The sequence below is a fragment of the Streptomyces sp. PH9007 genome, assembly GCF_059813725.1.
Window position 1 is genome coordinate 227285 of record NZ_CM187440.1, and the last position, 57227, is coordinate 284511.

The 57227-nt window shown below is 72.8% G+C and carries 46 protein-coding genes and 2 pseudogenes (2 of these 48 running past the window's edge); 31 read left to right on the top strand and 17 right to left on the bottom strand.

The annotated features are described in order from the left end of the window. A protein-coding gene (locus ACTFAP_RS01005) for a CPBP family glutamic-type intramembrane protease (RefSeq protein WP_495683124.1) crosses the window boundary here: on the top strand, nucleotides 1–404 show its 3' portion. It extends 337 nt beyond the left edge of the window; 404 of the gene's 741 nt are visible here — the last part of the coding sequence; the start codon falls outside the window, past its left edge; its stop codon occupies nucleotides 402–404. Nucleotides 405–610: 206 nt separating this feature from the next. Beyond that, nucleotides 611–1444, top strand: coding sequence for a hypothetical protein (locus tag ACTFAP_RS01010; RefSeq protein WP_495683125.1), 834 nt, complete (start codon nucleotides 611–613; stop codon nucleotides 1442–1444). 290 nt (nucleotides 1445–1734) lie between these two features. Here the strand turns inward: ACTFAP_RS01010 and ACTFAP_RS01015 are convergent, their stop codons facing one another. Beyond that, nucleotides 1735–2061, bottom strand: a complete 327-nt coding sequence (locus ACTFAP_RS01015; protein WP_400011157.1) for an ArsR/SmtB family transcription factor — start codon at nucleotides 2059–2061, stop codon at nucleotides 1735–1737. 16 nt (nucleotides 2062–2077) lie between these two features. Between ACTFAP_RS01015 and ACTFAP_RS01020 the strand changes: the two genes are divergently transcribed. The 3 genes and pseudogenes from ACTFAP_RS01020 to lysX all read left to right on the top strand — a co-directional run bounded on the left by ACTFAP_RS01020 (nucleotide 2078) and on the right by lysX (nucleotide 6096). Next, nucleotides 2078–2551, top strand: a complete 474-nt coding sequence (locus tag ACTFAP_RS01020) for an SRPBCC domain-containing protein (RefSeq protein WP_495683126.1) — start codon at nucleotides 2078–2080, stop codon at nucleotides 2549–2551. A 91-nt stretch (nucleotides 2552–2642) separates the two neighbouring features. Then, nucleotides 2643–2872, top strand: a pseudogene (locus tag ACTFAP_RS01025) (DUF899 family protein). 95 nt (nucleotides 2873–2967) lie between these two features. Continuing rightward, complete coding sequence (gene lysX, locus ACTFAP_RS01030; protein ID WP_500467976.1) at nucleotides 2968–6096, top strand: bifunctional lysylphosphatidylglycerol synthetase/lysine--tRNA ligase LysX; 3129 nt, start codon at nucleotides 2968–2970, stop codon at nucleotides 6094–6096. Nucleotides 6097–6162: 66 nt separating this feature from the next. Here the strand turns inward: lysX and ACTFAP_RS01035 are convergent, their stop codons facing one another. Beyond that, the gene (locus ACTFAP_RS01035) at nucleotides 6163–6969 is read right to left on the bottom strand and encodes an AAA-associated domain-containing protein (protein ID WP_500467977.1); all 807 of its coding nucleotides are present in this window, start codon (nucleotides 6967–6969) and stop codon (nucleotides 6163–6165) included. A 356-nt stretch (nucleotides 6970–7325) separates the two neighbouring features. On the opposite strand from ACTFAP_RS01035, the gene ACTFAP_RS01040 reads away from it, so the two are divergent. The 3 genes and pseudogenes from ACTFAP_RS01040 to ACTFAP_RS01050 form a co-directional block, all read left to right on the top strand. Continuing rightward, complete coding sequence (locus tag ACTFAP_RS01040) at nucleotides 7326–8321, top strand: LacI family DNA-binding transcriptional regulator (protein ID WP_500469597.1); 996 nt, start codon at nucleotides 7326–7328, stop codon at nucleotides 8319–8321. A 103-nt stretch (nucleotides 8322–8424) separates the two neighbouring features. After that, entirely contained in the window at nucleotides 8425–9969 is a 1545-nt protein-coding gene (locus ACTFAP_RS01045) for an alpha-N-arabinofuranosidase (protein ID WP_500467978.1), read from the top strand. Nucleotides 9970–10117: 148 nt separating this feature from the next. Further along, nucleotides 10118–10237, top strand: a pseudogene (locus tag ACTFAP_RS01050) (SDR family oxidoreductase); the annotation flags it as partial. A 90-nt stretch (nucleotides 10238–10327) separates the two neighbouring features. On the opposite strand, the gene ACTFAP_RS01055 reads toward ACTFAP_RS01050, so the two are convergent. Next, nucleotides 10328–11560 carry a PP2C family protein-serine/threonine phosphatase gene (locus ACTFAP_RS01055; protein WP_500467979.1) on the bottom strand — a complete coding sequence of 411 codons (1233 nt, stop codon included), beginning with the start codon at nucleotides 11558–11560 and terminating at the stop codon, nucleotides 10328–10330. 310 nt (nucleotides 11561–11870) lie between these two features. Here ACTFAP_RS01055 and ACTFAP_RS01060 point away from each other — a divergent pair, with 310 nt between their 5' ends. Then, nucleotides 11871–13118 carry a GTP-binding protein gene (locus ACTFAP_RS01060; protein ID WP_495683131.1) on the top strand — a complete coding sequence of 416 codons (1248 nt, stop codon included), beginning with the start codon at nucleotides 11871–11873 and terminating at the stop codon, nucleotides 13116–13118. A 305-nt stretch (nucleotides 13119–13423) separates the two neighbouring features. Here ACTFAP_RS01060 and ACTFAP_RS01065 read toward each other — a convergent pair whose 3' ends face one another. From ACTFAP_RS01065 to ACTFAP_RS01075, 3 genes are all read right to left on the bottom strand, one after another. Continuing rightward, on the bottom strand, nucleotides 13424–14062 hold the full coding sequence (locus ACTFAP_RS01065; RefSeq protein ID WP_500467980.1) for a hypothetical protein: 639 nt from the start codon (nucleotides 14060–14062) through the stop codon (nucleotides 13424–13426). Continuing rightward, a complete protein-coding gene (locus tag ACTFAP_RS01070; protein WP_495683133.1) occupies nucleotides 13995–14264 on the bottom strand; it encodes a methyltransferase domain-containing protein in 270 nt (89 codons plus the stop codon). Before ACTFAP_RS01070 ends, ACTFAP_RS01065 begins: the two co-directional genes overlap by 68 nt. 193 nt (nucleotides 14265–14457) lie before the next feature. Further along, nucleotides 14458–14937, bottom strand: coding sequence for an HIT family protein (locus ACTFAP_RS01075; protein WP_500467981.1), 480 nt, complete (start codon nucleotides 14935–14937; stop codon nucleotides 14458–14460). Nucleotides 14938–15160: 223 nt separating this feature from the next. Between ACTFAP_RS01075 and ACTFAP_RS01080 the strand changes: the two genes are divergently transcribed. After that, complete coding sequence (locus tag ACTFAP_RS01080) at nucleotides 15161–15283, top strand: DUF3885 domain-containing protein (protein WP_495683135.1); 123 nt, start codon at nucleotides 15161–15163, stop codon at nucleotides 15281–15283. 191 nt (nucleotides 15284–15474) lie between these two features. On the opposite strand, the gene ACTFAP_RS01085 is transcribed toward ACTFAP_RS01080, so the two are convergent. The 4 genes from ACTFAP_RS01085 to ACTFAP_RS01100 form a co-directional block, all read right to left on the bottom strand. Continuing rightward, nucleotides 15475–16377, bottom strand: a complete 903-nt coding sequence (locus tag ACTFAP_RS01085) for a TIGR03619 family F420-dependent LLM class oxidoreductase (protein WP_500467982.1) — start codon at nucleotides 16375–16377, stop codon at nucleotides 15475–15477. Between the two features lie 150 nt (nucleotides 16378–16527). Then, complete coding sequence (locus tag ACTFAP_RS01090; protein ID WP_500467983.1) at nucleotides 16528–17898, bottom strand: eCIS core domain-containing protein; 1371 nt, start codon at nucleotides 17896–17898, stop codon at nucleotides 16528–16530. 459 nt (nucleotides 17899–18357) lie between these two features. Next, nucleotides 18358–20568 (bottom strand): zinc-dependent metalloprotease, encoded by a 2211-nt coding sequence (locus ACTFAP_RS01095; RefSeq protein WP_500467984.1) that lies wholly within the window; start codon nucleotides 20566–20568, stop codon nucleotides 18358–18360. Next, complete coding sequence (locus tag ACTFAP_RS01100) at nucleotides 20565–21344, bottom strand: GntR family transcriptional regulator (RefSeq protein ID WP_500467985.1); 780 nt, start codon at nucleotides 21342–21344, stop codon at nucleotides 20565–20567. Before ACTFAP_RS01100 ends, ACTFAP_RS01095 begins: the two co-directional genes overlap by 4 nt. 541 nt (nucleotides 21345–21885) lie before the next feature. Here ACTFAP_RS01100 and ACTFAP_RS01105 point away from each other — a divergent pair. From ACTFAP_RS01105 to ACTFAP_RS01135, 7 genes are all read left to right on the top strand, one after another. Continuing rightward, entirely contained in the window at nucleotides 21886–22962 is a 1077-nt protein-coding gene (locus ACTFAP_RS01105) for an extracellular solute-binding protein (RefSeq protein WP_495683139.1), read from the top strand. Then, nucleotides 22955–24127 (top strand): ABC transporter ATP-binding protein, encoded by a 1173-nt coding sequence (locus ACTFAP_RS01110; protein ID WP_500467986.1) that lies wholly within the window; start codon nucleotides 22955–22957, stop codon nucleotides 24125–24127. Before ACTFAP_RS01105 ends, ACTFAP_RS01110 begins: the two co-directional genes overlap by 8 nt. Continuing rightward, a complete protein-coding gene (locus ACTFAP_RS01115) occupies nucleotides 24124–25068 on the top strand; it encodes an ABC transporter permease subunit (RefSeq protein ID WP_495683141.1) in 945 nt (314 codons plus the stop codon). The genes ACTFAP_RS01110 and ACTFAP_RS01115 overlap by 4 nt, the downstream gene beginning before the upstream one ends. Then, complete coding sequence (locus ACTFAP_RS01120) at nucleotides 25065–25862, top strand: ABC transporter permease subunit (protein ID WP_495683142.1); 798 nt, start codon at nucleotides 25065–25067, stop codon at nucleotides 25860–25862. Before ACTFAP_RS01115 ends, ACTFAP_RS01120 begins: the two co-directional genes overlap by 4 nt. A 26-nt stretch (nucleotides 25863–25888) precedes the next feature. Next, on the top strand, nucleotides 25889–26932 hold the full coding sequence (locus tag ACTFAP_RS01125; RefSeq protein ID WP_495683143.1) for a membrane dipeptidase: 1044 nt from the start codon (nucleotides 25889–25891) through the stop codon (nucleotides 26930–26932). A gap of 14 nt (nucleotides 26933–26946) precedes the next feature. Continuing rightward, nucleotides 26947–28800 carry an FAD/NAD(P)-binding protein gene (locus tag ACTFAP_RS01130; RefSeq protein ID WP_500467987.1) on the top strand — a complete coding sequence of 618 codons (1854 nt, stop codon included), beginning with the start codon at nucleotides 26947–26949 and terminating at the stop codon, nucleotides 28798–28800. 238 nt (nucleotides 28801–29038) lie between these two features. Beyond that, nucleotides 29039–30037 (top strand): aldo/keto reductase, encoded by a 999-nt coding sequence (locus ACTFAP_RS01135; RefSeq protein ID WP_500467988.1) that lies wholly within the window; start codon nucleotides 29039–29041, stop codon nucleotides 30035–30037. A 96-nt stretch (nucleotides 30038–30133) separates the two neighbouring features. On the opposite strand, the gene ACTFAP_RS01140 is transcribed toward ACTFAP_RS01135, so the two are convergent. Beyond that, nucleotides 30134–31399, bottom strand: coding sequence for an MFS transporter (locus ACTFAP_RS01140; RefSeq protein ID WP_500467989.1), 1266 nt, complete (start codon nucleotides 31397–31399; stop codon nucleotides 30134–30136). A gap of 99 nt (nucleotides 31400–31498) precedes the next feature. Between ACTFAP_RS01140 and ACTFAP_RS01145 the strand changes: the two genes are divergently transcribed. The 11 genes from ACTFAP_RS01145 (at nucleotide 31499) to ACTFAP_RS01195 (ending at nucleotide 46046) form a co-directional block, all read left to right on the top strand. Further along, nucleotides 31499–32422, top strand: coding sequence for a LysR family transcriptional regulator (locus tag ACTFAP_RS01145; RefSeq protein ID WP_451749284.1), 924 nt, complete (start codon nucleotides 31499–31501; stop codon nucleotides 32420–32422). Nucleotides 32423–32846: 424 nt separating this feature from the next. Then, complete coding sequence (gene asnB / locus ACTFAP_RS01150; RefSeq protein WP_500467990.1) at nucleotides 32847–34718, top strand: asparagine synthase (glutamine-hydrolyzing); 1872 nt, start codon at nucleotides 32847–32849, stop codon at nucleotides 34716–34718. Between the two features lie 227 nt (nucleotides 34719–34945). Next, nucleotides 34946–35935: an ABC transporter permease subunit gene (locus ACTFAP_RS01155; RefSeq protein WP_495683148.1), complete on the top strand. Its 990-nt coding sequence runs from the start codon at nucleotides 34946–34948 to the stop codon at nucleotides 35933–35935. Beyond that, on the top strand, nucleotides 35932–36768 hold the full coding sequence (locus ACTFAP_RS01160; protein ID WP_500467991.1) for an ABC transporter permease: 837 nt from the start codon (nucleotides 35932–35934) through the stop codon (nucleotides 36766–36768). The genes ACTFAP_RS01155 and ACTFAP_RS01160 overlap by 4 nt, the downstream gene beginning before the upstream one ends. Further along, nucleotides 36765–38441, top strand: a complete 1677-nt coding sequence (locus ACTFAP_RS01165) for an ABC transporter ATP-binding protein (RefSeq protein ID WP_500467992.1) — start codon at nucleotides 36765–36767, stop codon at nucleotides 38439–38441. The genes ACTFAP_RS01160 and ACTFAP_RS01165 overlap by 4 nt, the downstream gene beginning before the upstream one ends. Further along, a complete protein-coding gene (locus ACTFAP_RS01170; RefSeq protein WP_500467993.1) occupies nucleotides 38438–40042 on the top strand; it encodes an ABC transporter substrate-binding protein in 1605 nt (534 codons plus the stop codon). Before ACTFAP_RS01165 ends, ACTFAP_RS01170 begins: the two co-directional genes overlap by 4 nt. A 109-nt stretch (nucleotides 40043–40151) precedes the next feature. Beyond that, nucleotides 40152–41459, top strand: a complete 1308-nt coding sequence (locus ACTFAP_RS01175; protein WP_495683152.1) for an LLM class flavin-dependent oxidoreductase — start codon at nucleotides 40152–40154, stop codon at nucleotides 41457–41459. A gap of 78 nt (nucleotides 41460–41537) precedes the next feature. After that, complete coding sequence (locus ACTFAP_RS01180) at nucleotides 41538–42245, top strand: hypothetical protein (RefSeq protein WP_495683153.1); 708 nt, start codon at nucleotides 41538–41540, stop codon at nucleotides 42243–42245. Then, the gene (locus ACTFAP_RS01185; RefSeq protein ID WP_495683154.1) at nucleotides 42242–43432 is read left to right on the top strand and encodes a 3-deoxy-7-phosphoheptulonate synthase; all 1191 of its coding nucleotides are present in this window, start codon (nucleotides 42242–42244) and stop codon (nucleotides 43430–43432) included. Before ACTFAP_RS01180 ends, ACTFAP_RS01185 begins: the two co-directional genes overlap by 4 nt. 62 nt (nucleotides 43433–43494) lie before the next feature. Further along, entirely contained in the window at nucleotides 43495–44583 is a 1089-nt protein-coding gene (locus ACTFAP_RS01190) for an AMP-binding protein (RefSeq protein WP_500467994.1), read from the top strand. After that, a complete protein-coding gene (locus ACTFAP_RS01195; RefSeq protein WP_500467995.1) occupies nucleotides 44583–46046 on the top strand; it encodes an aldehyde dehydrogenase family protein in 1464 nt (487 codons plus the stop codon). The genes ACTFAP_RS01190 and ACTFAP_RS01195 overlap by 1 nt, the downstream gene beginning before the upstream one ends. Nucleotides 46047–46089: 43 nt before the next feature. On the opposite strand, the gene ACTFAP_RS01200 is transcribed toward ACTFAP_RS01195, so the two are convergent. Together ACTFAP_RS01200 and ACTFAP_RS01205 are read right to left on the bottom strand one after the other, a co-directional pair. Further along, nucleotides 46090–46278, bottom strand: a complete 189-nt coding sequence (locus ACTFAP_RS01200) for a hypothetical protein (protein ID WP_495683157.1) — start codon at nucleotides 46276–46278, stop codon at nucleotides 46090–46092. Between the two features lie 238 nt (nucleotides 46279–46516). After that, nucleotides 46517–47539: a substrate-binding domain-containing protein gene (locus ACTFAP_RS01205; RefSeq protein WP_495683158.1), complete on the bottom strand. Its 1023-nt coding sequence runs from the start codon at nucleotides 47537–47539 to the stop codon at nucleotides 46517–46519. A gap of 289 nt (nucleotides 47540–47828) precedes the next feature. Between ACTFAP_RS01205 and ACTFAP_RS01210 the strand changes: the two genes are divergently transcribed. Beyond that, nucleotides 47829–49292, top strand: coding sequence for a Gfo/Idh/MocA family oxidoreductase (locus ACTFAP_RS01210; RefSeq protein ID WP_495683159.1), 1464 nt, complete (start codon nucleotides 47829–47831; stop codon nucleotides 49290–49292). A 32-nt stretch (nucleotides 49293–49324) separates the two neighbouring features. Here ACTFAP_RS01210 and ACTFAP_RS01215 read toward each other — a convergent pair whose 3' ends face one another. The 4 genes from ACTFAP_RS01215 to ccrA all read right to left on the bottom strand — a co-directional run bounded on the left by ACTFAP_RS01215 (nucleotide 49325) and on the right by ccrA (nucleotide 54825). After that, nucleotides 49325–51448: an MMPL family transporter gene (locus ACTFAP_RS01215; RefSeq protein ID WP_500467996.1), complete on the bottom strand. Its 2124-nt coding sequence runs from the start codon at nucleotides 51446–51448 to the stop codon at nucleotides 49325–49327. 187 nt (nucleotides 51449–51635) lie between these two features. Beyond that, nucleotides 51636–52508 carry a 3-hydroxybutyryl-CoA dehydrogenase gene (locus ACTFAP_RS01220; RefSeq protein WP_500467997.1) on the bottom strand — a complete coding sequence of 291 codons (873 nt, stop codon included), beginning with the start codon at nucleotides 52506–52508 and terminating at the stop codon, nucleotides 51636–51638. Continuing rightward, a complete protein-coding gene (locus tag ACTFAP_RS01225) occupies nucleotides 52505–53497 on the bottom strand; it encodes a beta-ketoacyl-ACP synthase 3 (protein ID WP_495683162.1) in 993 nt (330 codons plus the stop codon). Before ACTFAP_RS01225 ends, ACTFAP_RS01220 begins: the two co-directional genes overlap by 4 nt. Continuing rightward, on the bottom strand, nucleotides 53494–54825 hold the full coding sequence (gene ccrA / locus ACTFAP_RS01230; RefSeq protein WP_495683163.1) for a crotonyl-CoA carboxylase/reductase: 1332 nt from the start codon (nucleotides 54823–54825) through the stop codon (nucleotides 53494–53496). The genes ACTFAP_RS01225 and ccrA overlap by 4 nt, the downstream gene beginning before the upstream one ends. A 360-nt stretch (nucleotides 54826–55185) precedes the next feature. Between ccrA and ACTFAP_RS01235 the strand changes: the two genes are divergently transcribed. Both ACTFAP_RS01235 and ACTFAP_RS01240 read left to right on the top strand, forming a co-directional pair. Then, complete coding sequence (locus ACTFAP_RS01235) at nucleotides 55186–56031, top strand: SDR family NAD(P)-dependent oxidoreductase (RefSeq protein WP_390115305.1); 846 nt, start codon at nucleotides 55186–55188, stop codon at nucleotides 56029–56031. Between the two features lie 634 nt (nucleotides 56032–56665). Next, on the top strand, nucleotides 56666–57227 hold the 5' portion of the coding sequence (locus ACTFAP_RS01240) for a helix-turn-helix transcriptional regulator (RefSeq protein WP_451749253.1). Its footprint extends 2264 nt past the window's final position; only the first 562 of its 2826 coding nucleotides appear in the window; it begins with the start codon at nucleotides 56666–56668; the stop codon falls past the right edge of the window.

A 57227-nucleotide genomic window follows, 5' to 3' on the forward strand; every position in this document is an offset into this window, starting at 1 on the left:
GGGGCCTCGGCGGTGGCCTGCTGGCCGCCGCCCCGGTGTTGGCTCTGGCCATGGCCCGGCCGCTGGACGAACGCGGTGGAGCGGTCGACCTGTCCCTGCTGCCCGCCCTGGCGTTCTTCGCGCTGGCGGGCAACCTCGCCGAGGAGGTACTGTTTCGCGGCCTGCTCCAGACCCGCCTGGAAGCCGCGACCGACCGCATCCGCGCCACGCTCCTGTCAGCCGCGCTCTTCGCCGCCTGCCACACCTTCCTCGCCTCGACGGTCACTGACGTGGGCTGGCCCCTGCTGGCCTTCACCCTGTACGAGGGTCTGATCTGCGCACACCTTCGCAACCGCCACGGCGTTCTCGCCGCCGCCCTGGCCCACGCCCTGGCGATCTTCCTGCTGGGCAGCGCCCTGCTGTGACCCCAGCGGGCGGCGGGAGACGCCCGACCGAAGGCGCCTCGGCCAGGCAGCGCCGCTCGGCGGGAACACCGGGACGGCATCACGTTCTCACCTCCGCGCATCAGCGGATCTCCGTACAAGTGATCGTCCGAAAGGCTGCGCATCATGGCGTTCGCACACGGGAAGAAATGCCCTCGCCACACAGTGCGACAGGATGAGGGGGCAGATTGGCCAGGCGAGGAGAGGTCGAGGCGCTGGCGACGCAGATCCGCGAGCTTCAGTGCAACGTCAACAAGCTGCACCAAGAACTCGCGTCCATGCGAGCCGAAATCGTGAGCACGGTCCTCAACGGCTTCACGGAACTCCGCTCCGACAACACGGCCCTGCGACAGGATCTCAACGGCAGCATCTCCAGCGGCTTCGCCGAGCAACGCGGTCTCCTGGGCCGGCTCGGCGAACGGCTGAACCAGGAACAAGCCGATGCGCAGACGGCGCTGCGCGAGGTCGAAAGCCTTCACCGTAAGGCCGCCGAAGCCCGGGTCGCCGAACTCGAGGCCCAGCAGCGGCCGGCGCCGGAACGGCGGGCCGAGAACCACGAGCCGGCGCGGTCAACGGCGGAGGCGGGTGAGCCCCAACCCGCGAACGGCGGGGAGTCCGGCTACGCCGGCCTCCTCGCCCTGGCCGCCGGCGTCGCCTACGCCGAGATCACCTGTCACCGGGACACCTGGGCCTTTCTCGTCGAACGCGCCGCTCAGACCGAGCACTTCCGGCTGCCGGCCGGTGTCGACGAAGCCAACGACGGCACCATCGAAGCCGACCTCTCCGGTCGCACGCTGATCGCCGTCCTCGATGCCCTCTGGCACACCACCCACGACGCCACCCTCGGCCACGGGACACGGGCACTCGCCGCCCGTGTCTACGACCGCATCAGCCAGTCACTCCACGACCTCCAGCCAACCGACGACGGCGAGCAGGCCGTGACCCGCATCGTCATCGACAACCGGCCGCCCAAGACGCCACCGGCCGACGGCACACCCGACCCCGAACCCACAACAGACTGAGCCCGGCCACATGGTGCCCCGCCCCCTTCTTCCGGGGGTGGGCACCGTCATGTGTGCTCTACCCGGCGATGGTGTCGGCCCATTCGGAGTACAGCAGCTCCGGCAGCGGCAGGTTGTCCGCCCTGAACACCGCGATCCCGCCGGGCCCGGGGCTTCCCCGGCTGCCCGTCTTCGGCCTGTGGTCCTGCCTCAGACGCTCATGGCACTCGGATGAACGGCTGCCCGCACTGCCAGTCGGCAGGAGTCGCGCGTCGTGCGTCGCCCCGAGGTTGTGTGGCGGCCGAGCGCGGTCAGTCGCCGTCCAGGTCGTCGAGCAGATGGACGGCGGCCTGCATGTAGTCGCTGATCCAGCGGTCGTGGATGCGTTTGATCGGGAGCGGGGCCAGGGCGAGGTGACGCTCGCGGCCCGACTTGCGGCCGGTGACCAGTTCCGCCCGCTCCAGCACGCGCAGGTGCTGGAGCACCGTGGTGCGGTCGAGCTCGGGGAACAGCGCGCACAGCGACCCCGTGGTGTGGGTGGAGGCCTTCAGCGCGTCGAGCATCCTCCGGCGCACCGGTGAGGACAGCGCCTTGAACACGCGGTCATCGTCCGAACCGTTGTCGATCGCCCCTGTCATGTTGTAAAAATACAACATGACGAACGAGCCGGTCACCGAGTTGTCCTTCACCGTCTCCGGACGGGTCGCCCGTCCGTGTGCGGAGGCGTACGAGGCCGTAGCGGATCCGGAGCAGCTCTCGCGGTACTTCACCACGGGCGGGGCGAGGGGCCGTCTGGAAGCAGGTGCGCAGGTGGAGTGGGACTTCGCCGACTTCCCCGGTGCCTTCCCCGTCACGGTCATCGAGGCCGACCCCCCGCGCCGCCTCACCATCGAATGGGGCGCCGAGGCCTCCGTGAGCGAGGGCGGCACCACCCGCGTCACCTTCGAGTTCGAGCCCATCGACGGCGACTCCCGCACGCTGGTGACGATCACCGAGACCTCCTGGCGGGCCACCCCGGACGGCGCCAAGGCCGCGTTCGGCAACTGCGAGGGGTGGACGGGCATGCTCGCCGCGCTGAAAGCCTGGCTGGAGCACGGCATCAACCTGCGTGAGGGCTTCTACCGTTGAGCGCGCGGCACGACCGGCCCGCGATCGTCGACCGCGCCACCTGGAACGACGCCGGGGTGTCCTGGTGCAGCAGGAGAAAGCGCTGACCCGGATGAAGGACGCGATCAGCGCGGGCCGCCGTCGGCTGCCGATGGTCGAAGTGCGTCCGGACTATGCCTTCGACGGGCCCGGGGCACCGTCACGCTGCTCGATCTCTTCGAGGGGCGCCGGCAGCTCATCGTGCGGCACTTCATGCGCGGCCGGCGCCCGATCGCCCCCTTGCCCACTTCCGGGCACCCGGTGGCCTCCAGTGTTCGGGAGTGTGGGGACAGCGTCGAGTAGCTGAGCCCGGTGGCCTCCGCACCACGGGGAGCTGCACCCGGTCGGCCTCGCACCGCGGGGGTGGCGGGCGGTGTTCCGGCCGTACGGTGAGCGGTATGGCCGCTGGTCAGCCACGGCGTACGGGGGGCGGGTCATGGCGTCTGCGGGTGCCGGCCTGGATCGCCGCCGTGTTCACCGGGGTGGCGCTGGTGTGCGCCGTGAGCGCGCTGATCGCCGGCCCGCGCCGGTGGCTGGAGCGGGTGCGTGAGGGCATCGACGTCCTGCTGCTGCCCAGTCCGCCGAGCCTGCCGTACGCCGTCTTCCTGCTGCTGCTCGCGGCGGCCGTGGCGGCCCGCAAGCGCGTGGCCTGGTGGGTGCTGACCGGCTACACGGTGGTTCTGGTGGTCCTGGACGTCCTGCCCGTGGACCGGCATCCGGTGCTCCAGACGGTGCTCGGCACCTGCTGCGCGGTGCTGTTCCTGGTGCTGCTGCTCGTCACCCGTCCGGTGTTCCGGGCCCGGGTACGGCGCGGCGCGTTCTGGCGGGCGCTGGGGGCGCTCGTCGCGGGGCTGATCGCGGCCACCGCGGCGGGCTGGCTGCTGGTCACGGTGTGGCCCGGCACGCTGGCCGCCGGCGACCGGCCGGCCTACGCCGCCAACCGCGTCTTCTTCGGCCTGGTCGCCGACCGCTACTTCAGTGGCATGCCGCCGTGGATCACCCGTTCGCTGCTGGATCTGGTGGCCGCGCTGGCCCTGCTGAACGCCGCCGCCGTCCTCTTCCGTTCCCAGCGGGCCCGCTCCGGGCTGCACCCCGGCGACGAACTGCGGCTGCGCGCGCTGCTGGGGCGCTACGGCGCGCAGGACTCGCTGGGCTACTTCGCCACCCGCCGCGACAAGAACGTGGTCTTCTCCCCGGACGGACGGGCCGCCGTCACCTACCGGGTGGAGGCCGGGGTGTGCCTGGCCTCCGGCGATCCGGTCGGCCGCCGCGGCTCCTGGGCGGCGGCCATCGCCGCCTGGCAGGACCTGGCCCGCGACTACGCCTGGAGCCCGGCCGTGCTGGGGGCCGGGCCGGAGGCGGCCCCGGCGTACGCGCACGCCGGGCTCGGCGCCCTGCACCTGGGGGACGAGGCGATCGTGGAGCCGGCCGGCTTCGGTCTGGAGGGCCGCGACCGCAGGGCGATGCGGCAGGCCGTGGCCCGGGTACGGCGCAGCGGCGCCGTGGTGCGCGTGCGGCACCACCGGGAGCTGGGCGAGGAGGAGATGGCCGGGGTACGCGCCGATGTGGACGCCTGGCGCGGCGAAGGGATCGAACGCGGCTTCTCGATGGCCCTGGGCCGGCTGGGCGACCCGGCCGACGGCGCCTGCCTGCTGGTGGAGGCATGTCAGGGTCCGGGGGGCGGAGCCCGGCGGCTGGCGGTGCTGTCCTTCGTCCCCTGGGGGCCGGACGGCTTCTCGCTCGATGTGATGCGCCGGGATCCGCGCGGGCCCAACGGGGTCATCGAGTTCATGATCGCCGAGCTGGCCGAGCGCGGCCGGACGATGGGCATCCGGCGTCTCTCGCTCAACTTCGCGGTCTTCCGCTCGGTGTTCGAGGAGGGTGCGCGTATCGGCGCGGGACCGGTGCTGCGGCTGTGGCGCCGGCTGCTGCTGTTCGGCTCCCGCTGGTGGCAGCTGGAGGCGATGTACCGTACGAACGCCCGCTACCGGCCCGAGTGGTATCCCCGCTACCTCTGCTACGCCGAATCACGGGCGCTGGCCCGGATCGGTGTGGCCTCCGGCGTCATCGAGGGCTATGTCTGGGCACCTCCCGGGCGCCGCCGCCCCGGCAGCCATCCGCCGGCCGCCGCCGGGAACCTGCCCCCGCTGAGCGAGGAGGACCTGGCCCTGGCCAGCGGCACCGGTCCGCCGTCCCGAACGGCGTTGCGCCCGGAGGGGGAACGCGAACCCGAACCCGTACGCCTGCGGCGCGCGGCCGTCGGGCGGCTGCGGGCGGAGGGCACCGACCCCTACCCGCCGCAGGCCACCCGCACCCACACACTGGCGCAGGCCCGCGCCGCGCCGGCCGGGACGCGGGCCCAGGTCTTCGGCCGGGTCCTGGCGGTGCGGGACTTCGGCGGCCTGGCCTTCGCGCCGCTGCGGGACGCCACCGGTGACCTCCAGCTCATCCTCCGCCGGGAGTCCGGCTTCACCGCGACGGTGCGGCGCGGCGACCATGTGGAGGCCACGGGGGAACGCACCACCAGCAGGACCGGCGAGCCCTCCCTGCGGGTGTCCGGCTGGCGGCTGCTGTCCGCCGCGCTGCGTCCGCTGCCCGACCGGCCCGCCGTGCGCGCGGTTCTGATGACCCGGGCCACGGTCCTGCACACCCTGCGCGCCACCCTGGACCGGGCGGCGTACACGGAGGTGGAGACCCCGATCCTGCAGCGCGCCCCGGGCGGGGCCATGGCCAGACCGTTCACCACCTACGGCAACGCCCAGCACCGCAGGCTCGCGCTGCGGGTCGCCCCCGAGCTCTACCTCAAGCGGCTGTGCGTGGCCGGCCTGGACCGGATCTACGAGCTGGGCCGGGTGTTCCGCAACGAGGGTGTCTCGGCGCGGCACTCCCCGGAGTTCACGCTGCTGGAGGCGTACCGCACCGGAGCCGACCACGCGTCGATGCGCGTGCTCGCCCACCGGCTGGTCCAGGACGTGGTGGCCACCGCCGGGGGTGCCGCCCGGGATCTGTCGGGGCCCTGGCCGGTGCGCACCGTGTGCGGCGCGCTGTCGGAGGCCCTGGGTGAGGAGGTCACCCCGGACACCCCGGCGCGGCTGCTGCACCGCTGGTGCGCCCGCCACGGCATCCCGGCCTCCTCCGAGATGGACCGCCCGGCCCTGATCGACCTGCTGTACGCACATCTGGTGGAGGCGAGGACGGGGGCGCCGGTGTTCTACACCGGCTTCCCCGTGGAACTGTCACCGCTGGCCCGCGCCGACCGCGCCGATCCCCGGCTGGCCGAGCGCTGGGACCTGGTCGCGTACGGCATCGAGCTGGGCACCGGCTGCTCCGAACTCACCGACCCGGTCGAACAGCGCCGCCGGCTGGCCGCCCGCGGCACCCTGGACGAGGACTTCCTCGCGGCCCTGGAGCGCGGGATGGCCCCCACCGGGGGACTCGGCATCGGCGTGGACCGGCTGCTGATGCTGCTGACCGGGAAGCCGCTGCGCGGGACGCTGCCGTTCGGCGGGCATCGGGGCGCCCCGTAGGCGGGCACCGATCAACGGCCGCGTCAGGGGGTACCGCCGGATGGCCGCCCCGCACATGACGACCGGTCACTCGCCCGCGCCGCCCCTCTCGCACCATGACGGGCGCGTCGCCCGTCTCGGCCAGGCGTACGGCGCTTGCCCCGGCCACCGCAGGTCAGCCCGGGGGTTCCTCCAGGGCGAGGGTGGCGTTGTCGCTGTCGTAGTCGTACAGCTCCGCGTAGCTGCCCCAGTCGATGGCGATGCCGAGCTGGGTCCTGGCCTCCTCGGGGGGGTGAAGCCGCGGTGCAGGAGGTCCAGGAAGAAGTCCTCGCGCAGGGTGTGGCCGGGGGCGGTGCGCAGGGCCTGGGCGATCGCGTGGATGAGGGGGGCGCGGTCCAGGGCGTGGCGGGAGAAGAGTTCCTTGTCGCGCAGGATGCCGGCCGCCGTGAATTCGCGGCCGGCGGCGGTGAGTCCGATTCGGGCGCGGGCGGTGCGGGCGAGGCCGAGCAGGACGGCCGCGTCCACCAGGGGCAGCAGGTCATCGATTTCGAAGGTGAGGGCCTCGGCGATCTCGGCGAGTCCGTCCTCGCCGCCGCGCGAGGCGAGGATCTCCAGCAGGCCCGCCATGCCGCCGACCGAGGCGCGCGGCAGCGGGCTGCTGATGGGGGTCGGGGCCGGTGGTGGGGTGGCGGCGGGCTCGCCCCGGCCGGTGAGGACGTCGTACACCGCGTCCACCAGGTCCTCGAAGTGTGCGCCGTGCCGGTCACGGGGGCGGGCGAGGTCCACGGTGAACTCGGCGCGGATGCGCCCCGGGTTGTCGGAGAGCACCAGCACCCGGTCGGCGAGCAGCACCGCTTCCTCGATGTTGTGGGTGACGAGCAGGATCGCCTTCACCGGCGCGGTGTGGCCCTCCCACAGCAACGCGAGTTCGGAGCGACGGCGCGTCGAGGGCGGGGGCCAACCGCAGCACTCCGTACAGCAGGCCCAGCAGCGCGGCGGCGACCAGCGCGTCGGTACAGCGCAGCCCGGGGAGCAGCCACACCCCGTGGGTGGGGAAGCCGCGTACCCGGCCGCCTCCGCCGCCGCCGTTCGCCGTCACACAGCACAGCATCGCCGGACCCGCCCCCGGCACGGCGCAGCTCACCTACCGTGGTGCGTCGCCGGCCGTGCTCCGGGTGGGTGGGGAGGACGGTTAGGCTGTGGGGTCGCCGCAGCGGAGTGACGTGGGTGGAGGCGGAACCGTGGTCACCATGCAGGATGTCGCCCGGGCCGCCGGTGTCTCGCCGATGACCGTCTCGAACGTGGTCAACAACCGGCCGCACGTGCGCGAGGCCACGCGTGCGAAGGTGCTGGCGGCCATGGACCGGCTGGGGTACCGGGTGAACATCGCCGCCCGGAACCTGCGGGCGGGCCGCACCCAGACGATCGGGCTGGCCGTGCCCGAGGTGGATCGCCCGTACTTCGCCGAGCTGGCCGCCCGCGTCGTCCGGCACGCCCGCGCGGCGGGCTACCGGGTGGTGGTGGAGGAGACGGGCGCGCTGCGGGAGGAGGAGCTGGACGCGATCGCGTGGTCGCGCAACAGCCTGTACGACGGGCTGATCTTGAGCACGGTCGCGCTGGCGCCCGCCGACCGGGACCTGCTGCCGGTCGATTTTCCTGTGGTGATCCTGGGTGAGCGGATCTTCGACGCGCCGGTGGACCACATCGCCATGCCCAACACCGAGGGGGCCCGCGCGGCCACCGCGCATCTGATCGCGCGCGGGTGCCGCCGGATCGCCATGGTCACCGGCCCCGATCTGGAGGAGACCAACGTGTCGAGCCTGCGGTACGCGGGCTACCGCGAGGCGCTGCGGGCGGCCGGGCTGCCCGAGGACCGGCGGGGCGTCGTCCGGCTCCCCCTGCTCACCTTGGAGAGCGGCGCGGAGGCCGCCCATCGCCTGGCGCGGGCGGGCGCGGGGTACGACGGTGTCGTGGCCGTCACCGACACGGTGGCCCTGGGCGTCATCCGCGGGCTGGCCGACGCGGGGGTGGCGGTTCCCGGTGAGGTGAAGGTCGTGGGCTTCGACAACATCGGGATCGGCGGCTTCACCGTTCCGGCGCTGTCCACCATCGACCCCGACAACGACTGGATCGCCGCCCGCGCCGTCGAGTTGCTCCTGGAACGTATCCGGGGGGACGGCGTGCCGGGGCCCCGGGACGTGGTCAGCCCGTTCACCCTGATCGAGCGGGAGTCCACCCGCCAGTAGCCGGCGCGCGCCCCGTTCTTCCGCCGTCCGTTCTCTTGACAGCGTGCCGCCGACCGGGTTTTTGTATCGATACACATCACTCTTGCCTGACGGAGGGCTCATCGTGACGACCACCAGGGGAACCGCGATCGTCAACCTGGACATCGAGGGCCCCACGATCAGCCGTCATCTGTACGGGCATTTCGCCGAACACCTGGGGAACTGCATCTACGGCGGCTTCTACGTGGGCGAGGACTCCCCGATCCCGAACGAGGGCGGCATCCGGCTCGACGTGGTCCAGGCGCTCCGTGCGCTCAACATCCCCAACCTGCGCTGGCCGGGCGGGTGTTTCGCCGACGAGTACCACTGGAAGGACGGCATCGGCCCCAAGGAGAGCCGGCCCCGGATGGTGAACACCCACTGGGGCAACGTGGAGGAGAACAACCACTTCGGCACACACGAGTTCCTCGCGCTGTGCGAACTGCTGGGCACCGAGCCGTACATCAGCGGCAACGTGGGCAGCGGCACCGTCCAGGAGATGAGCGAGTGGGTGGAGTACCTCACCCGGGACGGCGACAGCCCCATGGTGCGGCTGCGCAAGGCCAACGGCCGGGAGGAGCCGTGGCGGGTACGGTTCTGGGGCATCGGCAACGAGACGTGGGGCTGTGGCGGCAACATGCGCGCCGAGTACTACGCCGACCTCGCCCGCCAGTACGCGACCTACTGCCGCGACCACGGCGACAACAAGCTCTACCGCATCGCCTCGGGGGCCTCCGACAACGATTTCGCCTGGACCGAACGGCTGATGCAGCAGATCGGCTGCTTCGGCTGCGAAGCCACCCCGAAGAACTTCTTCCAGGCCCTCTCGCTGCACTACTACACGATGGCCGGCAGCTGGGACGCGAAGGGCAGCGCGACCCAGTTCGACACCGAGGACTACTACCGCACCCTGGCCGCCGCCCGGAAGATCGACCGTCTCATCGCGGGCCACTCCACGGTGATGGACATGTACGACCCGGCCCGCACGGTCGGCCTGGTGCTGGACGAGTGGGGCACCTGGTGGGACGTGGAGCCCGGCACCAACCCCGGCTTCCTCTTCCAGCAGAACACGCTGCGCGACGCGCTGGTGGCCGGGGTGCACTTCGACATCTTCCACAAGCACGCGGAACGGCTGTTCATGGCCAACATCGCGCAGACCGTCAACGTGCTGCAGGCGATGATCCTCACCGACGGGGAGCAGCTCGTCCTGACCCCCACCTACCACGTCTTCGAGATGAACAAGGATCACCAGGACGCCACCTCTCTCCCCGTGCATCTGCGGCTGGCCGCCGGTGGCAGCCACACCCTGCCGGACGGGAAGGAACTGGAGACGCTGTCGGTGTCGGCCAGCACGAAGGACGGCACGCTGCTGGTGTCCCTGAGCAACCTGGACGCGGGCGAAGCGGCGGAGGTCACGCTGGACCTGCGCGGTGGCACGGTCGGCACCGCCACGGCCCGGCTGCTGGCGGCGGACCGGATCCAGACGTTCAACAGCCCCGAGGCGCCGGACGCGGTGGCGCCCCGTCCCTACGACGAGGGGCTGCGCGCGGACGCCGACCGGCCCAGTCTGGTGACCGTCACCCTGCCGCCGCACTCGTTCGTCACCGTGCGGGCGCCGCTCGCCGGCTGATCCTGGCCCAGGTCTTGCGCCGCGGTCGGCGACGACGGGTGAGCCGGCGTGCGGTACCGAGGGCCGCGGCGCTCGCGAAGGCGAGCGCCGCGGCGGTGATCAGCCGGGCGTCGCGGCCGCGGCGGGCGGTGCGGGGGGCCGCCGAGCTTTCGGACGGCCCGCGCAGCCCGCAGAGCTGGCCCCGGCGTACGTGTTCCTCGCCTCGCAGGACGCGTCGTTCATCACCGGCGAGATCGTCAACGCCACAGGCGGCGCCCCGCTGCCCTGAACGACCGCGGCAGCGCACGGGAGCCCGGCCGGGCGTGAGGTCGCCGGTTCGCTTCCTGTCGCCCCGGCGGGGTGCGAAGGGGCCCGTGGGTCAGAGCCGGATGACGACGAGGACGGTGTCGTCGGTGGCGCCGTCGGGTGGGAGCAGGTCACGGAGGATCGCGTCGGCGAGGCGCTCGGGGTGGGCGTCGCGGTGGCGGGTGAGGGCTTCGGAGAGGCGGGCGAACCCCACGTCGATGTCCTCGCGGCGGCGCTCGATGAGACCGTCCGTGTAGAGGACGAGGGTGTCCCCTTCGGTGAAGCCCGCCCGCTCCTGCGGCCTGGGCAGATGTTCGAGGCGGGCGCCGAGCGGGGGGTCCGTGGCCCCTTCGAGGAACTCCACGGCCCCGTGGGCGCGCAGCAGGGCGGGCGGCGGGTGACCGGCGCAGCTGTACGTGAGGACATGGCCGGCCCAGTCGACGGTGACCTGGACGACGGTGGTGTTCTCGGCGCCCTCGACCGAGCGCGCGTACAGCCCCAGCACGTCCAGGGCCTGGGCGGGGCCCTCGGCGACCCGGGAGGTGGCGCTCAGGGCGCTGCGCAGCAGGCCCATGACACCGGCGGCACGCAGCCCGTGGCCCACGACGTCGCCGACGGCCACCCCGATGCGGTCGCCCGGCAGGTCCACCAGGTCGTACCAGTCGCCGCACACGTTCAGGGCGCTGACGGCCGGCTGGTACCGCACGGCGGCACGGTGGTGCCCGATGTCGCCGGGGTCGGGCAGCATCGCCTCCTGGAGGGCGAGGGCCACCTCCCGTTCGCGGGCGTGGGCCCGGCGCAGACGCTCGTTGACCTCCTGGAGCTCTCGGGCCCGGGTGTACAGCTCGGCTTCCAGCACGCGCGTCCTGCCGCCGTCGGGGAGCCCGCCCAGCTTGATCAGCTCGGTCACCTCTTCCACCCGGTGCACCAGCAGGACCACCCGGCCGCCTGGCCCGAGCACCGGGGTGTTGACCGGGCTCCAGTACCGCTGTTCCCACACGCCGGGCCGGTCCGCGCGCTGGACGTCGTAGCGCTGGAGCGCCATGCTGTCCCGCTCCCCGGTGGCCAGCACGCGCTGGAGTGAGAGGTGCAGGTTCCGGGCGCCCTGGGCATCGGCGTTGTCCGGGCTGTCGGGGAACACGTCGAAGACGTAGCGGCCCACCAGTTGTTCGCGGGTACGTCCGGAGATCCGCAGGTACTCGTCGTTCGCGTCCGCGTAGACCAGTTCGGGGGTCAGCAGCGCCACCATGCTGGGCAGCCTCCGGAACACCGCCGTGTAGTCGATGTCGATCCCTGTGTCCGTCATGCCAGCCCGCCTCAGCACCCGCCACCGGTGATCACCACCCTAGGGACAGGACGCGGACACCGCCCCCGGGGGCGGGCGCCGGCACCGCGCCGCCCCCGGACCTTCCGCCTGGCACCGGCCGCCCCGGCGCCGTACATCACCCCGACGGTCGTCCTCCCAACGCGGGGGAGGACTCCGCCGCACGCGCGCGCCGCGTGCCCGTCGCCGGGCCACCGGCGCGGGGGCCGGCCCCGTGGCCGGACCGGCAGGCCGGTGGAGTACCGTGGACCCTATCGATAACGATAACCATCTTCAGTTGACGGAGGGTCGGATGAGCACGATGACGGGGCCGGGGCACGCGGGGCGGCTGCCGGTGACGGTGCTGTCGGGCTTTCTGGGCGCGGGGAAGACCACGCTGCTCAACCACGTGCTCGGCAACCGTGACGGCTTGCGCGTGGCGGTGATCGTCAACGACATGAGCGAGATCAACATCGACGCGGAGCTGGTGCGGGACGGCGGCGCACTCTCCCGCACCGAGGAACGCCTGGTCGAGATGACCAACGGCTGCATCTGCTGCACCCTGCGGGACGACCTGCTGGAGGAGGTCGACCGGCTGGCCCGCGCGGGCCGGTTCGACTACCTGCTGATCGAGTCGAGCGGTATCTCGGAGCCCATGCCGGTGGCCGCCACCTTCTCCTTCCCGCGCGACGACGGTGCGACGCTGGGCGAACTCGCCCGGCTGGACACGATGGTGACCGTGGTGGACGCCCTCAACTTCCTGCCGGAGCTCACTGCGGGGGACGCTCTCACCGACCGGGATCTCGCGCCGTTCGAGGGGGATGACCGCACGGTCAGCGATCTGCTCACCGATCAGATCGAGTTCGCCGACGTGATCGTCCTGAACAAGACGGACCTGGTCGGCACCGAGGAGACCCAGCAACTCGAAGCGGCTCTCCAGCGGCTCAATCCGGCGGCCAAGGTGGTACGCGCACGACACGGCCGGGTGGATCCCGCCGAGATCCTGGGCACCGGGAGGTTCGATCTGGCGAAGGCGCAGGAGTCCGCAGGCTGGCTGGCCGAGCTCAACGGGGATCACCTTCCCGAGACCGAGGAATACGGCATCTCCAGCCTGCTCTTCCGCGCCGACCGGCCCTTCCGGCCGGAACGGTTGTGGCGGCTGCTGACCGAGGACTTCGACAGCGGCGTCTTCGGCGAGGTCCTCCGCTCCAAGGGCTTCTTCTGCCTGGCCACCCGTCCCGGGATCACCGGCCTGTGGTCGCAGGCCGGGTCGGTGGCGAGGTTCGAGCCCTCGGGGGTGCGGTCACCGGGGGACACCGATTCCCGTGGCCAGGAACTGGTGTTCATCGGAACGCGCCTGGACAAGGACGCGCTGCGGGCGGCGCTGACGGCTTGCCTGCTCGACGACAGCGAATGGGCCGCGGGAGCCCGGGCGTGGGCCGGCTACGACGATCCGTTCCCGGCTTGGGAGGCGAGCGGGCCCCTTCAGCACGACCACGACCACGCTCACGACCACGGCGGCCCGGCGCCGGGCGTGGTGATCGGGGCGAAGGCCACCTGAGCACGCCGGGCACGCCCCGTGACGGGATCCTGCCCCGGCACCGTAATCGCCCCGTTGATCACGGGCTTCTGGAAGGCTGGGGAGCATGAACGCGGAGCCACGCCCACGGCGTTGCGCGCTGGACCGGAATCGGGGCCGGTCGTCGGCGGCGCGACGGGACCGGGACACGTGCGGATCACTTGTATGGCCCCACCGACGTCACCCGTCATCGCGGTGGAACCGTCCGCCGCGCTGCGTGCCGCGCTCATCGCCCGGCTGACGGCCGGCCCGGCGCGGCGGTCGACCGCCGCGCCGGGCCGCACCGCTCAGCGAACGCCCGTGACCAGCAGCATGGAGTGGACCAGGTAGTAGCCGGGTTCATCGAGCAGGTAGCTTCCGCTGCCCGGCGTCAGCAGCGCCTCGGCCAGTTCGATCTCCTTGTCGTCCATGCCGGCCTCCCGCCCCCGGTTGCGGGCAGCCTCCAGAAGCTCGGGCCACACCACCCGCTCCGGATACAGCCGCACCGTGGGATCGTCGTCGACGGGGAAGGCGACCCGGGGCAGCACGTGGACCCGCACGTTCCGCGACCCGGCGGCCACCGCCCAGGGCACGTGCCGCTCGTAGTGGGTCGGCCCGCCCCCCGGTATGCCCCGGTTCATCTCGGAGGCGGTGCGCAGCTTCTGCTGGAGCCGGGAGCACCCGGGGAGGAAGAGCGCCTGGTAGTAATTGCTGCTGAACAGCGCGAGCACACCGCCGGGCGACAGCGCCCCGGCCAGTTCCACGACCGCCGCTGCCGGGTCGGCGAAGTTCCCCGGCCAGACGACGTCGCTCGCCCAGATCCCGTCGAAGCCCTCCCCCGGGGCGGACGCTTCGGCCAGCTCCTCCAGCAGATCGCCTTCACCGCGTCTCCACGCGGGAGGCGGCTCCGCACTCCTGCGCGTGTGCGCGGGCCAGAGCCAGGGCATCGGGGTTGCGGTCCACCCCCAGGACCTGTGCCGCCGGGTCTCCGGCACGCGCCAGCGCCACCAGACCCCCGCCGGCACCGGTGCCCGCGTCCAACAGCCGGGTGCGGCCGGCGAGTTCCAGCCTCCCCACGGCCTCCTCGACCGTCGGGGCCACAAAGGCACGGTTGGCCAGCAAGTATGCGGTGATCGTGCCGGCTTGCATGTCGCGCACTATCAAGCCCCTCCGTCAAATGAAAATAATTGTCAGTGCAGTCTTCCTCTCGCTCGGGCGCCGATCCGGAGCAGGACGGTGCGACACGACTCACGCAGGCATGTCTATGGCAGCCAAGGGCTCTTGGGGTCGCCGCGAGGAGGAGCAGATCACTGCCGCCCGTTGCGCGTACGGGCCCAGGTGGTCAGCCCGTCGAACCCGACCGGTCCAGTTCGCTCGCGATCCCTTCCCGCAGCACGTCATGCCGCGGCCCCAGCCGGAACCCCTCGTCACTCCACCGGTCAGCCGGATACAGCCACACGGGCTTGTTCACCAGCTCAGCCGGCTCCCACGCGAACCGGGGCCAGACATGGGCGTGCAGGAACGGATCGGTGTTGCCCAGAATCTCCAGGTTGACCCGGCGGAAACCGGGGTCCAGACGTCGGCAGACCCGCTCAACGGCTTCCCCTAGCCGGTCCATGTCGGAGAGAAACGACAGGCGTCTCGCCTTCGGCAGGTCGGACAGCCGCTGAACACCGGGCTGGTCCACCAGGAGAACCGAGTAACCCGGCAGGAACTGCACGTCGCCGATCACCGCGAACCCCGACGCGAGACGCCGCAGCACGGTCGGGTTCTCACCTCGCAGAGCGGCCCCGATCCGATCCGTCCGCCAGTCACCCGTCATGGCCCCACGGTAGCCACACGCGACCAGGGCCCGCCCCTCGTTCCCCGGCTCAGGTGGAGCGGATCCCGGCACCCTGACCGAGGTCACGGTCGGCGGGCGGACGGTGCGCTGCCGTGCGCCGCGAGGGGCACGACCGCGGCAGACTTGGAGAGGGCCACGGTCTTCGCCCCCCCATCTCAGGTGATCACGAAGACCTTCTCCCCCTGATCCGGACCGGCCCGGAATGCGGCGCGTCCATCATCCTTATGACGGTGGCGCCGATGTCTTCCTCCCCACGTCCGGGGAACGGGACCGGCTGCGTGAACGGCATGCCGACTGGCTTTCCAGCCACCCGTGGGGCCTCTGAATGGCCCGGATCGCCGCCTCACCGGCTGACGTCCGGACCGGGCCCGCGCCTCGAAGCGCCGCATGGGGGCGATACGCAGCCGCGGCGTGGGGGCCGGACGGTGACCGGGAACGGATCCAGGTCGCGTTCCCGGTCCGCGGCACGAAGAGGCGCGGCCCGGTGCGGCACAGGTCCGCCGGGAGGGCGTGGGCTCAGCCCTTGTCCGCCCGTTGGAGAACCTCCCGTGCGTGCTCGACGGAGCCGTCGACGGTGTCCACGTCGTACATCGAGTCGACCATGAAGTGGTCAATGCCCGTCCGCTCGTGGATTTTCTTGATGGTGTCGGCCACCAGCGCCGTGCTCGTGCCCGCGTCGATGTTCACCCGCAGCACGGTGTCGATCGCCCGGGGGTCCCGGCCGTCCCGCTGGGCCAGTTCGTCCAGAAGCGCGCGCTGCTGGACGAGGCCGTCGATGTCGACGTAGCTGGGGACGGCGACCAGCGGCAGCCAGCCGTCGCCGCGCCGGGCGACGCGGCGCAGCGCGCGCTCGGACATGGCACCCAGGTAGAAGGGCGGCCGGGGTGCCCGCGCCGGCTTCAGCGGCGAGTGGTGCTCGGGCACGGAGAGCTGCGCGCCCTCGTACCGGGCCGGGTCGGTCGTCCAGATGGCGTCGAGGGCGTCGAGCAGTTCCTCCATACGGGCTCCGCGGCGCGTGAAGTCCACTCCGGCCGCCTGGTACTCCTCGGGGGACCAGCCGATCCCGAAGCCGGGCAGCAGCCGTCCGCCGCTGATCACGTCGATCGTCGTCAGTGACCGGGCGAGCTGGACGGGAGGGTAGAGCGGGGCGATCAGGACGTGGGTGCCCAGCAGTACGCGACGTGTCGCGGAGGCGGCGACACCGAGCAGAACGAAGGGGTCCGCGGAGGCGTTGAGTTCCTGCGGAATGGTGTTGCCCTGCCCGCCGTAGCCGACGACGGGCCGCACCGCCGCCAGGTTCCGGTCACCCACCCACAGGCTGGCACCACCCGCTTCCTCGATCGCGGAGGCGAACGTGGCGGCGTGGGCGATGCCGTACGCCTGGTTGTTGAACTGCGGGAGGGCGAAACCTATCTTCATGCTGTCCTTCACAGTGTGGTGCTATGGGGGGACGCTTCGGACTCCGCCACGGTGATCCTTACGGCCAGGCCATGGCGGTCCGGGCTCCGGGTGCGGTGACCCGGAGTCCCGTGCGCCGCGCTCGGAACCGCTGCGGCACAGGACGGGTGCTCAGGGGATCAGGTTGCCGAACTTGCCGATGTAGTCCTGCTTCTGCGCCTCGTCCGGCGTGGGCGGACGCGTGTCACGCATCTGGGCCTGGGAATCGATTCCCAGGACCTCTTGCTCGGTCGAGGCCATGGTGAAGATCTGGAAGCCGCTTGCCGGGACCGGGCCCCGGATCTGGATCTCCGTCACGTTGTAGAAACCGAGATCCATCGCCGACGTGGCGACGGTCGTGACCATCATGCCCACTTCGTTCCCGTCGTCGGCGCGGCTGTAGCCCTCGACGTACTGGGCCTTGTCCTTCTCCCCCATTCCGCTCGCCCCGACCAGAGCGCTCTTCGCGACCGTCTGACTGGGAGAGAAGGGGACGAAGGAGGTGTTGTGGGTGTCGAAGTCGGGCAGTCGGCCCTGCCCGAGCGGGGGTACGACGGCCTCACCGGCCACCGTGTGCCAGGTGGGGTGCCAGCGGGCGATACCGCGATAGAGGGTGAGGTTCCCGCCGTTCAGATACGTCTGCACGTAGCCGGCCATGTCGGCGGACACGGCCCCGTCGCGGACGACGTCCTCGTAGATGAAGCCGGTGCCACCCGCGGCCGTCGGGAAGGTCCAGTATTCCCGTTCCCGCGTCATGAGGACGTCCTGGCCCCTGACGTTGATCCGCTCCTGATTCGCCTGCGCCCCCCGGTTGAACAGCCCGCTGAACATGCGCTGTACGGGCGCCCCCGCCATGTCGCCGCCCGACCGGGCGGGCACACTCGACAGGTCGTTCCTCGACCGGGGCCCCCAGGCCGCCTGCCCGCCGGTGACCGCGTGCTCCGCGGCGAACGCGCTGCGGGAGCGCTGCACCGAAGGGCCGACAGGCTCCGCGTCGAGCTCGCTCGGCATGGGCTTGGACATCACCCGGGCCGAGCTGGCGTCCGCCCTGCGCTCACCGGGGTCCCCCACCTCCGAGATGCTCAGCCCATCGCCGTTGTCGACGCCGGGAACCGTGCCTTGCTGCTGGTCCAGGTAGTGCTGCAGTTCGTGGGCGACGACGGACTTGTTCTTCTCCACGCCCTTCCTGAAGACGATGTGCCGCTCGGAGGTGTAGGCCTCCGCCCCGATCTCCTGAGCCGACTGGTCCGCCTCGGCACCGGTGTGCATCACAACGCCGCTGAAATCCGCGCCGTCGTAGCGGTACTCCATCTCCTCGCGCAGCTCGGTGTCCATCGGACTCCCCGACGAATTCAGCACCTTGTGCACGGTCGACTTCCGCTGCACCGACTCGGCCGGGTCCGCCGTCTCGTGCTCCGCGTGCCCGCACCCGGCCCCGTGCCCGCGGAACTGCTGCACCGTGGCCACCACGGCCGAGTTCCTCGCGCTGCGCTGCAGAGCCATGATCCCCGTCGGAGACGGTGTCCTCGCGGCCTGCTGGGGCATCGGCTGGGGACTCCGGCTGTCGCCGGTTTTTCTCTCTCTGGGATGCATGATCACCAGTATCGATCCGCAGTCCTTCGATACAAGTGGCGACCGGGCACCGTTCAAGGACATCGCGGACCGCACGGCAGGACGGAAGGGCAGGACGTTCTGCCCCGTGGCTCCCCTGAAGGCCGTCTCCACGGCACCACGGCCTGCGAGGCCGGCGGGCACCGCCGCGCACCGAGGCGTTGCCGCACGGCCGTTCACCTCTTACCCCGGGCATCAACGCGTCATCCCTCACCCGCGGTGACGGCCCGCGTTCGGCCCGGACGGTTCGCGGGCGCGGGGCGCGACCTCGTGGCCGAAGAGGCCGAGGTCTCCGGGCTCCCGTGGTGTCGCACGCTCAGGACCGGGTTCCGGGTTACCCGAGCATGCCCGTCACAGCGGTGCGCCCGGGGGGATCCACGGCAGCGGGGTGGGGTCGGGGTCCGGGTGGGCGGGTGGCGCGTCCAGGTGGGGGCGCAGGGCCTCGCGGACGACGGTATGGGTCCGCTCGTCCGCCAGCAGGGCGTGGAGTTGGCGCTGTACGACGGCGGTCGCCGTCGTGCGGACCAGCCGGGCGACGCCGTCGTCGGTGGCCGGGTCCGGGGCGAGCGCGCCGAGCAGGCTCCCGGCCACGTCGGCGGGCGCGGGCAGGGCCGGGTCCGTGGCGTGCTGCCAGGCCAGGCGGTTCAGGCGGGCGGGGGTGAGGAGTTCGGCGGTGACCAGGGCGGTGGCGGCGGCCGCCGCGGTGAGCGGGTCGAAGGTCCGTCCGGTCTGTCCGCGCAGCGCGTCGGGGTCCCGCCGGTACCGGATGGCCGGCGGTGTCAGGGTGTGCAGGACGGCGGGGGGCAGGGTGAGCACAGAGGGGTGCAGCAGGTCCGCGGTGCGGCGCAGGGCGCGCCACTGGTCGGCGGCGGCGACGGGGGTCGTGCCGGCCGCGCCGGGGTCCCCGGCCTGGGCGTAGCCGTACCGTACGCCCGCCACTAGGCGGGCGACGGCGGTCAGTTGGTGGCGGTGGTAGAGGTGGAGGAGGAGTGCGCGGTCCTCCAGTTCCCCGGTCTGCCGGTCCGGGGGGAGGACGGAGCGGGAGAAGCGGGCGAGGGCGGTGCGGCGTACCTCCAGCGCCTGGTCGAGTGCTCTGAAGGGGTCGGCGACGGGCACCGTCCAGGGGACCGCGTCGGCGTGGGCGGCGTCGGGGCCGTTGGCGTCCTCGTCGGCCAGGTAGCGGAGCCCCTGGGCCGCGGCGGCGCGGCGCAGTTCCTCGCCGGGGGTCTGCCCGTAGGCGTGGGCGACCAGGAAGTGGTCCCAGGGGCCCAGGCCCTGGCTGTAGGCGTGGGTGGTGTCCAGCTCGCCGGCGGGGGTGACGGTGAGATGGGGGTGGGGGTAGTCCATGACGGACGGGCGCGGGTGGTGGTGGCTGGCGAAGTTGTGCATGAAGCCGAGGGCGTGGCCGATCTCGTGGGCGGCCAGGTGCCGGATGCGGCGCAGGACGAGGTCCTGGACGGCGGCGAGGCGGGCCGCTTCGTCGGGCTGTCCGTAGGGGGCAAGCAGGGCTTCGGCGAGGGCGGTGAGCTGGGCGACGCGCTGGGAGCCGAGCCTGACCCGGCCGTGCAGGATCTCGCCGGTGCGCGGGTCGGAGAGGGTCTGTCCGTGGGACCAGCCGCGGCCGTCGCGGTGGACCCACCAGACGGTGTTGTGGGCGGGGTCGCTCAGGTCGAGGTCCTCGGGTGCGGTCTCGACGCGGAAGGCGCCGGGGAGGCCGGCGGCGTCGAAGGCGTCCTGCCACCAGTTGCCGCCTTCGAGGACGGCGGAGCGGATCGGTTCGGGGACGGCGGGGTCGACGAGGAAGACCACCGGTTCGGTGAGGCGGAAGCGGGGCTGGAGGCGGACCTCGGCTCCGGGGACGGGGCCGCCGTGGTCGCGGTGGCCGACGCCGTAGCCGCCGGACGCCGGGTGGTAGGGGCGCGGCGGGAGCGGGTCGGCGGGCAGCGGCAGAAGTTCCAGGCGCTGGACGAGGGTGAGGGTGTCGGGCAGCGGCGCGAGGGAGCGTACGGCCGCGCCGGTGGCCCGGCCGCGCAGGGTGAGCAGGGCGGGCAGCCGGATGCCGTGCGGGCCGCCCGAGGCGTCCGCGGGGTGGGCGAGGCTGGTGGCGGGGTCCACGGTGTAGTCGCCCTGGTCGCGTTCGCGCAGGTGGTCGGCGATGCCGTGGAGGTCGGTGAGGGCCAGCGTGGTGACGTCCACGACGGCCGCCGGGCCGTCCTCGCGCACGATCGGGCCGCTCCACAGGACCGAGCCGGCGAAGCCCTCCGCCCCGGCCCGGGTCGCGGCGGTGTCGCCGGCGGCGCGGTGGTGCTTGTTGTGGACGAGGAGCAGGACGCGGTCGCCCGCGTGCCGGAACGTGGCGAGGAGGTCGGGACCGGCCTTGCCGCGGTCGAGAGTGAGGGCACTGGAGCCCAGACCGTGGGAGAGCGAGGCGGTGAGCAGGAAGGGTGTGTCGAACTCGGCGATGGCCAGCAGGAGTTCGGCGCTCGTCCGGCCGGGCAGCAACCGCCACCGGGGGCCGGTGCCGCTCGGGTGCTGGGGGTCGGTGGGTATCGGGTCGGTCATCGGGCGGGGCCTGTTCTGTCGGCGGGGATCTCGTAGGCGAGCCGGAACCGTTCGCCCGGGACGACCAGGTCGGCCGTCTCCAGCGCCAGCCGGTCCGCGTAGTAGGTGCGTTCGATGGCGGCCACGGGGGCGCCGGGGGTGAGGTCGAGGGCCGCCGCCTCGTCACGGGTGCAGGCGCGGGCGGTGACGGTCTCGGTGGAGTGGCTGACCCGGATGCCGATGTAGCCCATGCGGGCCACCACGCTCTCGCCCGCCATGGGGCCCGCTCCGGGCAGGGTGACGGGGGTGCCGCCGGTGATGCCCAGGGGCTCCCAGCTGACGCAGAGCATGGCGGGAAGGTCGTTGCGGCTGAGCCGGTAGAGGCTGCGGACCACCTGCTGTCCGGGGTCCAGGCCCAGCCGGGCGGCGATGGCGGAGCCGGCGGGCTCGGTGGTGGAGACGGGGGTGCTGCGGACGGTGCGGCCCTCGTCCTCGTCGGCGCCGCCGGACACGGCGAGGGTGCCCAGCAGCCGTTCCCTGGTCCAGGAGCGGGCCATGGTTCCGGTGGAGGGCTGTTCGCGGACGTAGACGCCCTGGCCGGGGCGGCCCCGGACGACGCCCTCGGCGGTGAGCAGACGGACGGCCGCCGCGGCGACGTTCGAGCCGACGCCGTACTGGCGGGAGAGTTCGCTCCGTGAGGGCAGTCGGCGGCCGGCGGGGAATTCACCGGCCGCGATGCGCTGCCGCAGCTGGTCCGCCACCCTGCGGTAGGCCGGCACCTGCATCGCGCGTCTCACTTTCTGGACATCGTCTCGCTATTCGAGACGTTGCACGGGGCAAAATCGATGGTGCCACGGAGACTATCGGACGCGACGGCCGGGCACGCTGAGCAACCTGGTGCATCAGGTGCCACCGAAAGCGGCCTTTTCCGGCGCCGCACACCCCGTCCGCAGCCACCTGATGCATCAGGCCCGGTGCGCCGCAGGGGCCTCCAAGCCTCCGGCCACTCCCTGCGGGAAGGGTCGTTTGCGCCGGTCACGGCTTTACGGCGAGGGACGGGGCCAGCTACTTTGCTGAGGCGGCACACAGTGACGCACGAGCGGGGCGCCTCTCGCCCCGTGGCGTCTCATGACACCGGCCACCATGCGGACGGATTCTCACGGAAGGAGGGCGGACATGGTCAGCGGCCCGCCCTGTTTCTCCGGTTCCTGTAGCCGGACGTCCGGTCCCCGCTCCCTCATGAGCACAGCGGCACCCGCCCGCTGACGGCCGGACGTCGTCCCCGGGGCGCCCGCCGGGCGTCCGTTCCCCGTTGGTCATCACCCCCGGAGCACCGCCATGCCCTTGCGCTCACGCCGCCCACTGGTCCTCACCACCACCGCCGCCCTCACCGCCGTCCTGGCCGCCTCCTGCGCCTCGCCGGGCACCGCCGCCCAGGACGGTGACACCACCACCATCACGTTCATGGGCTTCTACGGCACCTTCCAGGACGAGTTCACCGAGCACGTCATCAAGCCCTTCGAGGACGCCAACCCCGACATCAAGGTCACCTACGTACCGATCCAGAACTCGGCCGAGGTACTGGCCAAACTGCGGGCCAGCACCGCGCGCCCGGTGGCCGACGTCGCGCTGATGGACTCCTCGGTGGCCCCCACCGCCAACGAGGAGGGCCTGTTCGCCCGGCTCGACCCGGAGCTGGTGCCCCACCTCGACCAGCTCGTCGACGAGGCGCGCAGCAAGGACGGCTACGGCCCCGGTCTCACCCTCGACAGCCTGTCCATCCTCTACAACACCGAGAAGATCGACACGGCGCCCACCAGCTGGAACGACCTGTGGAAGGACGAGTACCGGGGCAAGCTCGCCATGCCGATCGCCGACACCCGCGGGGTGGCGCTGATCATCGCGCTCTCCGACATCCTCGGCACCGACTACCAGCAGGACATCGACCCCGCCATCGAACGGCTCCAGGAGCTGGCGCCCGGCGTGGAGACCTGGCAGCCCGCCCCCGACGTGTACACCGCCGTGCAGTCCGGCGAGGCCGGGATCGCGGTGGGCTGGAACGCCCGTGGCCAGTACTACAAGGACACCTCGGGCGGCGTGGTCGAGCCGGTGCTCCCGCAGGAGGGCACGGTGACCCAGATCAACACGATCAACCTGGTCAACAACACCCCCCGCGCCGAGGCCGCGCAGAAGTTCATCGACTACGCGATCGGGGCCGAGGCCCAGAAGGCGTTCGACGAGGCCGCCTACTACGCGCCCGTCAACCAGGACGTCGAACTCTCCCCCGGGGTGCGGGAGCGCACCACCGCGTCCGAACAGCAGCAGGCCCACCAGATCCCCGTCGACTGGAGCTGGATCACCCCCCGCTACACCGACTGGGTCGACCGCATCAAGCAGGAGGTCATCGGTGGCTGACCAGCAGCCGGCCGTGGCACAGCAACCGGCCGCCGACACGGCCCCGCCCGCCGAGGGCCGGCCGGACTACCTCCGGCTCCGCGCGCTCACCAAGGTCTTCCCCGGCCGGTCCACCCCGGCCGGGGCCGCGGTCGCCGGCATCGACCTGACGGTGGCGCACGGCGAGATGCTCGCCGTGCTCGGGCCCTCCGGCTGCGGCAAGTCCACCACCCTGCGCATGATCGCCGGCCTGATCGAGCCCAGCGGCGGAACCGTCGAGGTGGGCGGGCGCGACATCACCCGGCTGCCGGCCCACCGCCGTGACATGGGGGTGGTCTTCCAGTCCTACGCGCTCTTCCCGCATCTGGACGTCGCGCGCAATGTGGCGTTCGGCCTGGAGATGCGGAAGGTCGCCAAGGGCGAGGTACGCGAACGGGTCGCCCGCGCGCTGGACCTGGTTCGCCTGGGCCACCTCGGCGGGCGCCGCGCCTCCCAGCTCTCCGGCGGCCAGCAGCAGCGCGTCGCACTGGCCCGGGCCCTGGTCATCGAGCCGGACGTGCTGCTGCTCGACGAGCCGCTGTCCAACCTCGACGCCCAGCTGCGCGGCGCGATGCGCGACGAGATCCGCCGCATCCACCAGGAGACCCGCATCACCACCGTGTTCGTCACCCACGACCAGCGCGAGGCGCTGTCGATGGCGGACCGGGTCGCCGTCATGAACGCCGGCCGCATCGAGCAGCTGGGCACCCCGGAGGACGTGTACGAGCGGCCCTCGGGACGGTTCACCGCCGAGTTCGTCGGCCGGGCCAACCTGGTGTCCGGTACGGTCACCGGCCACGACAGCGACGGCGCCGAGGTCGCCGTCCCGGGCCTCGGCACCGTCCGGGCCGCCGGCAGCGCGGTGACGCCCGACGGCCGGGCCACCGTCATGCTCCGCCCGCACCGCCTCACCCTGCGCCCCACCGGTACGGAGGGCCGCGACGGGGGCCCGCGCGGCACGGTCATCTCCGCCGGCTACAGCGGAGAGGTCATCTCCTACCGGGTCCGTACGGCGGACGGCGGCCCGGAGCTGGAGGTCGAGCAGCCGGCCGGCGCGGGCGAGACCTTCGGGCCCGGCACCGAGGTCGCCCTCGGCTGGGACGCCGCCGCGCCCCGCCTGGTGGCCGACCACCGGGACGCCGCGTGACCGCCACCTCCCCCGCGCCCCCCGCCGGGACCGCCGCCACCGACACGCCACCGGCCCCGGCCGGCCGCCGGTGGCACCGCCGCCCGGCGCTGTGGCTGCTGGCACCCGGCGCGCTCGCGCTGCTCCTCACCTACGCCCTGCCCCTGGTGTGGGTGGTGCGCATGGCGCTCAACCAGCCACTGCCCGGCGGCGCCATCCTCCAGACGCTCACCCTGTCCACCTTCACCGATGTCCTGACCAGCGCCCACTACTGGAACGTCATCGGGCAGACCCTCCAGCTGGGGCTGCTCACCACGGTGTTCACCCTGCTGCTCGCCTACCCGGTGGCGCTCTTCCTGGCCCGCACCACCAGCCGGTGGCGCAGCCTGCTGTTCGCGCTGGCCGTCGCGCCACTGCTGATCTCCTCGGTGGCCCGTACCTTCGGCTGGATGGCCATCCTCGGCAACCAGGGCGTCATCAACAAGACGCTGCTGGCCCTCGGGGTGATCGACGACCCGGTGCGGCTGGCCAACAACATGACCGGCGTGGTGATCGCCTCCACCGAGATCTACATGCCGTTCGCGATCCTGGCGATGCTCGCCGGATTCGGCCGCCTCGACCCCGAACTGGAGCGGGCCGCCGCCTCGCTGGGCGCGAACCGGCTGTCGGTGCTGCGCCGGGTGGTGCTGCCGCTGACCGCGCCCGGGGTGATCACCGCGTCGCTGCTGGTCTTCGTGCTCAGCCTCAGCGGCTACGTCACCCCGCGCCTCATCGGCGGCGGACGGGTCTTCGTGCTGGCCACCGAGATCTACGACGAGGCGATGAACTCGCTCAACTGGCCGGTCGCCGCCGTGCTGTCCGTACTGCTGCTCATGCTGTTCGGTCTGGTCGTCGCCCTCCATCTGTGGGCGCAGCGCGCGCTGGAGGCCCGCATCACCGGGCGGGAGAGGAAAGCGTCATGAAAGCCGGACTCGCGGCCCGGATCGGCTGGGCGGTCCTGCTGACCGTGCTGTACCTGTTCCTGCTCGCGCCCGTGATCATCGTCCTCATCGTGTCCTTCGACACCAGCACCTTCCTGCGCTTCCCGCCCGAGGGCTTCACCCTGGAGCCCTACCGGCAGGTGTTCGCCAACCCGGACTTCCAGGAGGGCATCAAGGTCAGCGCGATCACCGCGGCGACCACGACCGCGCTGGCCCTGGCCTGCGGCATCCCGGCGGCGCTCGCGCTGTCGCGGCTGCGGTTCCGCGGCCGCGGCGCGGTGGAGGCGGCGTTCCTGTCGCCGCTGCTGGTGCCGAACATCGTGCTGGGCCTGGCCCTGCTGATCCTGTTCGCGCCGATTCCGCTGACCGACACCTACTGGGGCCTGATCCTGGCCCACCTGGGCGTCACCATCCCGTACGTGGTGCGCACCATCTCGGCGGCGCTGGCCGGTGCCGACCCCCGGGCCGAGGAGGCCGCCCGGACGCTGGGCGCCGGTCCGTTCACGGTCTTCCGCCGGATCACCCTGCCGGCGATCCGGCCCGGTCTGTTCTCCGGCGGGATCATCGCCTTCCTGCTGTCCTTCGACGAGACGGTCATCTCGCTGTTCGTCTCGGGCCACAATGTGCGACCGCTGCCGGTCGCCGTCCTGCAGTACGTCGAGTACCGCAGTGATCCGTCCATCGCGGCGCTGTCGGTGTGCCTGGTGCTGCTGTCCGTCGTGGCCGTCGTCCTCGTGGAGCGCGGCCTCGGGCTGCGCCAGAGCCTGCGTTCGTAATCCCCACCCCACCCCTGGAGTTCCCCGTGTCCACCGCACCCGCCGCCCCGGCCTTCGACCCGGCCGCGCTGCACCGTGACAGCGTCGTCTTCAACGCCCTGGACTGCACCCCGCTGAACTGGGCGGACGAGATCTACCTCGGCAAGCTCGCCGCGTCCGGGGTCACCGCCGTCAACCACGCGGTGTCCATCTCGCAGGACTACGACGCGGCGGCGGCCGGCATCGCGGGCTGGCAGCGGCGGCTGGCGGAGACGGGCGGGCGGGTCTTCCAGGGCTACGGTCTGGCCGACGTGGACCGGGCCCACGCCGAGGGGACGGTGGCCTGGTTCGCCGGCTTCGAGGACAGCAAGCCGGTCGGTGAGGACCTGTGGCGGCTGCACGCGCTGTACCAGATGGGCCTGCGTTTCATGGGCCTGACGTACCAGAACCGCAACTACGCGGCCGACGGCAGCGGGGAGAGCGCCAACGGCGGGCTGAGCAGGTTCGGGCGTGCGCTGATCAAGGAGTGCAACGACCTGGGGGTCGCCCTGGACCTGTCGCACACCGGTGAGCGCTCCACGCTGGAGACCATCGAGCTGTCCGAGAAGCCGGTGCTGGTCACGCATGCCGGGCTGACCCGGTTCGTGGACAGCCCGCGCAACAAGAGCGACCAGGTGGTGCGGGAACTGGCCGCCCGGGGAGGGGTGTTCGGGCTGGCCGCCAAGTCCGGCTTCCTCTCCCCCAGCGGCCTCACCCAGGGCGCCGACCCGGAGGTGTTCGCCGACAACATCGACCACCTGGTGGACCTGGTCGGGATCGACCACGTCATCGTGGGCACCGATGTGGGGGACGAGCGCAAGTACTCCAAGGCGGGCATGGCGCGGGTGCGGCGGCTGTACCCGGAGATCCCGATCGTCGGGGACGACCTGAACCTGGACATCATCCACCCCGAGGGCATGGGCACCCCCGCCGATCTCCCGCGCATCACCGAGGTGCTGGCGCGGCGCGGCTACGGCGCGGACGACATCACGGCGGTTCTGGGCGGCAATCTGCGCCGGGTCCTGACCGACATCTGGGACACGCGGCGGTGAGAGGGTGCCGGCCGGTGGTCGCGGTGATCGGGGCGGGACCGCGTGGCCTGGCCGTCCTCGGCCGGCTCCTCGCCCACCTCGGCCCCGCGGGATCCTGGGCGGTCACCGGCGCCGACCTGCACGTCATCGAGCCCCAGGTACCGGGCGCGGGCCGGGTGTGGTCGCCCGACCAGCCCGAGGCGCTGCTGATGAACACCCTGGCGGGGCACGCCACCGCCTACCCCGACGACTCGGTGCGCATGGCGGGCCCGGCGCTCACCGGGCCCGGCCTGCTGGAGTGGTCGCGGGAGCGGGGGCTGGGTCTGGCCCCCTGGGAGCATCCCGGCCGGGCGCTGATGGGCCGCTACCTGGCCTGGGCGTACGAGGATCTGGTGCGCCGGGCTCCGGACGGTGTCCGCGTGGTGCCGCACCGGACCCGGGCCACCGCGCTGGAGCGGGTGGCCGGGGGGGTGCGGGTCATGCTGGAGAGCGGGGCACCTGCGGTGACCGCCGACGCGGTGGTGCTGGCGACCGGGCACACCGATCAGCTCCCCGGGGCGCGGGAGCGGGAGCTGAGCCGCTTCGCCGAACACCACGGTCTGGTGCACCTGCGGCCCGGGTATCCGCACGAGGCAGCCCTGGACCGGCTGGAACCCGGTGCGACGGTCCTGGTGCGCGGTCTGGCCCTGAACTTCTTCGACCAGCTCACCCTGTTGACGGCGGGACGCGGCGGGCGCTTCACGCAGAACCCGGACGGCAGTGCCCGGTATCTGCCGTCCGGGCGCGAACCCCGGCTGATCGCGGGGTCCGGGCGGGGCGTGCCGTATCTCGCCCGTGGCCAGGCCCCCGGGGCGATGCCGCGCGGGCACCGGCTGCGGTACTTCGACGCGGAGCGGGCGCGGCAGCTGGCCGCGCGCGGTCCCGGCCGGGTGGACTTCCGCACGGAGGTGTGGCCGCTGATCGCGCGGGAGGCCGGGGCCGCCTGGTACGAGGTGGCGCTGCGGCTGCGGCCCGGGATGTCGCGGCTGCCGCGCGCGGAGTTCCTGGAGCGGTACGGCGCGGTGGAGCACGGTTCGCCGCGGTGGGCGGCGTTGCTGGCCGAGGCGTTTCCCGACCCGGCCGACCGCTTCGATCCGGCCGCGCTGGACCGTCCGCTGGCCGGCCGGGTCTTCGCCGACCGTCAGGCGCTGGGTTCCTGGATGCGCCGGTTCCTGCGCGCCGACCTGGCCGCCGCCGGGGATCCGGAGCACAGCCCGCTGAAGGCCGCGGCGGCGGCGATCGCCGCGACGAAGGCGCAGGTGCGCCGGGTGGCGGTGGCCGGGGTGCTGAACGCGGCCGGGCCGCGCGAGCTGCGGTGGTTCCGGGCGTTCGGCGCCCATACGGCCAGCGGCCCGCCGGCATCGCGGATCGCCGAATTGCTGGCGCTGCACGCGGCGGGGGTGGTGGAGTTCGCGGGCGCGGGGCTGACGGTGGGCACCGACTCCGCCGCCGGGCTGTTCACCGGCGGGTCGCCGACGGTGGGCGGGGAGCCGGTACGGGCCGGCGCGCTGCTGGACGCGTGGCTGCCGGGGGCTGATCTGGCCACCACCGGCAGTGCGCTGCTGGCCTCACTCGCCCCGGGCGGGCTGGCCCGCCCGCACCGGGCCGGCGCGGGGGACGCGGCGGTACCGACCGGGGCGCTGGACGTGGATCCGGTCACGTTGCGGGTGCGGGACGCCGCCGGGGTGCCGCAGCCCGATCTGTTCGCCTGCGGCATCCCGCTGGAGGGCATCGAGTGGAACACCGCGATCGGCGCCCGCGCCGGGGGCAACGCCGCGCTCTTCCGGCAGGCCGACACCGTCGCCCACGGGATGCTCACGGCGGCGGCGCAACCGTACGCGCCCCGCTGACCGGGGCGGGGCGGGCTATCGCCCGGTGCGTGTCCCGCGGTGCACGGGGGTCACCCGTACGGCACGGCCGCCGCGTCGTATTCGCCCACCATGACATCTGTATGAACATGATGCCGGGGCGTTTGTCCCCACGGCGGACGGCCAGGTATAGAGGGCTCCGAAACCCGAACACCTCACGCGTTGAATGGTCTTGCCCCGGCCCGGCGGGAATTCCCGTGTTCAGAAAGGACGCGACATCATGCGGTACCGCACACTCGGCAGTTCCGACCTGGAAGTGTCGGAGATCGCACTCGGATCCTGGCTGACCTATTCCGGGGGAATCGAGGCGGAGGCCACCCGCGCCTGCACGGAGGCGGCGTTCGACGCGGGCATCACCTTCTTCGACACCGCCAACGTCTACGGCCGCGGTGCCGCCGAATCCGCGTGGGGCGACATCCTCTCCGCCCACCCGCGCGACTCCTACGTCCTGGCCACCAAGGTCTGGGGCCGGATGTCGGAGGACCCCGCCGACCAGGGGCTGTCGGCGGACCAGATCGGCCGGCAGATCGACGCCTCCCTGCGCCGGCTGCGGACCGATCACGTGGACGTCTACTACGCGCACCGGTTCGACACCTCCGTTCCCCTGGAGGACACCATCGAGGGGTTCCAGAAGGTCGTCGAGCAGGGCAAGGCCCGGTACCTCGGCTTCAGCGAGTGGACCACCGAGCAGATCAGGGCCGCCCTCGACATCGCGGGCCCTGACCTGTTCGTCGCCTCCCAGCCCCAGTACTCCATGCTCTGGCAGGCCCCCGAGGCCGGACTCTTCGAGCTGTGCGCCGCCAACGGCATCTCCCACGCCGTGTGGTCGCCCCTCGCCCAGGGTGTCCTGACGGGCAAGTACGAGCCCGGGCAGGCCGTCCCCGAAGGCAGCCGCTTCGCCAGCGACAGCATGTCCGACGCCCGGGACCTGGTCTACAACGAGGCCAACCTCCAGGCGGTTCAGCGGCTGCTGCCCATCGCGGAGGGGCTCGGCATCGACGTGGCCACCCTGGCGCTGGCCTGGGTGCTGCGCCGCGGGGAGGTCGCCTCCGCCATCACGGGGGCGTCCCGCCCCTCCCAGGTGCACGCCAACGCCGCCGCCTCCGGCGTCGCCCTGTCCGAGGACGTCCTGGCCGCCGTGGACGAGGCGCTGGGCAGCGCGCCCGTGACCGGGCCCCGGCTCGCGGTGAACGCAGCCGAGGGTGTCACGCGCCGCTGAGACACCGGGACGGGGCGGGGCGCGGAGGCGTCCCGCCCCGTCCGGTGCCGGCCTGTGGCGCCCGCCCGTGACGGCGCGGCAGGTCGCCGTCAGGGTTCAGGTGCGCACCGCCTCGGCCCGGGGTGCCGCGCTCTCGCGCCGCCCGCCGGGCCCGCCGCCGCCCGGGGTGCGCCCGCTCAGGCCGATCACCACGGCCAGCAGGGACAGGATCGCCGCGGACCACAGCACGAGCGTGACCCCGCCGGCCTCCACCAGGGTGCCGCCGATGAAGGCGCCCAGCGCGATGGCCGCCGTGAAGACGCCGACGTAGAGCCCGGTGATGTGCTCGGCGCGGTGCGGGGCCAGCTGGGTCATCCAGATCTGCCCGGCCACCGACAGTCCGCCGTAGGTCAGGCCCCACAGCGCGATGCTCACCGCGGTGACGCCGGCGAGCGCGCCGAAGAGCGCCAGCAGCACGAGCGAGACGCCGATGCCGCTGGCCAGCGCTGTCACCGTGAGGCGGGCCCGGCGCGCCGCGAGGGCTCCGGTGACGAAGTTGCCGATCAGCCCGAAGACGCCGTAGAGCAGCAGGAGTCCGGCGATGGCTCCGGGGGTCAGGCCGGTGCGGTCCTCCAGGACGGGACGCACGTACGTGTAGGCGGCGAAGTGCGCGGTGACCAGGACCGTGATCAGCGCCAGGCCGACGGCCACCGCGGGGATGCGCAGCAGCGGCCGGCGGTCGGTGTGCGGGTCGCCGCCCGCGGGTGCCGTGACGCGGGGCAGCCGGGGCAGGACCGGCAGCAGCACCGCGGCGAGGAGCACGGCGGCGACGGACAGGGCGGTGAACGCGGCGCGCCAGCCGAAGGCGTTGCCGATGAACGTGCCCAGCGGCACCCCGGCCACGGAGGCGGCGGCGACGCCGCTGACGGCGAAGGACACCGCGAGCGCGGCGTCGCGGGGCGCGACCAGGCGCGGGGCGACGGCCGCCGCCAGGCCCCACACGGTGCCCATCCCGATGCCGAGGATGATCCGCGACACGAGGAGCGGGCCGAAGCCGTTCGCCACCGCGGTCAGGGCGTTGCCCGCCGCCAGGACCAGCATGGCGACGGCCAGGACCAGGCGCCGGTCGAGCGTGCCGAGCAGGCGCGGCACCGCCGGGGCGGTGACGGCGGTGACCAGACCGGTGATCGTCAGGCTCAGCCCCGTGCTGCCGGTGCTGATGCCCAGGCCCTCGGCCATCGGGGTCAGCACGCCGACGGGGAGCATCTCGGAGGTCACGACCACGAAGGTGCTCAGCGAGAGCACGGCGATCGCCGCCCACTGCCTCGGCGTGGTGCGGCGAAGATCGGTGCCGGAGTCGGTGACCGGCGCATACGAACCCATGCGTCTGAGCCAACCAGCGCGGGGTGACGGGAACAACGGCGAAGTTCTCAACGATCGATCAGTTACGCTGATCGATCGGCCGTGGAGAGGCGGAACGGGATGCATCAGGTCCATGTGCAGGAGATCGAGTGCCTGCTCGCTCTCGCCGAGGAGCTGCACTTCGGCCGGACCGCCGAGCGTCTCGGCTGTTCGCAGAGCCGGGTCAGCCAGCTCATCGCATCCCTCGAACGGCGGGTCGGGGTGCGGCTGGTGGACCGTACCAGCCGGCGCGTGCAGCTGAGCCGTTTCGGGGCACAGTTCGTCGAGGAGGTACGCCCGGCGTACGCGGCCCTGGCCACGGTGGTCGTGCACGCGCAGCAGCGGGCCCGGCGCGGCGCGCTGCGCCAGTTGCGCGTCGGCTTCCACGGCAGCGTCTACGAGGAGGTCACCGAGGCGTTCCGGCAGTTGCGGGCCCGCGAGGAGGTCGCCATGGTGTTGAGCGAGATCCCGCTGGGATCGCCCTTCTCCGCCGTGCTGGACGGGCGGCTGGACGCCGCGGTGGTCGAACTCCCCGTGCGCGAGGCGGCGCTGACCGTCGGCTTCCGTTTCCCTCCGCAGGAGCGGCTGCTGGCGCTCGCCTCCTCGCATCCGCTCGCCGGCGCCGGCCGGGTCCACGTGGAGGACCTCGCGGGGCTGGACGTCCTGCACCCCTTCGGGGACGCCCCCGACTACTGGCGGGTGGCGCGGGTGCCGCGCCGCACCCCCCGGGGCAGGCCCGTGCGTTCCTCCACCGGGATCAGCACCGTGCAGGAGGGTCTGGCCCTGGTGTCCGCCGGGGAACACGCCATGCTGGTCTGCCGGCCGCTGGCCGAACGGGCCACCCGCCGGGACGTGCGCTACCTCGGGATCGACGGTCTGCGGGAACGGTCACAGATGGGCCTGATCTGGCGGACGGACCGTGCCACGCCCCAACTGGCCGCGCTCTGCGGGCTCCTGCGGGACGCGTTCACCCGGGACCGGGCGCTGGACGAGCTGCCCGTGTGAGCCGGCCGCCGCGGTCGTCTCGGATGCTGAGAGGATCACCGGAACTTCTTGCGGTGGGCGCGCGCGGTCCGGCAGGATGCTCCGCGTGACTCCTTCGGCCCGCACCCTCGTCGCCCTTCCCGGCGTTCCCTGTGGCGTGGCCTCCTGCTGTTGTTGTCAGGCCTGAACCCCTCTTCCGTCCGGTTCAGCCCTCGACCCTGCCGGTCCACCGTGCGCGTACGCCGGTGACCGTCGCGTTCGGAGTCACGATGACCGCAGTCTCCCGCACCGCCCTCGCCGCTGTCCGCGTGATCGCACCCGCGGGCGTTCCGGCGACCGGCGGGCGATGTCCCCGCTGAGCAGCACGTGATGACGCCGCCTCATTGATCCGGCGGCTCGGGATCCACCATTTCGAGGCCAGTACGAGAAATGCGGAGGGTTGGCCGTGTGCGGAATTACCGGTTGGATTGATTATGCGGGGCTCGGCCCCGATGCCCCGGCGGTCGCGGAGAAAATGAACAACGAACACGTTCATCGCGGCCCGGACGGATCGGGAACGTGGCTTTCCCGATACGCGGTGATCGCGCACCGCAGATTATCCGTCATCGACATCGAGAACGGCGCGCAGCCGATGGTACTGCCCGCTGCGACGGATTCCCCGTCCGCGTCCGGGGAGCGGCTGGTGCTCTCCTACAACGGTGAGCTGTACAACTACGCCGAGCTGCGCCGTGAGTTGGCCGTGCGCGGCCACCGCTTCCGGACGTCCAGCGACACCGAGGTGGTCCTGACGGCCTGGGCCGAGTGGGGCGTGGGCGCCGTCGAACGGTTCAACGGGATCTTCGCGTTCGCGGTGTGGGACGAGAGGGCGCAGACGCTGTGGCTCGTGCGCGATCACCTCGGGGTGAAGCCGCTGCACTACCACCACCGGGGCGAGCGCCTGATCTTCGGCTCGGAGGCCAAGTCGGTCCTCGCCCATCCGGACGTGGACACCGCCGTCGACGAGGACGGGCTGCGGCAGTTGCTCGTGCCGCTGCTGAAGTTCCCCGGCACCAGCCCCTATCGCGGCGTCCGTGAGGTGCTGCCCGGTCAGGTGCTGGAGTTCTCCCGGCGCGGGGTGCGCACGACGCGGTACTGGGATGTCAAGGACGTCCTCAGCCGGCGGGCCGGGACGCAGGACCTGGACGACGCCGTGGAGGAGTTACGGTCGCTGCTGCACGACACGGTCGCCCGGCAGACCGTCGCCGACGTGCCGCTGGGCACGTTCCTGTCGGGCGGTCTCGACTCCTCCGCCGTCACCGCGATCGCCGGTGCGCTGCCGCAGCGGGACGGCATCCGCTCGTTCTCCGTGGACTTCACCGACGCCACGGGCCGCGGTGACTCGCGTTCCGCGCTGGACCGCCGGTGCGCGCGGGAAGCGGCGGACTTCATCGGCGCCGACCACTCCAACATCGTCCTGGACAGCGCGCTGCTGGCCGATCGTTCCGTCCGCGACGCCACCGTGCGCGCCCGGGACCTGCCCAACGGCTTCGGCGATCTGGACATGAGCCTGCTGCTGCTGTGCCGCGCGGTGCGCGAGCACGCCACCGTCGCCCTGTCGGGAGAGGCCGCCGACGAGATCCTCGGCGGCTACCTGTGGTTCCAGGACCCCACCGCCGTCTGGGCAGAAACGTTTCCCTGGATCGCCGACAGCCCCGCCCACGGCTACCTCCAGCAGCGCGTCCTCAGCACGATCGACCCCGCGCTCGTGGAACGGCTGGACATCACCGGCCAGCTGCGTGACGCGTACAGCAGCGCGCTCGAAGGGCTGACCCACGATCCCGCGCTGAGCGCGGCGGAGCGGCGGCACCGCGAGATCCTCTCCCTCGCGGTCACCCACTTCCTGCCCACCCTGCTGGACCGCAAGGACCGGCTGAGCATGGCCGCCGGCCTGGAGGTGCGGGTTCCGTTCTGCGACCACCGGATCGTCGAGCACGTCGTCACGCTCTCGCAGCACATCCACAACGCCGGTGGGCGCGAGAAGGGCGTGCTGCGGGACGCGGTCCGCGACCTGTTGCCCGCGAGCGTGGTGGACCGCAAGAAGTCCCCCTACCCGACCTCGCCGGATCCCGCATACGCGCGCCTGCTCCAGGAACACCTCAGCGCCGTCCTCGCCGACCCGCCCGACGGGCTGCGCGAGATCTTCGCCCCCCAGGTGCTCGACGCCCGCCGCCTCGGCGACGCGGCGCGCGCCCACGGCCTCGTCAGCAACTTCGAGGGCGAGGTCATCCTCAACTTCGCCTCCTGGCTGCGGCAGTACACCCCGCAGCTGGCCCTGTGACCGACACCGGCGGGGCTTCGGCCCCTCGGTACCGTCCTGCCTTCCGCCTGCCCCGCATCACTTCCGGAGCGTCCCGTGTCCGCCCCTCGTACCCGTCACCACACCTGTGATCACCGCCGTCCCTGCCCCCGCGGCCGTACGGCACCCGCCCCGACCGGACGTCCGGCCGGCGGCCCCGTGCTGCCGCCCGGTGACCGCGCGCCGGGCCGCACCCCGGACCGCACGCCGTGACGGGCCCCGCGGCGGGCTCCGCCTCCCGGCGGGTGGCCGTCCATGTGCTGCGCCGCTGCGGCTACTTCGCCGTCGTGGTGCTGTCCGTGTACACGCTGGCCTTCTTCCTCCTGTACGCCCTGCCCAGCGACCCGGTCGCCCTGATGCTCGACCGCCGCTCCTCGGGCGCGGGCGGCGGCACCCCGGAGCAGATCGCCGCGCTGCGCGAGCAGTACGGGCTGGACGAACCGCTGCTGACCCGGTACCTCAGCACGCTGGGGCAGTTCCTCGGCGGTGACCTGGGCACCTCCTTCCAGTCCGGCAGGCCGGTGCCGGAGATCCTCGCCGCCGTGGCGCCGAACACGATCGGGCTCGCCGCCGGGGCGCTCGCCCTCGCGCTGCCCTTCTCCCTCGGCCTCGCGCTGGTGACCTCGTGGCGGCGCGGCAGCGCGGTGCACCGCTTCCTGGTGAACGCGCCGGCGCTGATCGCGGCGATTCCGGCGTTCTGGCTCGGGCTGCTGCTGTTGCAGATCTTCTCCTTCACCCTGGGCTGGGTGCCCTCGGCGGGCGGGAGCGGTCTGTCGGCCCTGGTGCTGCCCGCCGTCGCGCTGGCCCTGCCGGTGTCGGCGTCACTGACGGCCGTCCTGGTGCGGAGTCTGGACGATGTACAGCAGGCCGGGTTCGTCCGGCTGCTGGAGGCCCGGGGGCTTCCCTGGCGGCGGGTGTACCTCGCCCACGTGGCGCGCAACGCGCTGCTGCCCTTCCTCACGCTGGCGGGGCTGACGGTGGGCGGGGTGCTGATCGGCACGGTGATCACGGAGACCGTCTTCGCGCGGGCCGGGCTGGGACGGCTGCTGGCCTCCTCCGTCCAGACACAGGACGCGCCGGTAGTCCTGGCGATCGCGGTGCTGGCCGCCCTGGTGTTCGCCGCGCTCAATCTCGTCATCGACCTGCTGTACCCGCTCCTCGATCCGAGGCTGCGCCGAGTCACCGGAGCGCGCACATGACCATGACGACCGTCGCCCCGCCGCGCGCGCGGCGCGCGGCCGCCGTTCCGTGGGCGGCGCTCGCCGTCCTCGTGCTCGCCGTGGCCGCCGTGCTGCTGCCCGGGGCCCTGGCGCCCCAGGACCCCCTGGCGGAGAACATCGCCGAGCGGCTGGCTCCGCCGTCGGCCGGACATCCGTTCGGAACGGACGAACTCGGCCGTGACCTGTTCAGCCGGGTCGTCCACGGCGCGCGGGCCAGTCTGTCCACCGCGCTGGGGGCGCTGGCCTTCGCGGCCGGCCTCGGCGTGCTGATCGGCCTGTCGGCCGGCTATCTGGGCGGTGCGGTGGACCGGGTGCTGATGGCCGTGGTCGATGTCCTGCTGGCCCTGCCGTCCCTGCTGATCTCGCTGCTGATCGTCTCCGGGCTGGGCACCGGGCAGCTGAACCTCGCGGTGGCCGTGGGCATCGCGTCGGTCCCCGCGCTGGCCCGCGTCACCCGCGCCGAGGTCCTGCGGGTCAGCTCGCAGACCTTCGTGGAGGCGGCGGCGGGCTACGGCCTGTCCCGGCGCCGCATTCTGCTGCGGCACGTCCTGCCCCACGCGCGGGGCCCCATCGTCGCGATGGGCGCGCTGGAGCTGGCGACCATGATCCTGTCCGTGTCCGCCCTCAGTTTCCTGGGCTACGGCGCGCAGCCGCCGGATCCGGAGTGGGGCAACCTCATCGCCGCGGGCCGGACCTACTTCGTGACGTCCTGGTGGCTGACCGCGCTGCCCGGGGCGGTTCTCGCCGCCGTGGTGCTGGCCCTGCACCGGCTCGGGCGGTCCCTGGGCGCCCGCGAAGGAGGACCGGCATGAGCGGCGTACGGAACACGGGGGCGGACCGGGGCCCGGTGCTGCGGCTGGAGGGACTCACCGTCAGGTATCCCGGCAAGGACGGGACCGGGGCGGCGGCGGTCGAGGACCTCTCGCTGACGGTGCCGGCCGGCAGGACGGTGGCCATCGTGGGTGAGTCCGGCTCGGGCAAGTCCACGACGCTGCACGCGCTGCTGGGGCTGACGCCGCGCACCGCGCGGGCCGGCTACCGGCTGCTGGAGTTCCGCGACGGCGAAGGCCCGGCGCGCCGGATCCACGATCCGCGGCGCCTGCGCGGCCGGTCGGTGGGCCTGGTGCCGCAGGATCCGGCCCGCTCGCTGGACCCACTGGTACGGATCGGGTCCCACTTCGCCGAGCTGCACCGGCACTTCCTGGGGCTGCGGGACCGGCAGGAGAGCCGGCGGCGGGCGGTCGCCGCGCTGGAAGCGGTGGGCGTGGACCGGCCCGCGGAGCGGCTGCGCCAGTACCCGCACGAGCTGTCCGGCGGCCTGTCGCAGCGCGTCCTCATCGCGCTGGCCCTGGTGGGCGGGCCACGGCTGCTGCTGGCCGACGAGCCGACCTCCGATCTGGATGTGACGGTGCAGCGGCGGGTGCTGGACCTGTTCGACGAGGTACGGGCGGAGCGGGACCTGTCGCTGCTGATGGTCACCCATGACATCGCGGTGGCGTCGCGGCGCGCGGACGAGCTGATCGTGATGCGGGCGGGCCGGGTGGTCGAGTCCGGGCCGGTGGACAAGGTGATCGGCGATCCCGACGACCCGTACACGCGCCGGCTGCTGACGTCCGTACCGGGCCGGGCCCGGGTCCGGGGCGCGGTCCTCGACCCGCCGGCCGGTCCGGCGGCGCAGGTCGTCCTGGAGGCGCGCGGCCTGCGCAAGTCCTTCGGCGGGGGCCGGGGCGCGGAACGCGTCGAGGCGGTGCGGGAGGTGAGCCTGACCCTGCGCCGGGGCGAGACCCTGGCCGTGGTCGGCGAGTCCGGGGCGGGAAAGTCCACCCTGCTGCGGCTGCTCACCGGCCTCGACCGGCCGGACGGCGGTGCCGTCCTGCTGGACGGCGCACCGGTGGGCCAAGGCCGTACGGCCCGCAAGGACTTCGCCCGCCGGGTCCAGCTCGTGTACCAGAACCCGGCGCGCAGCCTGAACCCTTCCCTGCCGGTCGGCCGGGTCATCGCCGAGCCGCTGGAGGCGCACCGCGTCGGCGGGGCGCGGTGGCGTGCGCAGCGGGCCCGCGAACTGCTGGAACAGGTCGGTCTGCCGCCGGCCTTCGCCGAGCGCCGGCCCTCGGAGCTCTCCGGCGGGCAGGCGCAGCGGGTGGCGATCGCCCGGGCGCTGGCCCCGGAGCCGGACGTCGTGGTCCTGGACGAACCGGTCTCGGCGCTGGACCAAGCCGTACAGCTCGCCCTGTTGGAACTGCTGGGCTCCCTCCAGGAGCGGTGGGGCATCGCCTACCTGCTGGTCTCGCACGATCTGGGGGTGGTGCGGGCGGTGGCCGACGAGGTCCTCGTCCTGCGCCGCGGCCGGGTCGAGGAACGCGGGCCGGCGCGGACGGTGTTCTCCGCCCCGGCCAGTGCGTACACCCGGGCCCTGCTGGACGCGGTGCCCACCGTCCGTCTTCCTCTTGCCACCTCACCTCACGATGGGATGTCGTCATCATGACCCGCGCACTCCGGACAGGCCCGGCCGCCGTTTCCGCGGCCGCGATACTCGCGCTGACCGGCTGCGGCGCCGGCGCCACCACGGGCGGCGGCGGAGCCCCGGAGCATCTGCGGGTGGCGTACGGCTGGTACCCGACGTGCTTCGACTACGCGCAGTCCAACCCCTTCGCCCTGTTCGGCCGGCAGGTGCTGGACACCCTGCTGAGCGAGAACCCGACGACCGGGGAGCTGGAGCCGTACCTGGCCGAGTCCTGGCAGACCCTGGAGGACGGCCGGGCCTACGAGTTCACGATCCGTGACGGGGTGACCTTCAGCAACGGCGAGGAGTTGACGGCGCAGGTGGTCGCGGACAACTTCGAGACGCTGTGGGAGCTGGCCGGGCAGGGGGTGTCCGCCACGGCGGGGGCCTATCTGAGCGGCTACGAAGGGGCCCGGGCCCTGGACGCGCGCACGGTGCGGGTGGAGTTCACCGAGCCCAACGCGGGGTTCCTCCAGGCCAACACCGAGGGCCAGTTCGGGATCATCGCCCCCGAGTCGCTGGCGCGGACCCCCGAGCAGCGGTGCGCGGGGGGAACGGTGGGTTCGGGTCCGTTCGTCCTGGAGGAGGCGGTCCAGGACGAGCGGGTGGAGTACGTACGGCGGGACGGCTACGCCTGGGCACCCGACGGGTTCGGGGGCGGCGGCGAGGCGGCGCTGGAGCGGGTGACGATCCGGATCGTGCCCGAGGAGAGCGTGCGCGCGGCCGGGGTGCTGGCGGGCGAGTACGACCTCGCGTACTCGATCACCGACGCCGGGCTGGCCCAGGCGCAGGGCCGCGAGGACGTGGAGACGGTGCTCGCGCCGGACCGCAGTGTGGTCAACACCCTGGTGGTGAACACCGGCGATCCGGTGCTGGCCGATCCGGCCGTGCGGCGGGCGATCCAGCGCGGCATCGACCGGGCGGAGCTGGTGGAGACGTTCTACGGGGAGGGCGTGGAGCCGGCGACCGACGTGGTCTCGCGCGGCCATCGCTTCTACACGGACCGCACGGAGCTGCTGCGCCACGACGCGGAGGCCGCCCGCTCGCTGCTCGACGAGGCCGGGTGGGAGGTCGGCGCGGACGGTATCCGGGTCAGGGAGGGGCAGCGGCTGGAGGTGTCGCTGACGTTCGTGGGCTCGGACATCGGGACGGTGTCCTCCGGCTGGGAGTACCTGCGGACCCAGCTGGCGGAGATCGGCGTCGCGGTGCGCCTGCACCAGGTGTCGCAGGCCGAGCAGGCGGATCTGCGGACGTCCACCGACTGGCAGCTGGCTGTCTACCAGGGCGCGAGCCGGGGGGACGCCGACGGGATCGCCGCGTTCTACTCCACGGAGTTCACGGCCTGGCAGGGGCAGGCGCCCCGGCCCGGGGTGGACGGGCTGCTCGCGGAGCAGGCGGCGACCGTGGACGAGGCCGAGCGTCACCGCCTGGTCGACGAGGCGGTGACGGAGATCATCGGGCAGGGCTACGGCATCCCGTTGTTCGACTCCTCGCAGGTGCTGCTGGCGCGCACGGACGTGCGGGGGCTGACGTTCCCCGTCAACGCGTGGGAGCCGCTCCTGTACCGGGTCGGCAAGGGCTGACCTCCCGGCCGCGCCACGGGGTGCGGGGCGGGGCGCACCGTCCCGTCCCGCACCCCCGCCCGGCCTGCGGCAGCGACAGCAGTGACGTGCTCATCCATGGAAGGACACCATGACCACCCCGCCCCCTCCCGCCCCGGCACCGGACGGTGCCGGCCGCCCGGCGCCCGGCACGCCGACGGTCCTGCTGAACGCGCAGTACCTGCCCGCCAGCCACGACTGGCGCACCACCCGAGGACGCGCCGATTCCCCGTTCCGGGCGGAGACCTTCCTGCGGGCGGCGCAACAGGCCGAGGCCGCCGGGTTCCACGCGTTCTTCCAGGCCGACTTCTCCGGGGTGAACCGCGCCGGGCTCCGCGCGGGGCCGCCGCTGACCGTCTTCGAGCCGTTCCAGCTCGCCGCCCTCATCGCCACCGCGACCACCCGCATCGCGGTCATGCCGACCGTCTCCACGCTGCACACCCATCCCTTCGGCTTCGCCCGGAGCCTGGCCAGCCTGGACCGGATATCGCGCGGGCGGGCGTGGGTGAACGTCGTCTCCTCCTTCCGGCCGGGCACCGCGATCGGCATGCGGCGTGACGTGTCCTCCGGGCAACGGCACGCGCAGACCGAGGAGTTCGTGGGGCTCGCCCGGCGGCTGTGGTCGAGCTGGCCGCCCGCCGCGAACCTCCCGGACCCGGCGGGCGACCGTTTCGTGCGCGAGGACCTGATCACGGAGGTCGAGCACCAGGGCGCCTTCTACACGCAGTCGGGGCCGCTGGACATGGGCCCGTACTCGGCGGCGTTCCCCTTCACCCTCCAGGCCACCTCCTCGCTCGCCGGTCTGCGGCTGGCCGCCGCCACCGCCGACGCGGTCTTCGCGGGCACGCCCACCCTGGGCGCGGCGAAGGCGCTGCGGCGCATCCTGCGGCGGGAGGTGGTCGCGGCCGGGCGGCCGGCGGACAGCGTGGCCCTGCTCCCGGGCAGCTATCTGCACCTTCACGGCGGCCACGAGGAGGCCGGCCGGCTCGCGGAGCAGCGGCGCACCGCCCACGGGCCCCTCGGCCCGGCGGCCGTGGACACGCTGCGGAACCGGTATCCCGGGCTGCGGCTGGACGGGGCGAGCCCGGCGGATCCGCTCCCGCCCGGGGCGCTGTCGCCCGATCCGGACGAGGTGTTCGCGGAGTTCGGCTCGCGCTATCTCCCGCTGTGGGATCTCGCCCGCACGCCCGGCCGCAGCGTCGGGGAGTTCGCGGCCGAGGTGCTGGCGCTGAGCGAGCACGCGCGGTTCTCCGGCACCCCCGAGCGGGTCGGGGACGACATGCGCCGCTGGTACGAGGAGGGCGGCGTCGACGGCTTCCAGACCATCCTCGGCAACGACTTCGACGCGCTGTGCGAGCGCGTCGTCCCCCGGCTGATCGGCAACGGCGCCGTTCTGTGATCCCGATCCCGCCCGTCCATCGCCCACAGGAAATGCGCCACCGCCCGCCGTCCCATCGAGCAGGACAGGGAACCACGCATGACCGAGAACGAGAAAACGCCGGCCCGCGGCGTCATCACGGAGACGGAGGCGGTGCCCAGCGGCGCCGGCTCCCGCACCGCCTTGTGGAAACGCCGCCTCTTCGAGGCGGAGGCGGGCCTGACCCGGTTCGTCGTCGAAACCCGGGGCGGGGCCCAGTTGCAGAACCTGCTGAAGGTCAAGCACGCCATCTTCGAGTCGCTCCCGCCGGGCAACGGGGAGCAGGAGTGGAAGGCCGCGTTCTTCCGGGGCCAGGCGCTCATGGAGCAGTTCGTCGTGGCCCACTTCGGGCACGGCCAGCTGGCGGCCTGGGCGGCGTCGAACAGCGCGGTCTACGCCGCCGTCGACTCCGCTCCCAAACACGACGCCGCCGTACCGCTGGAACGGCTCGATCACCAGGCGGGCCTGTACGGCTCCGCCACCGAGTGGGAGGAGCGCGGGGCGGACCGTGCCGTGCTGCGCATCGGGCACTGCGCCATCTGGGACTACCGCGAACTGGCCCGCGCGCGCGGGGTGACGATCACGCTGGCCTCGCCGTGCGAGTACTGCGTGCCCGCCACGACGGCCATGATCACCGCGAAGGGGCTCAACGCCGGGCACGAACTCACCGCGGGCCGTGACGGCCACGGGTGTGTGTGGACCGCCGCACGCGACCTCCCCCCGTCCGGTACCGGACACCGCCCCGCTTCCGAAGGACACCAGTCATGACGGGACACACCGGGCCCGAGCTGAACGCGCCCGCGGCCGCACACCGGGCCGGCTTCGCCGCGCTGCCCGCCCACCAGCAGCCCGAGTGGCCCGACCGGGCGGCCCTGGAGGCGGTGCTCGGCGCGCTCCCGCAGGACGATCTGGTGAGCCGCCGGGCGGTGGACGGGCTGCGGCACGAACTGGGCAACCTGGACGCGGGCGGCGGGCTCATCCTGCAACTGGGCGACTGCGTCGAGGACATCGACACCGACGTCACCTCCGCCACCTGCAACAAGATCGCGTTCCTGACCCACTTCCGGTCCCATCTGCGCACCCGCACCGGCCGGGACATCGTCGCCGTGGGACGCCTGGCCGGGCAATACGCCAAACCGCGTTCGCAGGAGCACGAGGTCATCGACGGGGTGATGCTGCCCAGTTACCGCGGGCCCATCATCAACTCCCCCGCCCTCACCCGGGCCGCGCGCCGCCCCTCCCCGGCCCGCGTCGCCCAGGCGCACGCCGCCGCCCGGTCCGCGTACGCGGCGATCGCCGACTACCACCGGGCGACGGCGTACCTGGATCCGATCTGGACGAGCCACGAGATGCTCCTGCTCGACTACGAACTGCGCTTCCTGCGGGGCGCGGAGGAGGGCAACCATCTCGCCACCACGCACTGGCCGTGGATCGGGGCCCGCACCCGGCACCCCGGTGGCGCGCACATCGCCGTCGCCGCCACCCTGAGCAACCCGGTCAGCGTGAAGATCGGACCGGACACCTCCCCGCGGGAGGCGGCCGAACTGGCCCTCACCCTGAACCCCCACGACGAACCCGGTCGGCTGACCTTCATCGCCCGCATGGGTCACCGGAACATCGAGGCGCTGGAGCCCGTCGTGCGCGCGGTCCACCGGCACCGGGAACACGTGCTGTGGATCAGCGACCCGATGCACGGCAACACCGTGCAGGCGGCAACCGGCTTCAAGACCCGGCACGTCGAGCACGTCATCGCCGAACTGACCGGATTCCAGGCCGTCGTCACGGCCGCCGGGCGCCGCCCCGCCGGGCTGCACCTGGAGGCCACTCCGGAGGACGTGTACGAGTGCGCCGAGAACTCCCGCGAGCCGCGCGACGCGGCCCGCTACCGCTCGCTGCTGGATCCCCGGCTCAACCCGGAGCAGACCGCGCGCGTCCTGGGCGCCTGGCGCGCATGAGCCCGCGGAACCCGCGCACCCGCCTCCCGCAGACCCATGTACCGGCCACAGGAGAAGACCTCATGACGCGTTCCCTGCTCGACCTGGAAGACACCGAGCACATCGAGGACATCGACCCCGAGGAGTATCTGCGCGCCGCGCTGCGCTGGCACTTCTCGGCGGACACCGGCTCCCCGCTGTGGCTGGAGCTGGCGCGCGGCCTCGGCTTCGACCCCCTGCGCGACATCACCTCCTTCGAGGATCTCGCCCGCTTCCCGGACATCGCCGGGCCGCTGCGGGACCGGCACACCGGCGACCTCCTCCCGGCGGGGCTGGCGAAGGACCCGCCGCCCTCCGTCTTCGAGACCGGCGGCACCACCGGCTCCCCCAAACGCCTCCTCTACACCGAACGCTGGACGCGGCGGGCCCTGCGGTGGAAGACGGCCGAGCTGCGCGAGGCCGGATTCCCCGCCGGTGAGCCGTGGCTGGTCGCGATGCCGTCGGGGCCGCACGCCTTCGGGCACACCACCCGGGCGCAGGCGAAGGCGCTGGGATCCGTGCTGCACACCGTCGATCTCGACCCCCGCTGGGTGAAGAAGCTGATCTCCTCCGGCGCCGACCCGGACCCGTACCTGGCGCATCTCGTCGATCAGCTCGGGCACGTCATCCGCACCCAGCGCATCGCCGCGCTGACCACCACGCCGCCGATCCTGTCGGAACTCCTGCTGCACGAGGAGCTGGCCGACCGGCTGCGCCACGGTCTGTCGTACCTGGCGCTCGCCGGCGCGCACCTGGACGAGGACACCTACGACCTCATCGCCGCGGCCCTGCCCGACACCGTCGTCCAGAACATCTACGGCAGCACGATGGTGCTCACCACCGCGAAGCTGCGCGACGCCGCCGCGCCACCACCGGCCGCCGTGTACGACGGCTATCCGCCCTTCGTCACCTTCTCCGTCGTCGACCCGGACACCCGCCGGCCCGTGGCGTACGGACAGCGCGGCCAGGTCCGGATGAGCCACCTCAGCAGCGGGGTGTTCATCCCCAACAACCTGGAACGGGACTCGGCGGTCCGGGTGCTGCCGCCGCCCGGGGCGGTGGGCGACTCCCTGGGCGCGCCCCGGCCGCTGGCCGCGTTCGACGGGGAACCCGTCATCCAGGGGGTGTACTGATGGCCCCCGGCGCCGGGCCGGCCACCGCCGCGCGGGAGACCGGGGTGGACCTGCCGCTGCTGACGCATCGGGGCACCCTGCGCACCCGGGCCCGGGAGACGGTGCACGGCGTGGACGGCCGCCCGCTCGCCACTCTGTCCCTCGCTCCGGAACTGCTCGTCTCCCAGGCCCTGGCCGCCCAGCGACGCACCGATCCGCTGCCCGCCCCGGAGCGGGAGCGGCGGCTGCGCGAGGCGGCGGACCGGTTCCTCGGCGATGTGCTGGGCGGGCTGTCCTTCGCCGAACACCGCGCCCTCGTCCACGCGGTCTCGGGGCACAACGCGCCGCTGACGGCGGCGCTGAGCCGCGCCGTGGCCGAGGCCATCGCGGAGGCGCCAACCCGCGCCGACCGGGCCCGGCCGCTGGGATCGGTGCGCTCCTGGCGGGAGGCCGCCCGGGAGCCGGGATCCGGAAGCGGCGTGTGGACCCGGCGCGGTGAGACGCTGGCCGCGGTGCTGTCGGGGAACACCCCCACCATCCAGAACGGCTGGCTGCAGGCTTTGGCCCTGGGATACCGCGTCGCGGTCCGGCCCTCGCGCCGGGAACCCTTCACCGCCCACCGGGTCATCGCGGCACTGCGCGCGGCCGGGTTCCGGGACACCGACGCGCTGTACCTGCCCTCGACGCACGCGGGGGTGCCCGTCCTGCTGCGCCGCGCCGATCTGGGCCTGGCCTACGGCGGCGCCGACGTCGAGGCCGCGTACGGTGCCTCACCGGCCGTCAAGGTCGCCGGACCCGGCCGCTCCAAGACACTCGTCACCGGGGGCCGGCCGTCACCGCAGACCCTGGAGGCGGTGGCGGATTCCGTGGCCGCCCTCTCCGGGACCGCCTGCGTGAACACCACGACGGTGCTCGTCGAGGGCGACCACGTCCGGTTCGCCCGGGATCTCGCCCGCGTCCTGCGCGAACGGGCCGCCGGGCGGCAGACCACGGAGCGGCACCTGGGGCCACGGGTCGCGGAGGAGACCGCGCGGTCCCTGATCGCGTCCGTACGGCGCGGTGCGCGCGGGGCGCGCGCGGAGATCCCCCTGGAAGAGGTGGCGACACCGCATCCGCAGGGGGGCGTGGTCCTGGGGCCGGCCGTGTTCGCCGCCTCCGGCCCCGGTGGCGGCGGGATGTTCGGCGCCGAACTTCCCTTCCCGTGCGTGTGGGTCGCCCCCTGGACCCCGGCGGATGGTACCGGTCCGCTGCGCGACTCACTGGTGGTGAACGTCGTCGGCGGGGACGGGGAGCTGATCGACGCGCTGCTGCGGGAGCCGAGCATCACGAACGTGTACCGCGACACACCGACCGTGCACAGCGACGGCGATCTGCCGCACGAGGGCTACCTGGGCGACTTCCTCATGCGCAACAAGGCCGTCGTCTCCGGGCCCCGCACCGGGCGCCCGACGCCTCGCGCACCGTCCGGGGAGGGACTCTCGTGAGGAAGGGTCCCCGGGCGCGGGGCCGGCCGGTGGGGTGCGCCGGTCAGGTCCAGTCGATGATCCGCCGTACCAGTGCCGTGACGGTCCGTCTGATCCAGCCGAACAGCCCCGCCATGACCGACACGTCGGCGCCCAGCACGGCCGCGTCCGCGCGGTACGCCCCGGCGCGGCAGGTGGAGCACGAACGGGGCCAACGGCGCTTCCGCGCACCGCACTTCCTGCATGTCGCCATGTTCCGCCGCTCCCCTTGCTCCCACGTCGCCGCAGGAGAGGACATGCCTCGCGCAGCTTCCCCGACCGACAGGTGCCGTCGGCGACGCATCTCCGGGCCGCCTTCGCGAGACCTGTCTACCAGGTCCCGCGCTCCGGCGGGAACGGCCCCCTGACACCGCGTGCACCCGGGGACCCGCCGACTGCCCCTGGAGGGCAGTCGGCGCGCGCCGCCCGGGCCGAAGGCGGGGCCGGACGGGTCAGCGGGCCGGTCCGGTGGAGGAGCGCCAGATGACCTCCGTGAACGGCGCGTTCTCCTCGGGAGCCGTCTCCCCCTTGAGGGTCGCGAGCAGTTGGCGGGCGACGCGGCGGCCGATGACGTCGTGGTCCACGAAGACGGTGGTGAGCGCGGGGGGCATGGCCGCCCCCACCGGGCTGTTGTCCCAGCCCGTCACGCTCAGGTCCTGCGGCACCCGCCAGCCACGGGCGACCGCCCCGCTGATGGCCCCCGCCGCCAGCAGGTCGTTGGCGGCGATCACGGCGGTCACCCCGCTGTCCGCCGGGAGCGCGACCACGGCCGCACGGGCCCGCTGGGCGAGCCAGTGGCAGTCGATGACGGCGTGCGAGGTCAGGCCCAGGCGCTCGATCGTCTCCAGGTACACGTCGCGGCGGCGCCGCGCGGACAGGTGCTCGTAGCCGCCGGCCAGGTGCAGGAAGCGGCGGTGCCCCTGCCGGGCGAGCCCGGTGACTATCTCGGCCATGGCCTGCGCGTCGGCCAGTTCACCGATGCTGCGCATGTGCGCGTCGTAATGCGGGGTGACCACGATCGGGGTGCCGCTGGAGGCCCGGCGGGCGTCCAGCGGCAGAGCCGTGAGCGCGAGCAGGCCCTCGTAGAAGCCCGAGTCAGCCAGTTCGAGGGCGCGTTCGGCCCGGGCCCGGGACGTCCCGTCCAGGGTGAAGACCTCCACCCCGTACCCGGCCCGGTGCGCCTCGTCCTGGGCGCCGGCGAGCATCTCCAGCGAGCTGACCGCCGTCCCGTGGGGAAGCAGGAACGCCAGGCGCCCGGTGTGCCGGTTGCGCATGGCCCGGGCCACGAGGTTGGGCCGGTAGTCGAGTTGTTCGACGGCGAGGCCGATGCGCGCGCGCAGATCCGCGTGGACGGTGCCGTCCGCCTTGAAGTAGCGGGAGACCGTCTGGTGGGAGACCCCGGCCAATCGCGCGACCTCCCGCATGGTCGGACGCCGCGGCGCCGCGTGTCCGCCCTCCGGGGGCTCACTGCTCATGGTGTTCCCTTCCGAGCGGTCACGGATGAACATCTTGACACACGGAAGAGCGCAAACCTACGGTTGAGTGACCGTTCACTCCGTGCCGAACCACCTCGGGATCGTCCCGGAAAGTACTTCTGAACAGGCTGTTTCTCTCATCGATCCACGGAACCACCGACCTGGATCGGCGAGCCGGGTGAACGTTCACTTCGTCATCGCATCCGACCCCCGACCGGTACGGCGAGAGCCCCCGTGCCTGCACGCCGCGCCCCCGCGCCGACCGAGACCGAAGGACGAGACCGCACCCATGAGCATCCACAGCCCCGTCGACCAGAACCCCACGGCGCCCCTGCCGGCGTCGAGCCGCAGCGCGACCCCGGCAGCCGGTGTGGTGCCCGAGTTCGCGCCCCCGCCGGCCGACCGGCCGCGCAGGCGCTACGCCGTGGCCGGCACCGGTCACCGGGCGGGCATGTACGTCTCCGCCCTGACCGGGGACCACGCGGACGTCGGTCACATCGTCGCCTGGCTCGACCCGAACCCCGGCCGCATCGACTGGTACGACGCGCAGGTGCGCGACGCGGGGACCTCCGACCCGCGGCCCCCGGCCCTCCCCCGCTACACGCCCGGCGAGCTCGAACGGATGGTGGCCGAGCAGGAGGTGGACGTCGTCATCGTCACCAGCCCCGACCACACCCACGCCGCGCTGGTGGAGCGCGCGCTGCGGGCCGGGGCGGACGTCGTGGTGGAGAAGCCGCTCACCACCGACGCCGAGGGCTGCCGGCGCATCACCCAAGCTGTCGCCGAGACCGGCCGCGACGTCGTGATGACGTTCAACTACCGCTACGCGCCCAGGAACTCCACGCTGCGCGAGGTGATCGCCTCGGGCCGCATCGGGACCGTCACCGGCGTCCACTTCGAGTGGGCGCTGGACACCGTGCACGGAGCGGACTACTTCCGCCGCTGGCACCGGGAGAAGAAGAACTCCGGCGGCCTGCTCGTGCACAAGTCGAGCCACCACTTCGATCTCGTGAACTGGTGGCTGAACGACGTCCCCCGCCGCGTCTTCGCCTCCGGCGGGCTGCGCTTCTACGGGGACGTCAACGCCCGTGAACGCGGCGTGGGCGAGCGGCCCGAGCGCGGCACCGACGCCCCGGGCGACCCGTTCTCGCTCGACCTGCGCTCGGACCCCCGGCTGGAGGGGCTCTACCTGGACGCCGAGCACCACGACGGCTACCGCCGCGACCTCGACCCGTTCGCGCCGGGCATCACCATCGAGGACAACATGGCCGTGCTCGTCGACTACCGTGGTGGCGCCCTCCTCACCTACTCCCTCAACGCGCACAGCCCCTGGGAGGGTTACCGCGTCACCGTGAACGGCACCGCCGGGCGCGCCGAACTCGAAGTGGTCGAGCGCGGCTTCGTGGACCTGCCCGAGGACGGGGACGCCGTCCTCGACCCGTCGGCGACCCCGGTCCCCACCGCCGGCGAGGCGCTGCGGCCCGACGGGGAACGCCTGATCGTCCAGCGTCACTGGGAGCGGGCCGAGGAGGTCCCGATCCCGGCCGGCATCGGTGGACACGGCGGCGGCGACGCGATCCTGCTCATGGATGTCTTCCGCGGCGACCTGCGGCTCGCCCCGGATCCGCTGCGCCGCCCGGCCGGCTACCTGGACGGGGTGCGCGCGGTCGCCGTCGGCATCGCGGCCAATGAGGCCATGCGCACCGGGCAGCCGGTCCCGGTCGACGAGCTGGGCCTGGGCACCGACCTGTAGGCCATCTCGCCGTTCACCCCGGGCGGCGGCGGTCAGGCGTCGGGCGCCGCCGCCGTGACGGGGCCGGGGCCGGGGTCCGGCAGCGCCGCGCCGCTCCCGCGGTCCGGCCACCAGGTGGCGCGGCCCATCAGGTGCAGGGTGGCCGGTGCCAGCAGAGGGCGGACGAGGAGGGCTTCCACGGCGATGCCGATCAGCAGGCCCATGCCGATGATCTTGACCATGGCGACGCTGTTGGCCGCGAAGCCGGAGACCGCCAGCATCAGCAGCAGCGCCGCCGCGGTGGTGACCGGCAGCGTCCGCCGAAGGCCCCCGGTCACCGCCGTGCGGTGGTCGCCGGTGCGCAGCCACTCCTCCCGGACGCGGGAGAGCAGCAGCAGCTGACAGGTCGTCGACACGGCGAAGACCACCGCCAGCAGCAGGACCGGGCGCAGGGCGTCGACGGAGCCGGTCGCGGTGAAGCCGAGCGGCCCGGACAGCGGGCCGTCCTGGAAGGTCCAGGTGAGCACGCCGGCCGAGGCGGCCAGGGAGAGCGCGGTCGTGACCAGTGTCTGGGCCGACAGCGGGAGCGAGCGGAGGGCCAGGTACGTCCCGGCGAGCAGGGCGGCGGCCATCAGACCCAGGACCAGGGGCAGCGTGGAGCCGATGTCCGCCAGGATGTCGGTGAGTTCGGCGGCGGCGCCGCCGACCAGGACCTCGGTGCCGGCCGGGGCGGGCAGGTCGCGGATCGTCCCCACCAGGTCGCGCGTCTCCGGGGAGGTCGCCGCGTCCCGCGTGTGAACCCGCAGCACCGCGGCCCCGTCAGTGGTCTCCGGCGGGGCCGCCGCGACGACTCCGTCGAGCTGTTCCAGGCGTGCGGCGTACTCAGCGGCGGCGGCCGGGCCGGCTCCGGAGAGCAGGATGTGCAGGGGTTCGGGGTCGCCGCCGGGGAAGTCGGCGCGGATCGTCTCGGCCACGACCCGGCTGTCGGTGCCGGCCGGCAGCACCCGTTCGTCGGTGCCGCCGAACACGGCGGCCGTGACGGGTGCGGCCAGCAGGAGCAGGAGGACGGCGGAGGGCAGCGCGTACCGCGCGGGGTGGCGGCCGATGCCGGTCGCGAGCCGGCGGGCCCGGGCTCCGCTGTCCCGCGTGCGCCCGGGGCGTCGCGGGGGCCGTGGGGCGATCCGGGGGCCCAGGGCGGCGAGCAGCGCGGGCAGCAGGGTCAGCGCGGCGGCGGTGGCGAGCAGGGTGGTGGCGACACCGCCGTAGCCCATGGAGCGCAGGAAGGGCTGCGGGAAGAGCAGCAGGCAGGACAGTCCCAGGGCGACGGTGAGGCCGGACAGGGCGATGGCGCGGCCGGTGGTCCGCAGGGCGCCGGCCAGTGCCTCGCCGGGCGGGGCGCCGGTGGCCAGGTGTTCGCGGTGGCGGGTGATGAGCAGCAGCGCGTGAGTGAGGGGGAGTCCGAGCCCCAGGATCATGATGATGTTGACGGTGAACGTCGACACCTCGGTGAACCCGGCGATCAGCCGCGTGACGGCGAACGCGCCGGTGAGGGTGAGGACGCTGGTCGCCAGCGACGCCAGGGCGGCCGGCACGGAGCGCAGGACGATCAGCAGGACCAGCAACAGCAGCGGCATGGTGATCGCCTGGGAGCGGGCGAGGTCGCCGTCGGCGTGGTCGTTGACCTCGTCGAGGATCGCCTCGGGGCCGCCGAGCAGGGTGGTCAGACCGGGGACGGCGAAGGCGTCCGCGATCCGTACGTACGCGTCCTCCCTGGTCGTCATGTCGGCGCCGTGCAGGGTGACCGCCAGATAGCGGGCGTGCCGGTCCTCGGAGACGAACGGCTCCTCGACCCGGGCCACTTCGGGCAGCTCGCGCAGTTCCGCGGCCTTCGCCGCGACGGGGGCGGCGAACCCCGGATCGTCCACGGTCAGGTCGGAGGAGGAGTACAGCGCCAGCACGTCCCAGGTACGGCGGCCGAACTCGTCCTCGATCCGTTCGGTGGTGCGCTCCGCCTCACCGCCGGGGTTGGTGAACCCGGGGGTGAGCACGTCGAACATGCCCGCCCCCCAGGCGCCGCCCGCCACGGTGAGTACCGCCGCGACGGTGATGACCAGCCGGCGCAGCCGGATCACCGCCCGGCCCATCGATCCGGCCATTCCTGTGTCCCCATCGCTCATACGGTCTGTCGGTGGTGCGGTTGGCGGCCGGTTCCGCCGCCGGGCCGGTTTGTGACGGGCCCGGCGGCGGTGGCTACCGGTGCGCCTGGGCGGGATCACCGCCGGGCGCGAGGGCCTGGGCGCCGAGGGCGGCGCCGTCACCCGGGTTCCCGCGTCGGCCGTGGTCGGCGCGCGGTGCCCGGGGGGTTCAGGGGGTGTCGCCGGAGTAGTCGTAGAAGCCCCGGCCGGATTTACGGCCCAGCAGTCCGCCGTCGGCCATGCGGGCCAGCAGGGGTGGGGTGGAGTAGATGGGGTCCTTGTACTCCTCGTACAGTCCGGCGGCGACGAGGGCCAGGGTGTCGATGCCGATCAGGTCGAGCAGCCGCAGCGGCCCGATGGGATGGGCGCAGCCGAGCGTCATGCCGGTGTCGACTTCCTCGGTGGTGGCGTGCCCGGCCTCGACCATCCGTACGGCGGACAGCAGATAGGGCACCAGCAGGGCGTTGACGACGAATCCGGCCCGGTCGCGGGAGTGGATGACCTGTTTGCCCAGGGGGCCGGTCAGCAACCGCTCGGTGGTGTCCCGGGTCTGTTCGTCGGTCAGCAGGGTCGCGGTCACTTCGACGAGCGGCAGCACGGGGACGGGGTTGAAGAAGTGGGTGCCGATCACCCGGGAGGGGCGCCCGGTCGCCCTGGCCAGCCGGATCACCGGCAGGGACGAGGTGTTGGTGGCGACGATGGCGTCGGGGTCGCGCAGGACGGCGTCGAGTGCGGTGAGGACCTCGAGTTTGGTGGCCTCGTCCTCCGTCACGCATTCGAAGACGAATTGGCGGTCGGCCAGTTCCTTCAGCTCGGAGGTGACCCGCAGGCGGGCCAGTGCCGCGTCCGCGTCGGCGCGGGTGAGCCTGCCCTTGGTGACCCGCCGCTCCAGCGCTCCGGCGACGCGGGCCGTGCCCCGGTGTGCGGAGTCGGGAGTGGAGACCGCGACCCGTACGTCGAAGCCGGCCAGCGCGCAGATCTCGGCGAGGCCGGCGCCCATCACGCCGCATCCGATGACGCCGATCCGCCGGGGGTCGCTCATGCGGGCGCACCTCGGTGCCAGCGCAGCAGGGTGGAGCCGTGCGCCATGCCGCCGCCGAAGCCGCTGAGCAGGACGAGTTCGCCCTCGCGCAGCGCGCCGGCCCGGTTGGCCTCGTCGAGGGTGACGGCGATGGAGGCGCTGCCGGTGTTGCCGTAGCGTTCCACGGTGCGGTGCGCGGCGTTGTCGCGCAGGCCGAGGGTGGCGACTAGCTTGTCCAGCAGGACGCCGTTCGCCTGGTGCGGGACGAAGTGGTCGATGTCCTGGGGGGCGAGCCCCTGGGAGCTGAGCAGTTCGCCGATCTCCCGCGGTACGACGGAGTGCGCGAAGGCGGTGACCTCGCGGCCGATCATCCGCAGGGTGTGCCGGGTGCCGGCGACGGTTTCGGAGGAGGCGGGGAGGCGGCTGCCGCCGGCGTCGACGACCAGGAGCCGCCGGTCGGCGCCGTGGCCGCGCAGGAGGTGGCCGAGGAAGCCGAGCGGTGCGGGGACCTCGCCGAGGACGGCGGCGCCGGCGCCGTCGCCGAGCAGGACGGCGGTGGAGCGGTCGTGGGGGTCGGTGAAGCGGGACCACACGTCGGTGGCGATCACCAGTGCGCGGCCGCCGGGCTGGAGGGCGAGCAGTCCGCGGGCGGTGACCAGGGCGTGCACGAAGCCGCTGCAGGCCACGTTGACATCCAGGCAGTTCGCCCGGTGGGCGCCGATCGCCGCCTGCACCACGGTGGAGGTCTGCGGGACGATGTGGTCGCCGGTGGAGGTGGCGAGGACGAGATGGTCGATGTCCGCGGCCGTCAGGCCCGCGTCGGCCAGGGCGCGTTCGGCGGCGTGCACCGCGAGGTCGGAGGCCGCCTCCTCGGGGGCGGCGTACCGGCGGGTGCGGATGGCGGTCTTGCCGGTGATCCACTCGGGTGTGACGCCGAAGCGGGCGGCCAGTTCCTCGTTGCCGACCTCGTGTTCCGGCAGGTAGGAACCGGTGCCGAGGATTCCGGTCACAGGCCCATCACCGGGTTCAGCCGGTCCTCTCCGAGGGCGGCGCGCTTGTCGGGGTCGGTGACGCCGAGCCCGGCGCGGGGGGCCAGGCACAGTACGCCGACCTTGCCGATGTGGACGTTCTCCTGGACGAGGCGGGCGGCTTCGCCGATTTCGTCGAGGGCGAAGACCGTGGACAGGGTGGGCATGATCCGGCCCTGGTCGACCAGGCGCGCGGTCTCCCACTGTTCGTGGATGTTGGCGGCGTGGGCGCCGATGACGCGCTTGAGCTTCATCCACAGGTAGCGGTTGTCGTAGGTGTGGCGGTAGCCGGTGGAGGATCCGCAGGTGACGATCGATCCGCCGCGGCGGGTGACGAACATGGAGATGCCGAAGGTGGCCCGGCCGACGTACTCGAAGACGATGTGCGGGTCCTCGCCGGTGTGCCGGCGGATGATGCGGCCCAGGCGCTTGCCCGCCTCGATGACCTGCTCCGGGTCGTCCGCGGTGTCCTCACCGATGCCGATCTCGGTGCGGTTGACGACGATGTCGCAGCCGAGCCGGCGGACGGCTTCGGCCTTGCGTTCGGAGTTGACCACGCCGACGCTGATCCCGCCGCCGTTGCGCACGAGTTGCACGGCGTAGCTGCCCAGGCCGCCGGCGGCGCCCCACACCAGGACCACGTCGCCCTGCTTCATCCTGGCGCCGGTGTCGCTGACCAGCATCCGGTAGGCGGTGCCGGCGCAGGCCGGGACGCTGGCCGCCTCCTCCCAGGTCAGATGGGCGGGTTTGGGGATGAGCTGGGAGGCGCGGACGACGGCGTAGTGGGCCAGGCCGCCGTAGTTGGTCTCGTAGCCCCAGGCCTTCTGGCCGGCGCCGAGCATGCCGTCCGCGTGGGTGATGGCTTCCTGGTCGTCCACCTGGATGGGGCTGCACATGACGTGGTCGCCCAGTTTCCAGTGCCGTACCCCGGCGCCGGTGCGCACCACGACGCCGGCCCCGTCCGAACCCAGCGCGTGGAAGGGCTGGTCGTGCCGCTTCTCCCAGGGGCCCTGTTTGCCGTAGGAGCGCAGAAAGGCGAAAGTCGGTACCGGTTCGAAGGTGCCGGTCCACACGGTGTTGTAGTTGACGGAGCTCGCCATCACCGCGACCAGCACTTCGTCCGGGGCCAGTTCGGGCATGGGGATGTCGCCGACCCGCAGCGATTTACGGACGTCCTTGTCCTCGATGCCCCGGAACATCTCGACGTCCTCCACCCGGACGTGGGCGGCGCGGTAGCCGGCGGGCACCGGCTGGGCGGCCAGGACGGCGGCATCCGCTCCTTCGAGAGCGGCGGTTGCCAACGGGTCCATGCCATCGTCTCCTTCGCTCGGATCACGGGGTTCGCACGGCGTCACGCCGGCCGACGGCGCCATGGTGAGCAGGTGAGAGTTCTGGGAACGGGGCGAAGGGTCCGTGCCGGTCCGTTCCCGGCCGCAACCCCGGCCGGCGAATTCGTCAATATTTTCGGAGAGCGGTACGTTCGGCGACCCAACGTATTTTCCCGCCCATCCTCGGTCAACCCCTAGGAGTTTTTGGCAGAACCCCTACCAATTCGATTGCCATCGGGGTGCCGTGAGGGGTTTATGGAAAGCGGTCTTTCGTTTCGCCGGGCGGACGCTAGAGTTTTCACCGACCTACATTTTTGTTCGTGGTTTGTTGGGAGTCCATCAATGCAGCGGAACTCATCTGCTCGAACCGTCGTGGTGGCGGGCGGGACCGATGGGATGGGCCGGGCCACCGCCTTGGCCCGTCTCGAGCGCGGCGACACCGTCGTGGTGATCGGACGGAGCGTCGAGAAGGCCGCCGGACTCACGAAGGAGGCGGAACGGCTCGGCGCGGCCGATCGCTTCGAGTTCATCAAGGCCGACCTCGGATCCATCGCCGAGGTGCGCAAGGTGATCGCCCGCGTGGCCGAGGCGTACCCGGTGGTGGACGCCTTGGTGCTGACGGCGAACAAGCAGAACATGAAGCGCCAGGAGTCCCCCGAGGGGCTGGAGTCCACGTTCTCGCTGTACTACGTGGCCCGCTATCTGCTCGGGCACGGTCTGGCCACGCAGTTCGACGCCGCGCCCGACCCGGTGATCATCAATGTCGCCGGCCCCGGCACCAAGGCCGGCGCGGTGCTGTGGGACGACATCCACATCAACGGCAAGTACAACACCATGCGGGCACAGCTCCAGGCCGGGCGGGCCAACGACCTGCTCGCCGTCGCCTTCGCGGAGAACCCCTCCAGCAAGGCCAAGTACGTGCTCTACCACCCGGGGTTCACCCAGACCGACGCGATCAACCAGTTCAACCAGCCGCTGCGCTCGATCGTGAAGCTGTACGCCAAGGTGGGCGCCAAGTCGGTCACCGACTCGGCCGCGCCGATGATCGAGTGGATCGAGAACCCGCCCGCCGCGCGGCTGACCGTGGACGACCGCGGCAAGCCGGTGGACCTGGGTCTGAAGATGTTCGACAAGGGCAACGCCGCCCGGCTGGCCGGCGTCACCGAGGAGCTGCTCAGCAAGCGGTGAGACCCCTGCCCGACCCCTGTCGACCCCTACTCCCCCGCCGTGTCGCCCCGGAATCCAGGGGCGGCGCGGTAGGGGTGTCCGGGGCGGCAGGGGTTTCGGCCTGCCGGGCCGGGCCGGCGCATCCGGTCCCGCCCGCCGTTGGCGCCCACGTGTCCGGGTTCGCCCGGCTCCCGTACCGGGGCCGGAATTACCGATTCAGCTGACCAGGATTCGGTTGAAGGGGAAACGTTCTTTTTCCCGTCTCGTATACACCGGACGTCCGGTTCGGACCCTTATCAATTCCCCGTGAAGGACCAACATCATTTTCCCGGACGCAGGCGCCGGTGGACGAAGACCGCAGCCCACAGCGGTGGAAGACGGTCACGGGCGGACGGGCGAAGACCGATCCCGCCCGCCTTCCGGTGACTTCGGCCGACCTCGATAACGTTTCCCGTTTCGCGGCCGCCAATCATCACATGGACATCGTCGCGAAGCCGCTGCTATGCTCGGCGATTGCGTCATGGCAACTCTGTGCAAGGGCTAGTGACAAAAGGGGTGTCCGGCCCGCGATTGACAGCGCCCGAGTGACTCTCCGGCGCAATCCGTCTTCGTTGGACGCCGGACAGACGCAACGCAGACTGGGGGTCCCGGACAGATGGATCTGATCGGACGTGCGCGCGAGACCGAGGCACTGCGCGGAATGCTGGCCCGCACCGCCCGCGGCCGGGGCGGAGGGGCCATCATCAACGGCCCTGTGGGCTGCGGAAAGACCGAACTGCTGCAGAGCTTCGCCGAACACGCCGCCGACTCCGGAGCCCTGGTGCTCAGCGCCGCCTGTTCGGAGACCGAGGACTCCATGCCGTTCAGCGCCATCGCCCAGGCCTTCCAGCACGCGCCCATCCCGGTGGACCAATTACACACCCTCCAGGTCATCGCCCCGGACGAGGACTGCCTGAGCTTCCTGAGCGGTGACCGCGCCGACCTGGCGGAGCGCGTCGAACAGATCTATCCGCCGGTCATGAACCATCTGTGGCGCGCCCTGCTCGACCTGAGCGCGCAGCGCCCCATCGTCATCGTCATCGACAACGTCGAGCACGCCGACGCGTTCTCGCTGCGCGGCCTGTCCTTCATCGCCCGCCGGGTGCGCTCGGCACGCGTGATGGTCGTCGTGGCGGCCCAGACCGGGACCAGGCGCTCCACCGGCTTCCTGCAGAGCG

Excerpts from the sequence above, each read along its gene's own strand:
- ACTFAP_RS01015 (WP_400011157.1), bottom strand. The coding sequence starts at position 2,061 with ATGACAGGGGCGATCGACAACGGTTCGGACGATGACCGCGTGTTCAAG.
- ACTFAP_RS01205 (WP_495683158.1), bottom strand. The coding sequence starts at position 47,539 with ATGAGCAGTGAGCCCCCGGAGGGCGGACACGCGGCGCCGCGGCGTCCG.
- ACTFAP_RS01235 (WP_390115305.1), top strand. The coding sequence starts at position 55,186 with ATGCAGCGGAACTCATCTGCTCGAACCGTCGTGGTGGCGGGCGGGACC.
- ACTFAP_RS01020 (WP_495683126.1), top strand. The coding sequence starts at position 2,078 with ATGACGAACGAGCCGGTCACCGAGTTGTCCTTCACCGTCTCCGGACGG.
- ACTFAP_RS01085 (WP_500467982.1), bottom strand. The coding sequence starts at position 16,377 with ATGAAGATAGGTTTCGCCCTCCCGCAGTTCAACAACCAGGCGTACGGC.
- ccrA (WP_495683163.1), bottom strand. The coding sequence starts at position 54,825 with ATGGACCCGTTGGCAACCGCCGCTCTCGAAGGAGCGGATGCCGCCGTC.
- ACTFAP_RS01145 (WP_451749284.1), top strand. The coding sequence starts at position 31,499 with ATGCATCAGGTCCATGTGCAGGAGATCGAGTGCCTGCTCGCTCTCGCC.
- ACTFAP_RS01190 (WP_500467994.1), top strand. The coding sequence starts at position 43,495 with ATGACGCGTTCCCTGCTCGACCTGGAAGACACCGAGCACATCGAGGAC.
- ACTFAP_RS01220 (WP_500467997.1), bottom strand. The coding sequence starts at position 52,508 with ATGAGCGACCCCCGGCGGATCGGCGTCATCGGATGCGGCGTGATGGGC.
- ACTFAP_RS01195 (WP_500467995.1), top strand. The coding sequence starts at position 44,583 with ATGGCCCCCGGCGCCGGGCCGGCCACCGCCGCGCGGGAGACCGGGGTG.
- ACTFAP_RS01070 (WP_495683133.1), bottom strand. The coding sequence starts at position 14,264 with ATGCAAGCCGGCACGATCACCGCATACTTGCTGGCCAACCGTGCCTTT.
- ACTFAP_RS01120 (WP_495683142.1), top strand. The coding sequence starts at position 25,065 with ATGAAAGCCGGACTCGCGGCCCGGATCGGCTGGGCGGTCCTGCTGACC.
- ACTFAP_RS01090 (WP_500467983.1), bottom strand. The coding sequence starts at position 17,898 with ATGGCTCTGCAGCGCAGCGCGAGGAACTCGGCCGTGGTGGCCACGGTG.
- ACTFAP_RS01165 (WP_500467992.1), top strand. The coding sequence starts at position 36,765 with ATGAGCGGCGTACGGAACACGGGGGCGGACCGGGGCCCGGTGCTGCGG.
- ACTFAP_RS01075 (WP_500467981.1), bottom strand. The coding sequence starts at position 14,937 with ATGACGGGTGACTGGCGGACGGATCGGATCGGGGCCGCTCTGCGAGGT.
- ACTFAP_RS01180 (WP_495683153.1), top strand. The coding sequence starts at position 41,538 with ATGACCGAGAACGAGAAAACGCCGGCCCGCGGCGTCATCACGGAGACG.
- ACTFAP_RS01060 (WP_495683131.1), top strand. The coding sequence starts at position 11,871 with ATGAGCACGATGACGGGGCCGGGGCACGCGGGGCGGCTGCCGGTGACG.
- ACTFAP_RS01210 (WP_495683159.1), top strand. The coding sequence starts at position 47,829 with ATGAGCATCCACAGCCCCGTCGACCAGAACCCCACGGCGCCCCTGCCG.
- ACTFAP_RS01080 (WP_495683135.1), top strand. The coding sequence starts at position 15,161 with ATGCGGCGCGTCCATCATCCTTATGACGGTGGCGCCGATGTCTTCCTC.
- ACTFAP_RS01140 (WP_500467989.1), bottom strand. The coding sequence starts at position 31,399 with ATGGGTTCGTATGCGCCGGTCACCGACTCCGGCACCGATCTTCGCCGC.
- ACTFAP_RS01175 (WP_495683152.1), top strand. The coding sequence starts at position 40,152 with ATGACCACCCCGCCCCCTCCCGCCCCGGCACCGGACGGTGCCGGCCGC.
- ACTFAP_RS01185 (WP_495683154.1), top strand. The coding sequence starts at position 42,242 with ATGACGGGACACACCGGGCCCGAGCTGAACGCGCCCGCGGCCGCACAC.
- ACTFAP_RS01095 (WP_500467984.1), bottom strand. The coding sequence starts at position 20,568 with ATGACCGACCCGATACCCACCGACCCCCAGCACCCGAGCGGCACCGGC.
- ACTFAP_RS01160 (WP_500467991.1), top strand. The coding sequence starts at position 35,932 with ATGACCATGACGACCGTCGCCCCGCCGCGCGCGCGGCGCGCGGCCGCC.
- ACTFAP_RS01065 (WP_500467980.1), bottom strand. The coding sequence starts at position 14,062 with ATGCCCTGGCTCTGGCCCGCGCACACGCGCAGGAGTGCGGAGCCGCCT.
- lysX (WP_500467976.1), top strand. The coding sequence starts at position 2,968 with ATGGCCGCTGGTCAGCCACGGCGTACGGGGGGCGGGTCATGGCGTCTG.
- ACTFAP_RS01170 (WP_500467993.1), top strand. The coding sequence starts at position 38,438 with ATGACCCGCGCACTCCGGACAGGCCCGGCCGCCGTTTCCGCGGCCGCG.
- ACTFAP_RS01055 (WP_500467979.1), bottom strand. The coding sequence starts at position 11,560 with ATGACGGACACAGGGATCGACATCGACTACACGGCGGTGTTCCGGAGG.
- ACTFAP_RS01200 (WP_495683157.1), bottom strand. The coding sequence starts at position 46,278 with ATGGCGACATGCAGGAAGTGCGGTGCGCGGAAGCGCCGTTGGCCCCGT.
- ACTFAP_RS01040 (WP_500469597.1), top strand. The coding sequence starts at position 7,326 with ATGCAGGATGTCGCCCGGGCCGCCGGTGTCTCGCCGATGACCGTCTCG.
- ACTFAP_RS01215 (WP_500467996.1), bottom strand. The coding sequence starts at position 51,448 with ATGAGCGATGGGGACACAGGAATGGCCGGATCGATGGGCCGGGCGGTG.
- ACTFAP_RS01105 (WP_495683139.1), top strand. The coding sequence starts at position 21,886 with ATGCCCTTGCGCTCACGCCGCCCACTGGTCCTCACCACCACCGCCGCC.
- ACTFAP_RS01135 (WP_500467988.1), top strand. The coding sequence starts at position 29,039 with ATGCGGTACCGCACACTCGGCAGTTCCGACCTGGAAGTGTCGGAGATC.